The 41,426-nt window shown below is 74.2% G+C and carries 41 protein-coding genes (1 of these 41 running past the window's edge); 21 read left to right on the top strand and 20 right to left on the bottom strand.

From position 1 onward, the window contains the following. Positions 1–2,736 precede the first annotated feature (2,736 nt). The 3 genes from KJS59_RS03445 to KJS59_RS03435 all read left to right on the top strand — a co-directional run bounded on the left by KJS59_RS03445 (position 2,737) and on the right by KJS59_RS03435 (position 5,078). The gene (locus KJS59_RS03445) at positions 2,737–3,537 is read left to right on the top strand and encodes an ABC transporter permease (protein WP_249713832.1); all 801 of its coding nucleotides are present in this window, start codon (positions 2,737–2,739) and stop codon (positions 3,535–3,537) included. Positions 3,538–3,624: 87 nt separating this feature from the next. Next, a complete protein-coding gene (locus KJS59_RS03440; protein ID WP_306345134.1) occupies positions 3,625–4,116 on the top strand; it encodes an ABC-2 family transporter protein in 492 nt (163 codons plus the stop codon). Then, positions 4,113–5,078 carry an ABC transporter ATP-binding protein gene (locus tag KJS59_RS03435; protein WP_213450742.1) on the top strand — a complete coding sequence of 322 codons (966 nt, stop codon included), beginning with the start codon at positions 4,113–4,115 and terminating at the stop codon, positions 5,076–5,078. Before KJS59_RS03440 ends, KJS59_RS03435 begins: the two co-directional genes overlap by 4 nt. 119 nt (positions 5,079–5,197) lie before the next feature. Here the strand turns inward: KJS59_RS03435 and KJS59_RS03430 are convergent, their stop codons facing one another. The 3 genes from KJS59_RS03430 to nadA form a co-directional block, all read right to left on the bottom strand. Next, on the bottom strand, positions 5,198–5,842 hold the full coding sequence (locus KJS59_RS03430; RefSeq protein WP_213450741.1) for a DUF3043 domain-containing protein: 645 nt from the start codon (positions 5,840–5,842) through the stop codon (positions 5,198–5,200). Positions 5,843–5,905: 63 nt separating this feature from the next. Beyond that, positions 5,906–7,258 (bottom strand): UDP-N-acetylglucosamine 1-carboxyvinyltransferase, encoded by a 1,353-nt coding sequence (murA, locus tag KJS59_RS03425; RefSeq protein ID WP_249713837.1) that lies wholly within the window; start codon positions 7,256–7,258, stop codon positions 5,906–5,908. 158 nt (positions 7,259–7,416) lie between these two features. Next, the gene (gene nadA, locus KJS59_RS03420) at positions 7,417–8,583 is read right to left on the bottom strand and encodes a quinolinate synthase NadA (RefSeq protein ID WP_213450739.1); all 1,167 of its coding nucleotides are present in this window, start codon (positions 8,581–8,583) and stop codon (positions 7,417–7,419) included. A 46-nt stretch (positions 8,584–8,629) separates the two neighbouring features. Here nadA and KJS59_RS03415 point away from each other — a divergent pair, with 46 nt between their 5' ends. The 3 genes from KJS59_RS03415 (at position 8,630) to KJS59_RS03405 (ending at position 11,330) form a co-directional block, all read left to right on the top strand. Then, positions 8,630–9,769, top strand: coding sequence for a glycerate kinase family protein (locus KJS59_RS03415; protein WP_213450780.1), 1,140 nt, complete (start codon positions 8,630–8,632; stop codon positions 9,767–9,769). A gap of 101 nt (positions 9,770–9,870) precedes the next feature. Next, positions 9,871–10,245: an iron-sulfur cluster insertion protein ErpA gene (erpA, locus tag KJS59_RS03410; protein WP_213450738.1), complete on the top strand. Its 375-nt coding sequence runs from the start codon at positions 9,871–9,873 to the stop codon at positions 10,243–10,245. Between the two features lie 107 nt (positions 10,246–10,352). Further along, positions 10,353–11,330, top strand: coding sequence for a carbohydrate kinase family protein (locus KJS59_RS03405; RefSeq protein ID WP_213450737.1), 978 nt, complete (start codon positions 10,353–10,355; stop codon positions 11,328–11,330). Here KJS59_RS03405 and KJS59_RS03400 read toward each other — a convergent pair. Continuing rightward, a complete protein-coding gene (locus KJS59_RS03400; RefSeq protein WP_213450736.1) occupies positions 11,327–11,548 on the bottom strand; it encodes a sulfurtransferase TusA family protein in 222 nt (73 codons plus the stop codon). The two genes, KJS59_RS03405 and KJS59_RS03400, sit on opposite strands and share 4 nt — an antisense overlap. Beyond that, complete coding sequence (locus KJS59_RS03395) at positions 11,545–12,663, bottom strand: cysteine desulfurase family protein (protein ID WP_213450735.1); 1,119 nt, start codon at positions 12,661–12,663, stop codon at positions 11,545–11,547. The genes KJS59_RS03400 and KJS59_RS03395 overlap by 4 nt, the downstream gene beginning before the upstream one ends. A 147-nt stretch (positions 12,664–12,810) precedes the next feature. Here KJS59_RS03395 and ctaC point away from each other — a divergent pair, with 147 nt between their 5' ends. Together ctaC and KJS59_RS03385 are read left to right on the top strand one after the other, a co-directional pair. Further along, positions 12,811–13,710 (top strand): aa3-type cytochrome oxidase subunit II, encoded by a 900-nt coding sequence (ctaC, locus tag KJS59_RS03390; RefSeq protein ID WP_249713831.1) that lies wholly within the window; start codon positions 12,811–12,813, stop codon positions 13,708–13,710. After that, on the top strand, positions 13,707–14,132 hold the full coding sequence (locus KJS59_RS03385; RefSeq protein ID WP_213450733.1) for a cytochrome c oxidase subunit 4: 426 nt from the start codon (positions 13,707–13,709) through the stop codon (positions 14,130–14,132). Before ctaC ends, KJS59_RS03385 begins: the two co-directional genes overlap by 4 nt. Positions 14,133–14,361: 229 nt before the next feature. On the opposite strand, the gene KJS59_RS03380 is transcribed toward KJS59_RS03385, so the two are convergent. The 5 genes from KJS59_RS03380 to ctaE form a co-directional block, all read right to left on the bottom strand. After that, positions 14,362–14,808, bottom strand: a complete 447-nt coding sequence (locus KJS59_RS03380) for a GNAT family N-acetyltransferase (protein WP_213450732.1) — start codon at positions 14,806–14,808, stop codon at positions 14,362–14,364. Between the two features lie 136 nt (positions 14,809–14,944). Next, complete coding sequence (gene qcrB, locus KJS59_RS03375; protein ID WP_213450731.1) at positions 14,945–16,570, bottom strand: cytochrome bc1 complex cytochrome b subunit; 1,626 nt, start codon at positions 16,568–16,570, stop codon at positions 14,945–14,947. Next, positions 16,567–17,670 carry a cytochrome bc1 complex Rieske iron-sulfur subunit gene (gene qcrA / locus KJS59_RS03370; protein WP_213450730.1) on the bottom strand — a complete coding sequence of 368 codons (1,104 nt, stop codon included), beginning with the start codon at positions 17,668–17,670 and terminating at the stop codon, positions 16,567–16,569. The genes qcrB and qcrA overlap by 4 nt, the downstream gene beginning before the upstream one ends. Next, positions 17,667–18,527, bottom strand: coding sequence for a cytochrome bc1 complex diheme cytochrome c subunit (qcrC, locus tag KJS59_RS03365; protein ID WP_213450729.1), 861 nt, complete (start codon positions 18,525–18,527; stop codon positions 17,667–17,669). The genes qcrA and qcrC overlap by 4 nt, the downstream gene beginning before the upstream one ends. A gap of 44 nt (positions 18,528–18,571) precedes the next feature. After that, on the bottom strand, positions 18,572–19,171 hold the full coding sequence (ctaE, locus tag KJS59_RS03360; protein WP_213450728.1) for an aa3-type cytochrome oxidase subunit III: 600 nt from the start codon (positions 19,169–19,171) through the stop codon (positions 18,572–18,574). Between the two features lie 85 nt (positions 19,172–19,256). On the opposite strand from ctaE, the gene KJS59_RS03355 reads away from it, so the two are divergent. Genes KJS59_RS03355 through trpD form a run of 3 tightly spaced genes read left to right on the top strand, consistent with a single transcriptional unit; the run spans position 19,257 to position 21,712 of the window. Further along, positions 19,257–20,174: a cytochrome c oxidase assembly protein gene (locus tag KJS59_RS03355; RefSeq protein WP_213450727.1), complete on the top strand. Its 918-nt coding sequence runs from the start codon at positions 19,257–19,259 to the stop codon at positions 20,172–20,174. A 43-nt stretch (positions 20,175–20,217) separates the two neighbouring features. Then, positions 20,218–20,616: a helix-turn-helix domain-containing protein gene (locus KJS59_RS03350; protein WP_213450726.1), complete on the top strand. Its 399-nt coding sequence runs from the start codon at positions 20,218–20,220 to the stop codon at positions 20,614–20,616. A 49-nt stretch (positions 20,617–20,665) separates the two neighbouring features. Next, the gene (gene trpD, locus KJS59_RS03345) at positions 20,666–21,712 is read left to right on the top strand and encodes an anthranilate phosphoribosyltransferase (protein WP_213450725.1); all 1,047 of its coding nucleotides are present in this window, start codon (positions 20,666–20,668) and stop codon (positions 21,710–21,712) included. A 41-nt stretch (positions 21,713–21,753) separates the two neighbouring features. On the opposite strand, the gene KJS59_RS03340 is transcribed toward trpD, so the two are convergent. From KJS59_RS03340 to KJS59_RS03310, 7 genes are all read right to left on the bottom strand, one after another. Next, positions 21,754–22,602, bottom strand: a complete 849-nt coding sequence (locus KJS59_RS03340) for an alpha/beta hydrolase family protein (protein WP_213450724.1) — start codon at positions 22,600–22,602, stop codon at positions 21,754–21,756. Positions 22,603–22,608: 6 nt separating this feature from the next. Continuing rightward, the gene (locus tag KJS59_RS03335; protein WP_213450723.1) at positions 22,609–22,896 is read right to left on the bottom strand and encodes an Lrp/AsnC family transcriptional regulator; all 288 of its coding nucleotides are present in this window, start codon (positions 22,894–22,896) and stop codon (positions 22,609–22,611) included. A 37-nt stretch (positions 22,897–22,933) separates the two neighbouring features. Beyond that, on the bottom strand, positions 22,934–23,770 hold the full coding sequence (locus KJS59_RS03330; RefSeq protein ID WP_213450779.1) for a sugar phosphate nucleotidyltransferase: 837 nt from the start codon (positions 23,768–23,770) through the stop codon (positions 22,934–22,936). Next, a complete protein-coding gene (locus tag KJS59_RS03325; protein ID WP_213450722.1) occupies positions 23,770–24,291 on the bottom strand; it encodes an NUDIX hydrolase in 522 nt (173 codons plus the stop codon). Before KJS59_RS03325 ends, KJS59_RS03330 begins: the two co-directional genes overlap by 1 nt. 37 nt (positions 24,292–24,328) lie before the next feature. After that, positions 24,329–26,125 (bottom strand): RelA/SpoT family protein, encoded by a 1,797-nt coding sequence (locus KJS59_RS03320; RefSeq protein WP_213450721.1) that lies wholly within the window; start codon positions 26,123–26,125, stop codon positions 24,329–24,331. 97 nt (positions 26,126–26,222) lie between these two features. Beyond that, positions 26,223–27,956 carry a DEDD exonuclease domain-containing protein gene (locus tag KJS59_RS03315; RefSeq protein WP_213450720.1) on the bottom strand — a complete coding sequence of 578 codons (1,734 nt, stop codon included), beginning with the start codon at positions 27,954–27,956 and terminating at the stop codon, positions 26,223–26,225. 37 nt (positions 27,957–27,993) lie between these two features. Then, complete coding sequence (locus KJS59_RS03310) at positions 27,994–28,425, bottom strand: GNAT family N-acetyltransferase (RefSeq protein WP_213450719.1); 432 nt, start codon at positions 28,423–28,425, stop codon at positions 27,994–27,996. A gap of 167 nt (positions 28,426–28,592) precedes the next feature. Between KJS59_RS03310 and KJS59_RS03305 the strand changes: the two genes are divergently transcribed. From KJS59_RS03305 to KJS59_RS03280, 6 genes are all read left to right on the top strand, one after another. Beyond that, positions 28,593–29,978, top strand: coding sequence for an NYN domain-containing protein (locus tag KJS59_RS03305; protein WP_213450718.1), 1,386 nt, complete (start codon positions 28,593–28,595; stop codon positions 29,976–29,978). 75 nt (positions 29,979–30,053) lie between these two features. Continuing rightward, positions 30,054–30,275, top strand: a complete 222-nt coding sequence (locus KJS59_RS03300) for a hypothetical protein (protein ID WP_213450717.1) — start codon at positions 30,054–30,056, stop codon at positions 30,273–30,275. A gap of 107 nt (positions 30,276–30,382) precedes the next feature. Further along, positions 30,383–31,711 (top strand): M48 family metallopeptidase, encoded by a 1,329-nt coding sequence (locus KJS59_RS03295; RefSeq protein ID WP_213450716.1) that lies wholly within the window; start codon positions 30,383–30,385, stop codon positions 31,709–31,711. A 2-nt stretch (positions 31,712–31,713) separates the two neighbouring features. After that, positions 31,714–32,859 (top strand): glycosyltransferase family 4 protein, encoded by a 1,146-nt coding sequence (locus KJS59_RS03290; protein ID WP_213450715.1) that lies wholly within the window; start codon positions 31,714–31,716, stop codon positions 32,857–32,859. 218 nt (positions 32,860–33,077) lie between these two features. Further along, positions 33,078–33,575: a TlpA family protein disulfide reductase gene (locus KJS59_RS03285; protein WP_213450714.1), complete on the top strand. Its 498-nt coding sequence runs from the start codon at positions 33,078–33,080 to the stop codon at positions 33,573–33,575. Next, positions 33,572–34,018: a DUF4395 domain-containing protein gene (locus KJS59_RS03280; protein ID WP_249713829.1), complete on the top strand. Its 447-nt coding sequence runs from the start codon at positions 33,572–33,574 to the stop codon at positions 34,016–34,018. Before KJS59_RS03285 ends, KJS59_RS03280 begins: the two co-directional genes overlap by 4 nt. Before the next feature lie 176 nt (positions 34,019–34,194). Here the strand turns inward: KJS59_RS03280 and KJS59_RS03275 are convergent, their stop codons facing one another. Genes KJS59_RS03275 through KJS59_RS03265 form a run of 3 tightly spaced genes read right to left on the bottom strand, consistent with a single transcriptional unit; the run spans position 34,195 to position 38,427 of the window. Further along, complete coding sequence (locus KJS59_RS03275) at positions 34,195–34,869, bottom strand: response regulator transcription factor (protein WP_213450713.1); 675 nt, start codon at positions 34,867–34,869, stop codon at positions 34,195–34,197. 29 nt (positions 34,870–34,898) lie between these two features. Continuing rightward, positions 34,899–36,635 (bottom strand): GAF domain-containing sensor histidine kinase, encoded by a 1,737-nt coding sequence (locus KJS59_RS03270; RefSeq protein WP_213450712.1) that lies wholly within the window; start codon positions 36,633–36,635, stop codon positions 34,899–34,901. Next, the gene (locus KJS59_RS03265) at positions 36,616–38,427 is read right to left on the bottom strand and encodes an AMP-dependent synthetase/ligase (protein ID WP_213450777.1); all 1,812 of its coding nucleotides are present in this window, start codon (positions 38,425–38,427) and stop codon (positions 36,616–36,618) included. Before KJS59_RS03265 ends, KJS59_RS03270 begins: the two co-directional genes overlap by 20 nt. 123 nt (positions 38,428–38,550) lie before the next feature. Between KJS59_RS03265 and KJS59_RS03260 the strand changes: the two genes are divergently transcribed. The 4 genes in view from KJS59_RS03260 to KJS59_RS03245 are tightly spaced (at most 48 nt apart) and all read left to right on the top strand, a layout consistent with a single transcriptional unit that may run on beyond the window. Then, entirely contained in the window at positions 38,551–39,006 is a 456-nt protein-coding gene (locus KJS59_RS03260; protein WP_213450711.1) for an SRPBCC family protein, read from the top strand. Then, positions 39,006–39,821 carry a hypothetical protein gene (locus KJS59_RS03255; RefSeq protein ID WP_213450710.1) on the top strand — a complete coding sequence of 272 codons (816 nt, stop codon included), beginning with the start codon at positions 39,006–39,008 and terminating at the stop codon, positions 39,819–39,821. The genes KJS59_RS03260 and KJS59_RS03255 overlap by 1 nt, the downstream gene beginning before the upstream one ends. 48 nt (positions 39,822–39,869) lie before the next feature. Next, positions 39,870–40,817 carry an ROK family glucokinase gene (locus KJS59_RS03250; protein WP_213450709.1) on the top strand — a complete coding sequence of 316 codons (948 nt, stop codon included), beginning with the start codon at positions 39,870–39,872 and terminating at the stop codon, positions 40,815–40,817. Between the two features lie 11 nt (positions 40,818–40,828). Then, positions 40,829–41,426, top strand: partial view of an endonuclease/exonuclease/phosphatase family protein gene (locus KJS59_RS03245; protein WP_213450708.1) — the 5' portion only. Its footprint extends 107 nt past the window's final position; 598 of the gene's 705 nt are visible here — the first part of the coding sequence; the start codon lies at positions 40,829–40,831; its stop codon lies off the right edge, out of view.

Raw genomic sequence — 41,426 nt, 5'->3', positions numbered from 1 at the left:
GTGCGGCGGGCGGTCCGGGTGGCGCGGGCCAACCGCTGGCGGCCGGCGGGGCGCTGGCCGGCGGCCCGGCGGGCGGTCCGGGCGGCGGGCCCTCGAAGGGGTCCCGGGCGGCGGGGCGGGCGGGCGGCACTGCCTCGTGGACGGGCCGACCGTCGCGGTACGGGCCCTCCCGGTGGGCGGCCTCCCGGTACGGGCCCTGCAGGCCCGGCTGACCCTCGCGGTAGCGGCGCGTGCCGTCCTCGTCGTACGGCCCCTGCGGGCGTGGGGTGCCTTCGCCATACGGCCCCTGCGGACGCGGGATGCCTTCGCCGTACGGCCCGTGGGGGCGCTGGGCGCCTTCGCCGTATGGCCTCTGGGGGCGTGGGGTGCCATCGCTGTACGGCCCCTGCGGGCGTGGCTCTCGCCTCTCGGGTCGCGGGCCACGGCCCTCGCCCGACGCACCGGGCCTGCCCGAGCCGCCCGACGTACCGGGCCTGCCCGAGCCGGCCGGCCCACCCGGCCCGGCGGAGTACAGACCCTGCGGCGCGAACCCTTCCCGGTACGGCTCGTCACGCCAGCCGGCCTCACGCGGCGTGTCGGGTCGGCCCGCTTCGCGCGGTGCGCCTGGCCAGCCGGCGTCGTGGGGCGCGTCGGGTCGGCCCGATTCGCGTGGTGAGCCTGGCCAGCCGGCGTCGTGGGGAGCGCCCGGCCGACCCGCCTCGTGCGGCGCGTCGGGCCAGCCGCCTCGGCGGGCGGCGTGGGGGTGCGGCGCCTCGGGACGGGCGGGGCCGCCCGGAGGGTACGGACCCGCGGGCGGGTACGGGCCGGCGGGACCACCGCCGTAGTGCGGCCCCTCCGCCGGGTATGACCCGCCCGGCTGGGGGCCTGCCCCGGAGCGCGGCCCGCCCGGCCCCTGCGGACCAGCCCCGGAACGCGGCCCGCCCGGCGACTGTGGGCCCGAGCGCGGCCCGCCTGGCGACTGTGGAGCGGCGCCCGACTGCGGCCGGGCGGCCGAATGCGACCCTGCCGGCGGGTAGGGACCCGCGGGCGGGTACGGCCCGGCCGGTGGGGCGGACTGTGGACGGGAGCGCCCAGCCTGGGCACCGCCGCGCGAAGCCGCGGACCCGCCATGCGCCCCCGGCCCGCCATGCGCCCCGGGCCCGCCATGCGCTCCCGGCCCATCGTGCGGAGCCGCCGGCCCGCCGTGCGGAGCAGCCGCCCCACCATGTGCCGCCGGCCGCGCGGGCGGTGCCGAGCGCGGCGCGGCGGGTGGGGGCACAGGAGACGACGGGACGGCGGGTGGCGGGGGAGCGGCAGCCGGGACCGCCGGCGGTGCCGACGGTCCCGGTGGGCCGGAAACCGGCCGCCCACGGGACGCCGGGGAGCCTGCGGCACCCGGCCACCCCGCCGCAGCCGGCGGCCCGGGCCGCTCCGGAGCGGGCGAGCCGGGCGCTGACGGCGGGGCGGGGGAGCGTGGTGGCACGGGGGTTGCGCGGCCGGTGGCCCGGCCGCTGCCCTTGCGGCGCCGCTTGATCTTGGGTCGTTCGCCGGTGGGCTCGTCGAACCGGTCCTCGCCGGCCGGGCGCTCCATGCCGGGCAGCGGTCCCGGGCCGACCACCCGGGCCCGGCCGGGCCCGCCCGGGCCGCCCCGCAGGTCGTCGAAGCCGCCCCCGCCGCCTCGCTGATCGTCGAGGCGGCGCCCGTCGTCGTAGCCGCGGCTACGGCCCCGCCCGTCGTCGTAGCCGCCCCCGCCGCCCCGCCCGTCGTCGTAGCCGCGCCCGCCGCCCCGCCCGTCGTCGAAGCGGCGCCCGCGGCCCCGCGGGTCGTCGAAGCCGCGCCCGCCGTCGGTGCCCCGCCCGTTGGGCCGGGGGTCGTCGTAGCCGCGCCGGGGGGCGCGTGGATCGTCGAAACCCCGGTCGCCGCCGCGCCGTTCGTGGCGTTCCTCGTACCCCTCGGCCGAGCGGCGGTCGTGCCCCGGCGCGCGCTCGTCCTCGCCGGGCCAGGCGCGGCGCTTGCGGTTCCAGCCTTCACCCGGGCCGGGGGGCGGGGCGTTCGGGTCGCGGACCGGGGCGGGTGTGCTGAAGCTGTCGCCGGCCCACGGTTCGTCCGACGGGAAGGGCTCCTCGATATCGAACGAGGGGCGGGACGGGCGCCCGTCGCGGGTGGACCGCCCGCGGGCGGGCCGGCGCGCCGGTGGCCCGCCCCGTTCCTCGTCCATCGGGCCGTATCCGGGTGCGTAGTCGTCGAAGCCTTTGACCGGCGGCGGCCCGTACCCCGGGGCGTAGTCGTCGAAACCCATCTCCGGTGGGGGTGCCTGGCCCGGCCGGGAGCGGCTCACCCGGCCGGCGCCGGGCTGGGACGGCACCGGTCCGCGCCGGTTGTAGCCCTCTTCCTCGTGCGGGTCGTAGGCGGGCGGGTACGGCCCCGCCGGCGGCCGACCGCGCCCCGCCTCGGGGCGCCCCCCGCGCTCGTCCTCTTCGTCGTCGGGGTCCTCGGCGGGGCGTCCCCGGCGGCGCTGCGTAGCGCCCCATGCCGACGTCTGGGCGGCGACCCACGCCGGATCGGCCTGGTGCGGCCGGCCTCCGGTGCGGTCGTCGGTCACGGGTCACCTCGTCACGAAAATTACCGCGAACTCGCCAGGGTGCCCCGGTAGATTCGCCCGGCCCGGAAAATACGCGGTTGGGCAAGGAGGGTAGTCGCGTGGGCTTCGTCATCGCCACTGAGACGGCCGCCCGGCAAGCGACAATCTGGTCACACGTGCGGATTTGCGCTTCCCTCGCAGCCGCCGGATTCCGCCGATACTCCACATATCGGCAGGCGACGATCGCTGGTGCCGCCACGAACATCACGTTCGGGCTGCTCCGCACGTACGTCCTGCTCGCCGTCGCCGGTGGGACCGCCGCGGGCCTGGCGGCCGGGTACGACCGGGCGCAGCTGACCACGTACGTCTGGGTCCAGCAGGGACTGATGGTGGTGACCCTGATCTGGGGCTGGTTCGATCTGGGCGACCGGATCCGCAGCGGCGACGTGGTGATCGACCTGCTCCGCCCGGTGCCCCCGGTGCTCGCCTACTTCGCCGCCGACGTGGGCCGGGCCGGGTATGCGGTGCTCGGCCGGTTCGTCCCGCCGGTGCTGGTCGGCGCGCTGGTCTTCGGCCTGTACCGGCCCGCGCGCTGGTACACGGTGCCGCTGTTCGTGCTCTCCGCCGCGCTGGCCCTGGTGATCTGCTTCGCCGGTCGGTACATGGTGAACGCCACCGCGTTCTGGCTGCTGGACACCAGGGGCATTGACTTCGCCTGGGTGCTCGCCTCGGGCATGCTCTCCGGGTTGTACTTCCCGCTGCGTTTCCTGCCCGAGTGGTTCACGCTCACGGTCTGGATCGGTACCCCGTTCCCCAGCATCCTCCAGGCCCCGGCGGACGTGCTGGTCGAGCGGGTGGCCCCCGGCCCGACCCTGCTGATCGTGGCCGGGCAGGCGGCGTGGGCGGCCGTGATGATGGTCGCCTGCGTGGTGGTGCAGCACCGCGCCGAGCGCCGCCTGGTGGTCCAGGGTGGGTGACATCCTGCGCACCTACGGTCACCTGCTGCGCGGTCAGATCCGCGGCCAGGCGTCCTACCGGTTCTCGTTCTGGTCCGCCCGCTCGGCGTGCTGCCGCAGTTGGTGCTCAGCGACCTGCAGCTGCGTAAGGTGTCCCGGATCGTGCTCGGCGCCGCCGTGTACGTGGGCGCGCTGGTCGCCGCCGACCTGCCGTGGACGCCCGCCCGGGTCGCGCTGGCCGTCGTGGCGCCGGTCGCCGGCACGGTGTTCTTCACCGCGCTGTTCCTGGTCGGCGCCTCGCTGACGTTCTGGTGGATCGAGGCGGCCGAGTTGCCCAACTCGTTCACCTACGGCGGGCGGGACTTCACCACGTACCCGGTCACGGTCTACGGTGGCTGGTTCCGCGGCCTGTTCGCGTACGGCCTGGGCTTCGCCTTCGTGGCCTACTACCCGGCGCTGGCGCTGCTGGGCCGGGCGGACCCGCTGGGGCTGCCGGCCTGGGTCGGGTGGTTGTCGCCGCTGGTGGCGCCGGTGGCGGCCGGCGCCGCCGCGGTGGTCTGGCGGTTCGGTATCCGGCACTACCGGAGTACGGGGTCATGATCATTTCGGTGCGCGGGCTGCGTAAGGACTTCACGGTACGGGCGAAGGCGGGCCGGTTCCGGCGGGAGCGGCGGGTGGTGTCCGCCGTGGACGGCGTCGATCTCGAGGTGGAGCGCGGCGAGCTGCTGGGCTACATCGGACCGAACGGCGCCGGCAAGTCCACGACGCTGAAGATGCTGACCGGGGTGCTGGTGCCCTCGGCGGGCCGGGTGCGGGTCTGCGGCCTGGAGCCGGTGGCGCGCCGCACCCGGCTGGCCCGGCGGATCGGCGTGGTGTTCGGCCAGCGCTCGCAGCTCTGGTGGGACCTGCCGCTGGCGGATTCGTTCGAGCTGCTGCGCCACGTGTACCGGGTGCCGGCCGCCGCGCACGCCGGCCGGCTCGCCCGCTGCCGCGACCTGCTCGGCCTGGACGAGTTCGCCGGGCGCCCGGTCCGGCAGTTGTCGCTGGGCCAGCGGATGCGGGGCGAGCTGACCGCCGCCCTGCTGCACGGCCCGGAGGTGCTCTTTTTGGACGAGCCGACGATCGGCCTGGACCTGGTCAGCAAGCAGGCGGCGCGGTCGTTCCTCGCCGAGTTGCACCGGGCCGGCGACACCACCATCGTGCTGACCACGCACGACCTGGCCGACATCGAGCGGCTCTGCGAGCGGCTCGTCGTGATCGACCACGGCCGGGTGGTGCACGACGGCAGCATCGAGGCGCTGCACGCCCGGTACGGCTCGCGCCGCCGGGTGGTCGTGGACCTGGAGGCGCCGCTGGCCGGCCCGCCCGAGCTGCCCGGCGCGCGCCTGGAGTCGGTCGCCGCGGACGGGCTGCGGCTCACCTACGCGCTCACCGGCGCCACCGCCGGCGAGGTGGTCGCCCGGCTGGCCGGGGCCGGCGAGCTGCGCGACCTGTCCGTGGTGGAGCCCGACATCGAGGACGTGGTGGGCCGGCTCTACGCCGCGCCCACGGGTGTTCCATGATCAGGATGGCCCAGGTGCCGGGTTCGAACTCCTCGTACAGGTGCGGCACGCCGCCGGGAATGTCACGTAGTCGCCCGCCACCTGATCGGCGTGGCGTAGCCGGTCAGGGGAGTGGCCCGTCAGGGCTTGGCGCCGATAGCGATGCGGGGGCGCGGGATCCGCATGCGGCGGAAGGTGATCGAGCGCATCACCGCGTACATGTACAGCGAACCCATGCGCTGGGTCGTCTTCGGGAAGCGCTCCCTGACCAGCCGCTTCACCTTGCGGGAGATGAACACGCCGTCCACGATCATGGCCAGCGCGAGGAACGCCCACAGCAGGTTGGAGACCTGGCGGACGATCAGCGGCATGGCGCCGTTGGAGCCGACCAGCACGACCAGCGCGCCGCCGAAGAACCAGGTGCCGATGCTGTACCGGCTATCCACGATGTCCCGGACCAGGGCGCGCTCCGGGCCCTTGTCCCGGGCGAGCAGGTAACGCTCGTCGCCGGCGCGCATGCCGGCGGAGGCCTCGGCCCGCTCGGCGCGCTGGCGCTCGCGGGCGCGCTTCACCGCCTCGCGCCGGTTGCTGGGCGCCTCCACCACCGTGCGGCGCTGGCTGCTCCCCCGCTTCGGGGTGACCACACCCAGATCCTTCTTGCTGGGGGTGTAGCTGCGCGGGCGGGCGGGGGTCGCGGCGGTTTCCGGCTCGGGGGTCGCCTCGGCCACCGACCCGGTGGCTTCGTCAACGAGGTCGGTGGAACGGCGGCGGAACAGGGACGGCACGCACAAAGGGTAGCCTCCCCGGCGGCCGATGCGGGAACCGGACCGGCCGCCGGGGAGCCGTGGCTAGCGTTCGACGTGGGCGCCGAGGGCGCTCAGCTTGGACTCGAAGTCCTCGTACCCCCGGTTGATCAGGTTCACCCCGTACACCCGGGAGGTGCCCTCGGCGGCGAGCGCGGCGATCAGGTGGCTGAAGCCGGCGCGCAGGTCGGGGATGACCAGGTCCGCGGCGTGCAGCTTGCTGGGGCCGGCGATCACCGCGGAGTGCCGGAAGTTGCGGCGGCCGAACCGGCACGGGGTTCCGCCGAGGCACTCGCGGTAGACCTGGATGGTGGCGCCCATCTTGTTCAGCGCCTCGGTGTACCCCAGGCGCTGCTCGTAGACGGTCTCGTGGACGATCGACAGCCCCCTGGCCTGGGTGAGCGCGACGACCAGCGGCTGCTGCCAGTCGGTCATGAAGCCCGGGTGCACGTCGGTCTCCAGCGCGGTGGCGCGCAGTTCGCCGCCCGGGTGCCAGAAGCGGATGCCGCCCTCGGACGAGTCGTCGATGGCGAACGCGCCGCCGACCGAGCGATACACGTTCAGGAACGTCATCATGTCGGCCTGGCGGGCGCCGCGCACGGACACGTCGCCGCCGGTGGCCAGGGCCGCGGCGGCCCAACTGGCGGCCTCGATGCGGTCCGGGATGGGGCGGTGGGTGTACCCGCCGAGCCGGGGCACGCCCTCGACCTCGATGACCCGGTCGGTGTGCACCTTGATGATCGCGCCCATCTTCTGCAGCACGCAGATCAGGTCGATGATCTCCGGCTCCACGGCGGCGTTGCGCAGTTCCGTGACGCCCTCGGCGCGCACGGCGGTCAGCAGCACCTGCTCGGTGGCGCCGACGCTCGGGTAGGGCAGCTTGAACTTCGTGCCGTGCAGCCCGTTCGGCGCGGTCAGGTGCAGGCCGCCCGGGGTCTTGTCGACGATCGCGCCGAACTCGCGCAGCGCCTGCATGTGGAAGTCGATCGGGCGCGGGCCGATGTGGCAGCCGCCCAGGTCGGGGATGAACGCGTGGCCGAGGCGGTGCAGCAGCGGGCCGCAGAACAGGATCGGGATGCGGCTGGAGCCGGCGTGCACGTTGATCTGGTCGACGTTCGCGCTCTCCGCGTTGCCCGGGTCGAGCACCAGTTCGCCGTCGGCGGCGCCGTCGGTGACCCGCACGCCGTGCAGTTCCAGCAGGCCGCGGACGACCTCCACGTCCCGGATGTTCGGCACGTCGTAGAGCGTGCTGGGCCCGTCGCCGAGCAGCGCCGCCACCATCGCCTTCGACACCAGATTCTTCGCCCCGCGGACGCGGATACTGCCATGTAGGGGCGTACCACCATGGACGGTCAGCACGTCGGCGAGAGGGGCGGTACCGGTCAACGCAACCTCCAGCGGGGGGAGAACGTGGTGCGGCCGTCGGGGAGCATAGCCCTCCGTGACCGTCGGCGCGCGGGGGAGGCGGTAATCCGGCATGAATCGGGGAAGCCGGGCAGCACTGTGTCACGGCCCATGACGGAGCGTTACCGAGCCGGGAGGTGCCGAGGCGGCGGTTACGGAAGCGCGAGCATCCGGTCCAGGGCGGCGCGGGCGTGCCCGGCGGTCACCGGGTCCACCCTGATCTCGTTCACGACCCGGCCGGCGACCAGCTCCTCCAGCGCCCACACCAGGTGGGGCAGGTCGATGCGGTTCATCGTGGAGCAGTAGCAGACCGTCCGGTCCAGGAACATGATCTCCTTGTCCGGGTGCGCCTTGGCCAGCCGGCGGACCAGGTTCAGTTCGGTGCCCACCGCCCACGCCGAGCCGGCCGGCGCGGCCCCGATGGTCTTGATGATGTACTCGGTCGAGCCGACGTGGTCGGCCGCCTGCACCACCTCGTGCCGGCACTCCGGGTGGACCAGCACGTTGACCCCCGGCACCCGCTCGCGGGCCTCCTCCACACAGCCCAGCGAGAACCGGCCGTGCACCGAGCAGTGGCCCTTCCAGAGCACCATCTTCGCGTCCCGCAGCTGCTCGTCCGTCAGCCCGCCGCCGGGCTTGTGCGGGTTGTAGAGCACGCAGTCGGCCAGGTCGAAGCCGAGCGACCGGACGGCGGTGTTGCGGCCCAAATGCTGGTCCGGCAGGAACAGCACCCGCTGCCCGCGCTCGAACGCCCACCGCAGCGCGCGCTCGGCGTTCGACGACGTGCACACCACGCCGCCGTGCCGGCCGACGAAGCCCTTGATGTCGGCCGACGAGTTCATGTACGTGACCGGCACCGTCCCCGCCGCGCCCGCCTCCGCCAGCCGCTCCCACGCCGCCTCGACCTGCGCCAGCGCCGCCATGTCGGCCATCGAGCAGCCGGCGGCCAGGTCCGGCAGGACGACCCGCTGCGCGTCCGAGGTGAGGATGTCGGCGCTCTCGGCCATGAAGTGCACACCGCAGAAGACGATGTACTCGGCGCCCGGCCGGGCCGCCGCCTCCCGGGCCAGCTTGAACGAGTCGCCCGTGACGTCGGCGAACTGGATGACCTCGTCGCGCTGGTAGTGGTGGCCGAGCACGAACACCCGGTCGCCGAGCGCCTCCTTGGCGGCCCCCGCCCGGGCCACCAGGGTCGGGTCGCTCGGCTCCGGCAGGTCGCCGGGGCAGTCCACGCCGCGCTCGCTGGACGGGTCGGCGCCGCGGCCCAGGAGCAGAAGCGCCGTGGCGGTGTCGGAGGGCTCTACCCAGGTGGAAGTCACGGGGCCATTGTCTCCCCACCGGACCGCGCGGCCGCCACGCTACCCCCTGTGGGATGCCACACTCGCACGCGTGCGCGTATTGATCTGTCCGGACAAGTTTGCCGGGACGCTGACCGCGGTCGAGGCCGCCACCGCGATCGCCGAGGGCTGGCGCGCCGCGATGCCGGGCGCCGATACCGTGCTCCGCCCGCTCGCCGACGGCGGCCCCGGGTTCCTGGAGGTGCTGGCCGCCGCCCTCGACGGCAGCACGGTGCCGGTGCGCACCGTCGACCCGCTGGGCCGCCCGGCCGCCGGCCAGGTCTTCACCGCCGGCGGCACCGCGTACCTGGAAAGCGCCCAGGCGTGCGGCCTGCACCTGCTGACCGGCGCCGAGCGCGACCCGAAGATCACCACCTCGTACGGGCTGGGCCTGCTGCTGGCCGCGGCGGTGGAGACGGGCGCCCGCCGGGTCGTGGTCGGCCTGGGCGGCTCGGCGACCACCGACGGCGGCGCCGGGATGCTGGCCGCGCTCGGCGCGGCGCCCCTGCACGCGGACGGGTACGCCCTGCCGTACGGGGGAGCGGCGCTGGCCGGGGTCGACTCCCTGGGCGGCGTCCCGCGCCTGCGTGGGGTGGAGCTGGTCGGCGCCACGGACGTGGACAACCCGCTGCTCGGCCTGCACGGCGCCGCGAACGTGTTCGGGCCGCAGAAGGGCGCCACCCGGGCGGACATCCTGCTGCTGGACGCCGCCCTCGAACGGTGGGCGGGCGTCCTCCAGACCCTGCGGACGTGCCCGCCCGGCCTGGCAGGCCTGCCCGGCGCCGGGGCCGCCGGCGGGCTGGGCGCCGCCCTGCTCGCCCTCGGCGGGCGCACCGAGTCCGGCATCGGGCTGGTCCGCCGGCTCACCGGCCTGGACGAGGCGCTGGACGCCGCCGACCTGGTGATCACCGGCGAGGGCTCGTTCGACCACCAGTCGCTGCGCGGCAAGGTGGTGGCCGGCGTGGCCACCGCCGCGGCGGAGCGGGGCCTGCCCTGCCTGGTCCTGGCCGGGCGGGTGGGCGCCGGGCGGCGGGAGGCGGCGGCGATCGGGGTCACCGAGGCGCGCTCGCTGGTCGAGCACTTCGGCGACGAGCGGGCGGCGATGTCCCGGGCGGCCGAGGGGCTGCGCGCGGTCGCCGCCCGGCTGGCCAGGCAGTGGACCCAGTAGTGTCCTGAGACATAACCCACCCGGAAGTTGGGGAATCTGCCGCTGAGCCGTTAGCGTTGGGCTAGCGGACAGTCACCGAAAATCGGCGTCAGGAGCACGACGTGACCACTACACCGCAGACCTCGACCGAGGCCGTCCCCGCCGAGGCACCGACCAGCGTGGTCCTCACCGACCTCGCGGCGCAGAAGGTTCAGGCCCTGCTCGAGCAGGAGGGCCGCGACGACCTGCGGCTGCGGGTGGCCGTGCAGCCGGGCGGCTGCTCCGGGCTGCGCTACCAGCTGTTCTTCGACGAGCGCTCGCTGGACGGCGACGTCGTCACCGACTACGACGGCGTGGGCGTCGTCGTGGACCGGATGAGCGCCCCCTACCTGGCCGGCGCCACGATCGACTTCGCGGACCGGATCGACGCGCAGGGCTTCACGATCGACAACCCGAACGCGCAGAACTCCTGCGCCTGCGGCGACTCGTTCCACTAACGGAGCCTTTCGCACAGCCCCCTGCCGGGTGTCCGGCGGGGGGCTTTTGCGTCCGCTAGGCTGACGCGCGCGTCACGGTCCCCGCCCGCCGAACCCCGAAGGTAGCCATGAAGATCGCCGTCGCCGGCTCGATCGCCACCGACCACCTGATGCACTTTCCGGGGCGCTTCGCCGAGCAGCTCCTCGCCGACCAGCTGCACAAGGTCTCCCTCTCCTTCCTGGTGGACGACCTGGTGCTGCGCCGGGGCGGGGTGGCCGCCAACATCGCGTTCGGGATGGCCCAGCTCGGGCTGCGGCCGGTGCTGCTCGGCGCGGTCGGTTCCGACTTCGTCGACTACCGGTCCTGGCTGGAGCGGCACGGGGTGGACTGCGAATCGATCTGGGTGAGCGAGGTGCTGCACACCGCCCGGTTCGTCTGCACCACCGACGACGACATGTGCCAGATCGCCTCGTTCTACGCCGGCGCGATGAGCGAGGCCCGCAACATCGAAATCGCCCCGGTGCTGGCGCGACTCGGCGGGCTGGACCTGGTGCTGGTCAGCGCCGACGACCCGGCCGCCATGACCCGGCACAGCGAGGAGTGCCGGGAGCGCGGCCTGCCGTTCGCCGCCGACCCGTCCCAGCAGCTCGCCCGGATGCCCGGCGAGGAGGTGCTCAACCTCATCCGGGGCGCCCGCTACCTGCTCACCAACGAGTACGAGAAGTCGCTGCTCGAGTCCAAGACCGGGCTGAGCGACGCGGCCGTGCTCGACCTGGTCGACGTGCGGGTCACCACGCTGGGCAAGCACGGCGTGGAGATCACCGGGCGGGGGCTGGAGCGGATCCACGTACCGGTGGCCCGGGAGATCCGCGCCTACGACCCGACCGGCGTCGGCGACGGGTTCCGCGCCGGCTTCTTCACCGGCCTGTCCTGGGGCCTCGGCCTGGAGCGGTCGGCCCAGGTCGGCTCGCTGCTGGCCACGCTGGTCCTGGAGACGATCGGCACCCAGGAGTACGAGGTGCGGCCCGGGGAGTTCGTGAAGCGGCTCGCCGACTCCTACGGCGACGAGGCCGCCGACGAGGTCCGCCCGCACCTGAACGCCTAACCGACCCGCCGCACGTCGAAGGCGGTACCGTCGGCGCTGACGAACTCCTGGCCGCGCATCCGGCACCACGCCGGGATGTCGTTCGCGGCCGCCGGGTCGTCGGCCAGCACCCGCACCACCGCGCCGACCGGCAGGTGGGGCAGGCGCCGGGCCAGCGCGATCACCGGCAGCGGGCAGCGCTGGCCCAGGCAGTCCAGCGTCTCGTCGGGGGCGGTCACAGCCCGGTCACCCCCGCCTCGGCGCGCAGGTCCGCGACGATCCCCGGCAGATCCGCCAGGAACCGGTCCACCTGCGCCCCGGTGGTCTCCCGGTGCAGCGACACGCGCACGTTGCCGTGCGACAGCACCCCCATCGCCTCCAGCACGTGCGAGGGGCGCAGCGTGGAGGACGTGCACGACGAACCCGACGAGACGGCGAAGCCGCGCCGGTCCAGCGCGTGCAGCAGCGCCTCGCCGTCCACGTACAGGCAGGAGAACGTGACCAGGTGGGGCAGCCGCTCCACCGGGTCGCCCACGACCTCCACGTCCGGGACGGTGGCCGCCACGGTGGCGCGGACCCGGTCCACCAGCGGGCGCAGGCGCGCCGCCTCGGCCGCCTCCTCCGCGCGGACCGCCCGCAGCGCGGCCGCCGCCGCCACGATCGCCGGCAGGTCCCGCGCCGGCTCCCGCTCGTCCTCCGGGTAGGGCGACTCCCAGCGGGTGCCCTTGCGCACCACCAGCACGCCCACGCCCGCCGGGCCGCCCCACTTGCGCGCGCTCGCGGTCAGCAGGGACCAACCCTCCGGTACCGGCATGCGCCCCACCGACTGGGCGGCGTCGACGTAGAGGGGCACCCCCGCCGCGGCGCACGCGCGCGCCGCGGTCGCCACGGGCTGCACCGTGCCCACCTCGTGGCTCGCGCTGATCAGGGCCGCCAGGGCCACACCGGGAGCCCGCACGGCCGCCTCCCACGCCGCCAGGTCCAGCCGGCCGAGCCGGTCCACCGGTACCTCGTGCGCGCCGGTGCCGGCGGCGGCGTGCAGCACCGCGGAGTGCTCGATCGCGGAGTGCACCACCAGGTCGCCGGCGCGCCGGCGCGCCTTCAGCACACCCAGCACCGCCGCGTGCGCCGCCGCCGTGCCGCTCGCCGCGAACGTCACCTCGTCCGCCCGCACGCCCAGCGACTCGGCCACCGACCCGCGCGCCGCGTCCAGCAACTGCCGCGCCCGCCGGGCCGGCGCGTACAGCCGCCCCGGATCCACCCAGCCGTCCGCCAACGCCGCCGTGAGTGCCTGCCGCGCCACGGGATGTGGCGGCGCCGCCGTGGCGGCGTCGAAATACCTCTCCCAACCCACCCGACGACGGTAACGTCCCGCTGGTCGAGTAGTGTGCGGACCGTTGGTGGACCGTTTGGGCCGCGGTGTCTGGTAACAGGTCACCGCGGGCGCCGCAAGGGAGGCAGGAGCAGGGTGATCGCTAGGTCTTCGGGGGCGGCTTCCAGGGTGCGCCGCCGTCGCGCGATCGGTCGTTTCGCCGGCCTGACGGCGAGCGCCGTCGCGCTGGTCGGCCTGCTCGCCGGCTGCGACGTCGGCAAGGCGTTCGGCCATTTCGGCTGGCCCAGTGAGGGCATCACGCCGCAGGCGCACCGGATGTACAACATCTGGATCGGCTCGACCGTCGCCGCCCTGCTGGTCGGCGTCTTCGTGTGGGGCCTGATCTTCTGGTGCATCATCGTGTACCGCAAGCGCGGCGACCGGTTGCCCGCGCAGACCCGGTACAACCTGCCGCTCGAGGTGCTGTACACGGCCACCCCGGTGCTGATCGTGGCGGTGCTCTTCTACTACACCGCGATCGTGCAGACGGATGTCGACAAGGTCTCCAAGAACCCCGACATGACCGTCGAGGTGGTCGCGTTCAAGTGGAACTGGCAGTTCAACTACCGCGACGGCCAGGGCGTGGAAGCGCACACCACCGCGTCCACGGTCGGCTCGACCGACTACATCCCGGTGCTGGTCCTGCCCACCGACCGGAAGATCCGGTTCGAGGAGACCAGCCAGGACGTCATCCACTCGTTCTGGGTGCCGGACCTGCTGTTCAAGCGGGACGTGTTCCCCGGCAACGTGCGCAACGTGTTCGAGGTCACCATCGACCAGACCGGCGCCTACGTCGGCCGCTGCGCCGAGCTGTGCGGCACCTACCACTCGATGATGAACTTCGAGTTGCGCTCGGTCACGCCCGACAAGTTCGACCAGTTCCTCGCCGCCAAGCAGGCCGGTAAGTCGACGCCCGAGGCGTTGACCGCGATCGGGGAGGCCCCGTACGCGGTCACCACCCACCCGTTCGAGACCAAGCGGCAGGAGAACAACTTCAACCCCGGACCCGCCGAGGGGGCCACCCGATGAAGGCCGAGTACCGCATCTTCTTCGGCGTCTCCGGCTTCCTGTTGGCCGTCGCCGTCATGTACGCCTTCTGGACCGCGGCCGAGACCCCCCGCGTGGAGGTCATCGGCGTGACGGCGCTGCTGCTGTCCGCGGGCCTGACCGCGATGTGCGGCGGCTTCTTCTGGTTCGTGGCCCGCCGCATCGACCCCCGCCCGGAGGACCGCCCCGACGCGGAGATCGCGGACGGCGCGGGCGAGGTCGGCTTCTTCAGCCCCGGCAGCTACTGGCCCTTCGGCCTCGCCGCGGCCGCCTCCCTGACCGGCCTGGGCCTCGCCTTCTGGATGTGGTGGCTGATCGCCCTCGGCCTGATCGCCGTCGTCATGGCCACCTGCGGCCTGCTGTTCGAGTACTACACCGGCACCCGCCGCACCGCGGAGCACTAGCCTCCGACCGCTTCACGACGCCCGCCCCACCCAACGCCGGGTGACGCGGGCGTCGCGGATGTGAGATCTTGGTACGACACGTCGCATTTCTGACCAGATCGGTACCAAGCTCCCGCCCGGTGGCCGCGACGGGCAAGCATGATCTCGATCAACTACTCAAACGCCTCGCCGCAACGCAGAGCCCCCACGAACGCGGCGTGACCCCCGACGAACTTACGCCCGGGACCACTTAGGTGGGTGCAGGATGGTCATCGATGACGAACACGACTCGGTGATCCAGTAGACCGGTGACGTCGTCGATGTATGGTCGCTCGTCTGATCGGGCGCCGCATGCCACGTAGAAGTCCACTGCGGATTGGCGTGCGTCGGCCCACATGAGGCGTTCCCCGGCGAGGCGTGCGCACTCGGCGACGGCGGCCAGCAGTCGTCGGCCGTACCCGCGACGTTGGCGTGCCGGGTCCACCGCCATGGCCCAGAAGTAGCGGGCCGGCGTGCCGGTCTCGGGCGGGTAGGGCCAGGATACGTGCGACACGACCGCGACGACGGCACCGTCCTCGATGATCGCCAGATGTGCCGCGTCGTCGTCATCGAGGCGCGAGCGTGGTTCGGCCCAGCCCAGCACGCTGCTGCGCAGCGGGTACGTCGCGGCCGCGGCGATGGCGACGATGTTGGTCACGCCACGTACGGTAGGCGCCCATCGTGGTGCGGGCTATCTACCCGAACCGGCCGTCGGCATTGCGGCCGGGAGCGGAAACGGCGACGCCCGCCGGACCACGGTCCGGCGGGCGTCGTGGCAAACGTGGAGCGGGCGGTCAGCGCCGGCCGCTCTCCACCTCCCGGCGCTGCGTGCCTTCGGTTCCGGTGACCTGGGGCGCGGGGGAGACCGGGGCCTCCGACGGGCGTTCGATGGGGAAGAAGAAGCCGCGGATCGCCGGCCCGAGGGCCCCGAGGCGGTTCATCTTCTTCGGGACCACCCAACCGCTGTACTCCAGGTCCGCGTGGCCGTCGTGGCCCGGGGCGGCCAGCGGCTGGTGCACCTCGACGAAGCGGCCGTCCGGCAGGCGCCGGATGATGCCCGTCTCCACGCCGTGCGCCAGGACCTCGCGGTCGTGCTGTTGCAGGCCCAGGCAGATGCGGTACGTGATGTAGTACGCCAGCGGTGGGAGCAGCAGCAGGCCGATCCGGCCGGCCCAGGTCATCGCGTTGAGGCTGATCCGGAACTTGTCGGCGATCACGTCGTTGCCGCCGGAGAGGGTCAGCACCAGCCAGAACGAGATGGCCATCGCGCCGAGCGCCGTGCGGGCGGGCACGTCGCGGGGGCGTTGGAGCAGGTTGTGGATGCGCCGGTCCTTGGTGAGCCGTTGCTCGATGAACGGGTACAGCGCCGGCAGGACCGTCAGGATGCCGGGGAGCACCACGGTCGGCCAGAATATCGGCGGCACCACGTAGTGCCCCCAGGGTGTGGGTATCGGCAGTTCCCAGCCGGGCATCAGCCGGGTCGAGCCGTCCAGGAACATGACGTACCAGTCCGGTTGGCTGGCGGACGAGACCGCCGCCGGCTCGTACGGGCCGAACAGCCAGAGCGGGTTGATCTGGAACAGGCCGCCCATGAACGCGATCACCGCGAACACGGCCATGAAGTAGCCGCCCTGCTTGATCGCGTACCGGGGGAACATCCGCTCGCCGACCACGTTGTCGTTGGTCCGGCCGGGGCCGGGCCACTGGGTGTGCTTCTGGATGAAGACCAGGCCGACGTGGATGCTGATCAGCGCGATCAGGATGCCCGGGATGAGCAGCACGTGCGCGATGTAGAACCGGCCCATGATGATCTCGCCGGGGAACTCGCCGCCGAAGACCGACGAGGTGACCCAGGAGCCGATGAGCGGGATCGACAGCATGATCGCCGAGGCGATCCGCAGGCCGGTGCCTGACAGGCCGTCGTCCGGCAGCGAGTAGCCGGTGAAGCCGGCCAGGAAGCCCAGCCAGAACAGCAGCGACCCGATGATCCAGTTCGCCTCGCGCGGCTTGCGGAACGCGCCGGTGAAGAAGACCCGGAACATGTGCACCACGATCGCGGCGACGAAGGTCAGCGCGGCCCAGTGGTGCATCTGACGCATCAGCAGGCCGCCGCGCACTTCGAAGGACAGTTGCAGGGCCGACTCGTACGCCCGGGACATGGTCATGCCGCGCAGCGGCGCGTAGGCGCCGTTGTAGGTGACCTCCCGCATCGACGGGTCGAAGAAGAAGGTCAGGAAGACGCCGGTGAGGACGACGATGATGAACGAGAACAGCGCGATCTCACCGAGCAGGAACGACCAGTGGTCCGGGAAGACCTTGTTGAGCACGCCACGCAGCGGCGTGGCCACCTTGAACCGGTCATCGACCTCCCCGGCGAGCTTGCCGGGTACCGCGGCGCGGTCGAATTTGCGCTTTCTCATGGCCGCTCCCAGAAGTCCGGGCCGATGACGTCCGTGTAGTCCCGCTTCGCCACGAAGAAGCCCTCGTCGTCCACCGTAATCTCCAGCTGCGGCAGCGGCCGGCTCGCGGGACCGAAGATCGGGGCCGCGTTGTCGGTGATCAGGAACTGCGACTGGTGGCACGGGCAGAGCAGGCGGTTGGTCTGCTGCTCGTAGAGGCTGGCCGGGCAACCGGCGTGCGTGCAGATCTTGGAGTACGCGATGTAGTCGCCGTACATCCAGTCCTCCCGGCCGGCGCGGTGGTTGGCCGCCCGGGCCTGGTCCGCGTCGCTCGTGCGCAGGTGGATCAGCAGCGTGGGGGAGTCCGCGTGCTCGTTGGAGCTGCCGTGTGGGATGCCCGGGAAGACGGTCATCTGGCCGCCGACGCTGACGTCCTCCGGCCGGATCGGGGTGCCGTCCTGGCGGGTCAGCCGCACCGGCTTGCCGCCGTTGTACGCGGGGTTCCAGCCCGTGGTGTACAGCTCGGGCGTCTCGGTGCCCGGGATCTGGTTCTTGTGCGGGTCCTCGATCAGGCCGCCGATCAGCGGGGCCGCGGCGACCAGGCCCACCGGGGCCAGGCCCAGCGGCAGCGCGAACTTCAGCAGCGGGCGCCGGCCGATGCCCATCTCCTCGCCCAGGTAGGCGATGGTCTGGCCGGTGATCCGGCGCTCCTGCTCGGACGAGCCGCCGGTGTGCCGCTGCTGGATCGACACCTCCCGGGGCAGCAGCTTCTTGCCCCAGGTGAGGATCCCGAAGGCGAGGCCGGCCAGGGCGAGGCCGAGGCTGGCGCCGAGGATGGGTGTGAACCACTGGGCGCCGTCCTGCCGCCCGAACTCCCACGGCCACCAGATGTACGCGACCAGGAAGACGGTCGCGGCCAGGCCGGTGAGCAGGAAGAAGCCGGCGATGGTGCGGACCACCCGGCGCTCGGTCTTGCCGCCGGGCACCGCGAACTGCGGCTCATAGTGGACGATCTCGATGTCGTCCAGCGCGGCGCCCTCGCGGAGCACGTCGAAGCGGCTCGAGGTGGGGCCGTGGATGCCCGTCTCGGTGACGTTTTCGCGTTCGGTCTGGGTGCTCATGACTTCCCCGCAATCCACAGCGCCGTGAAGATCAGCGCCACCATGCCGACCAGGAAGATCGCCAGGCCCTCGGTGACCGGGCCGAAGCGGCCCAGGTTGAAGCCGCCCGGGTCCTTCTGCTGCTGCAGGGTGACCACGTAGGAGATGACGTCGGCCTTCTCCTGCGGGCTGAGCTGGTTGTCGCCGAAGACCGGCATGTTCTGCGGGCCGGTCAGCATGGCGCCGTAGATCTGGGCCGGCGAGGCGGGCATCAGCGACGGCGCGAACTTGCCGGACGACAGCGCGCCGCCCCCACCGCCGAAGCCGTGGCAGGAGGCGCAGTTGATCCGGTACAGCTCACCGCCCTTGCTGGTGTTCGCGCCGGCCAGCATGGCCGGCACGTCGCCGGGCAGCTGGGGACCGCCACCCAGCTCCTGGATGTACGCGGCGAGCTGGCGGGTCTGGTCGTCGTTGAACACCGGCGGCTTGCGCTCCGCCTGGGCCTCCTGCCGGGCCATCGGCATCCGGCCCGTGGCGACCTGGAACTCGACGGCCGCCGAGCCGACGCCGAGCAGGCTGGGGCCGCGGTCGGTCACGCCCTGCGCGTTCGGGCCGTGGCAGGAGATGCAGCTCTTGTCGAACAGAGCCTTGCCCTCCTTCGCCGCCGTGGACAGCTGCGGGGTGTCCTCCGCGCTGGAGATGCCCGGGGCGAACGCGGCGTAGGCGCCGCCGGCGAGGACCAGCGCGGCGACCAGTCGGATGCCGGCGTTCAGGCGACGCCGGGCGCGACTGCGGCGCCGGGGCGCGCCGGTCGGGCGACGCAGCCGCGCGAGCAGGCCGCGGTGGCGGCCCGCCCCGGCGGGTGGGGAAGAAGTCATGGCCTCATACCTTTGCGGGTCAGCAGCGGTCAGGGGGCGGTGGACTACCGCAACCAATAGATCATGAGGAAGAGCGCGATCCACACGATGTCGACGAAGTGCCAGTAGTACGAGACGACGATCGCCGAGGTGGCCTGGGCCGGCGTGAACCGGCCCATGGTGGTGCGGGCCATGTAGATCAGGAAGGCGATCAGACCGCCGGTCACGTGCAGGCCGTGGAAGCCGGTGGTCAGGTAGAACATCGACCCGTAGCCGTCGGTGTTGATCTTGACGCCCTCGTCCACCAGGGTGCGGTACTCGTTCACCTGGCCGAGCAGGAAGATCAGACCCATCACGAAGGTGATGGCGAACCAGCGCCGCAGCGCGTGCACGTCACCCCGCTCGGCCGCGAACACACCGATCTGGCAGGTCACCGAGGACAGCACCAGGATCAGCGTGAACGGCGTCGCGTACCACAGGTTCAGGACGGGCGTGTGCTTCTCCCAGAGGCTGTAGTCCGCCGCACGGATGGAGAAGTACATCGCGAACAGTCCCGCGAAGAACATCAGTTCACTGGAGAGCCACACGATGGTCCCCACGCTGACCATGTTGGGCCTGGTCAACGAGTGGATCTGGCTCTTGGAGATGGCTGGGGCCGCAGTCACGGGCTCATTATTGCCCCTGACCTGCCCGACGATGCGCGCGGGGGAGGTACGACCGCGTGTCGTAGCGGTGGCATAGGCTGCTCGGGTGCAACCGTTCGACGTGACCCGCATCGTCACGGGTACCCGTGTCGACTCGTGGCTGGCCGTCGGGCTCGTCCTGGCAGCCGGCCTCTACCTGTATGGAGTGCACCGGCTGCGCTCCCGCGGCCACCCCTGGTCGCCGTACCGCACGCTGCTGTTCGTGGTGCCCGGCCTGGGCTCGATCGCCATGGTGACGGTCTCCGGGCTGGAGGCGTACGACACGACGCTGCTGTCCGCGCACATGGTCCAGCACATGGTGCTGTCGATGGTGTCGCCGATCTTCCTGGCCCTCGGCGCGCCGGTCACGCTCGCCCTGCGCACCCTGCCGCGCCGCCCGCGCGCCCTGCTGCTGGCGCTGGTGCACAGCCGGTACGTCCGGGTGGTGTCGTTCCCGCTCGTCGCGTACGGGATCTTCGTGGCCAACCCGTTCATCCTGTACTTCACCGGGCTGTACCGGCTGACGCTGGAGAACGTGTTCGTCCACGAGCTGACGCACGTGCACTTCATCGTGACCGGCTGCCTGTTCTTCTGGCCGCTGGTCGGCCTGGACCCGCTGCCCGGCCGCTGGCCGTACCCGGCGCGCACCCTGCTGATGCTGCTGTCCGTGCCGTTCCACACCGTGCTCGGGCTGACCATCATGCAGAGCAACACCCTGATCGGCGGCGACTGGTACCCGTCGCTGCACCTGTCGTGGGCCGACCCGTGGGCCGACCAGCGGGTCGCGGGCGGCATTCTGTGGGCCGGCGGCGAGGTGGTCAGCGTCGTGATGATCGCCGTGCTGGCCGTGCAGTGGATGCGCCAGTCCGAGCGGGAGGCCCGCCGCATCGACCGGCAACTGGACCGGGAGGAGGCGGCGGCCGAGGCCGCCGCGGCGCGGGCGGCGGCCGAATCGTCCGGTGGGCAGTCGCCCCCCGGCGGGTGACGGGTAGGATCCACCCCGCAGCTACCGGCATGAAGGCGAGTCAATGAGCGACCGTGTGAGCACCGTCCTGCTGTACAGCGACGACCCGGAGGTCCGGGAGCGGATGCGGCTGGCCGTCGGGCCCCGCCCCGCCGCCGACCTGGCGGTCGAGTTCGTCGAGGCGGCCACGTACGACGAGTGCGTGCGGCTGCTCGACGAGTACGAGATCGACCTGCTGCTGCTGGACGGCGAGGCGCACCCGGCGGGCGGGCTGAGCATCGCCCGGCAGATCCGCGACGAGCGGGAGGTCCCGCCGCTGGTCTGCGTGGTCATCGCCCGCTCCGCCGACCGATGGCTCGCCGCCTTCGCCCAGGTCGACGCGACCCTGATGCACCCGCTCGACCCGGTGGCCACCGGGCAGACCGTCGCCGGCCTGCTGCGCGGCGCCATCCAGCCGGCCTGAGCCGGCACCCCACCCCTTCTCTTCCCCGACCGGTCGCCGGGAGGCAGCCATGGGCGAACGCACCTGGCCGAACCTGCTCGCCGCGCTGCTGCGCGTCGAGGAGCTGTCCACCGCCGACACGGCGTGGGCGATGGGTGAAATCATGGCCGGCGCGGCCACGCCGGCCCAGATCGCGGCGTTCGTGACGGCGCTGCGCGCCAAGGGCGAGACGCCGAGCGAGATCGCCGGGCTGGTCCAGGCGATGCTGGACGCGGCCGCCCTGGTCGACCTGCCGGCCGAGGTCCGGGCCGACGCGGTCGACGTGGTCGGCACCGGCGGGGACCGCGCGCACACGGTCAACATCTCCACGATGGCCGCGATCGTCGTGGCCGGGGCGGGCGTGCGCGTGGTCAAGCACGGCAACCGGGCCGCCTCGTCCTCCTGCGGCGCCGCCGACCTGCTGGAGTACCTCGGGGTACCGCTGGACCTGGGGCCGGAGGGGGTGGCCCGGACGGTCCGCGAGGTGGGGCTCGGCTTCTGCTTCGCCGCCCGCTTCCACCCCGGCATGCGGCACACCTCGGTGACCCGGCGGGAGATCGGCGTACCCACGGCCTTCAACTTCCTCGGGCCGCTGACCAACCCGGCGCAGCCCCGCGCCGGCCTGGTCGGCTGCTTCGACCCCCGCATGGCGCCCGTGATGGCGGAGGTGTTCGCCCGGCGCGGCAACTCCGTGCTGGTGGTGCGCGGCGAGGACGGACTCGACGAGATCACCACCACCGGTCCGACCCGGGTGTGGGCGGTCGCCGACGGCCGGGTCACCGAGTCGCTGCTGGACGTGGCGGAGCTGGGCGTGGCCCGCTCCCAGCCGGGCGACCTGCGCGGCGGGGACGCCGCCTTCAACGGCGCGGTGGCCCGCGCGGTGCTGGCGGGGGAGCAGGGCCCGGTCCGGGACGCGGTGCTGGTCAACGCGGCGGCGGCGATCGCGGCGCACGCGGGCTTCGCCGGTGGCGTCCAGGCTTGCCTGGCCGCGGGGCTGGAGCGGGCCGCCGCCTCGATCGACTCCGGCGCGGCGGCCGCCGCCCTCGACCGCTGGGTCGCCTCCGCCACGGCGGCCTGACGGCCCCGCCGGGCAGGGCGCGCCCACGCGGGTAGGTCGGGTTACAGGGCCGTGGCGAAGGCGGCGATGCGCGTGGCGAGCGGGCCGGCGGCCCTGGCCCAGCGGAAATGGTCCAGCGGTGCACCGGCCTCGGCCCGCGTGTAGGTCTCGCGTTTGACCCGCGCGTTGGGCAGCTTGGCGCACAGGTGGTCCAGCACCGCGGCCGGGGTGAGGCCGTCGCCCTCGATGTCGACCGCGAGCACCGGCACGGTCACGCCGGCGAGACCCGCCTCCGGGTCGGTCTCCCCGAGCCGGGGGAAGCGGCCCGTGCGGGCGGTGTACGACCAGTCGCGGATGACGCCGCGGGCCTGGCGTCCACCGAAGCCCCAGCCGGGCCACACGCCCAACACCGCGGACGCCGCCCGGATGGCGCCGATCGACAGCCGGACGCCGTACCGGTTCACCCCCCGGTACAGGCGCCAGTGGGGCAGGCCGACGCCCACCAGCACCAGCCCGTCCACGGTCGGGTCGCCGGGGCCGCCGTCGCCGGAGGTGGCGAGGTGCATGAGGCACGCCTGCCCGCCGAGCGAGTGGCCGACCAGCAGGACCCGGCGGCCGGCCAGCCGCCCGGCCAGCGCCGCCTGCACGGCGGCCACGTCCGCCACCAGTTCCGGGTACCCGTACCGCGAGCGGCGCCCGGGCGGCGGCGTGCTGGCGCCGGTACCGCGCAGGTCGGCGACGACGACGGCGAGGCCGGCGGCGCGCAACTGTTCCGCGAAGGGCCGGTAGTAGCGGGCCGGGACCCCCATGGCGGGCCACAGGACGGCGACCGGTGCCCCCGCCACGCCCTCCGGTTCCGGGTAGTGGTGCAGCGCGACGCGGTCGGCGCCGCGCTCGACGAACTCCGGCACGGTGGGTCAGTCCGCCTCGGCCAGTCCGATGGCGAACGCCTCATCCAGGTCGTGCTTCGAGTAGGTCTGGAAGGCCACGTGCGAGTCGGTGCCGAGCACCCCCGGGACCTTGGAGATGCCGCCCGCGATCACCTCGGCGATCTGCTCGAACTGCCGGACCCGGACCATCGCGATCAGGTCCACGGTGCCGGTGACCGAGTACACCTCGCTCACCCCGGGCAGGGCGACCAGCGCCTCGGCGACCTCGGGGATCCGGTCGGCGGCGCAGTCGATGAGGACGATCGCGGTGATCACCGGTGGGCTCCTCGGCGTCGATGGCGGGAAACGCGTCTCATGCTAGGCCCTCCGCCGCGGCGACCGTGAGGTCGGTCCCGGCACGGACGGCGCCGGTCAGCCGCTCGCCGGGCGCCACCACCGCGCCGGGCCAGACCACGCTGGCCGTGACGCTGCCGCGCACGACCGCGCCCGCGCCGATCACGCAGCGCTCGACCGGGCCGGTGACGTCGGCGCCGTCGGCGATCAGGCTGCCGCCCCCGGCGGCGTGCAGGTTGGCGCGGAGGTAGTCGCGCGGGGTGCCGGTGTCGATGAACGTGCCGGCGTACTCGACCACGCTCAGCCCGCCCGCCCGCTCGGCCGGGCGCCACACGGTGCTGACCAGTTCCGCGTGCTCGTCGGTCAGGCGGCGCACATACCGCCAGGGCAGCAGCGAGACGCCGGCGAACTGGTACGGCCCGAACTCCTGCCGCCCGCCCCGCACCCCCAGCAGGCGGACGCCCTCGCCGTCCCAGCCGCGCAGCAGATCGGTCACGCTGCCCCCGGCCAGGTAGGCGTCCGCGTTGGCCACCAGGACCGGCCGGCCGCCGACCCACTCCCGCAGCCGGCCGACGCCGCCCGAGGTGCCCAGCGGCCCATCCGCCTCGTACGAGACGTGCACCCGGCCCGCCGTCCGCTCGTCGACGTGCGCCGCGACCAGGTCGCCCAGGTACGCGGCGTTGACGGCCACCTCGGAGGCGCCGAGCGCGGCGACCCGGGCGAGGGCCAGATCCAGCAGCGGGACGTTGCCGACCGGGCACAGCGCCTTGGGCAGCCGCGCCGTCAGCGGACGCAGGCGGGTGCCCTCCCCGGCCGCGAGCACGATCGCGCACAGGTCCGGCACGGGGTGGTCCATCACGGGGCGGCGGGTTCCGGAGCCTGCGGCCCGATGCCGTACCGGCCGAGCAGGTACGCGGTCGGGCGGGAGAGCCGGGGCAGGTCGTCCAGCGGGTGCCAGGCGGCCTCCAGCACCTCGGCACCGTCCACCCGCAGATCCGTCGTGGACGCCGGCACGCGCGCCTCGAACACCACGTCCACCCAGCCCTGCGTGTGGACGATCGCGCTCGGGGTGGCCGGGCGCAGCTCCTCCGGCCGCAGCCGGATGCCGGTCTCCTCGGCCAGTTCGCGGGCGCCGCCGACGACCGGCTCCTCCCGCCGGCGCAGCAGCCCGGCCGGCAGCGACCAGCCCCGGTTCGGCGGCTGGCGCAGCAGCAACAGCCGGCCCGACCCCTCGGCCTCCGAATCCCGGACCAGCACCACCGCACCCACGATGAACTTCTGGGTCAGCTGGCGCACGAGGAACCTGCGGGTGCGCGGTGGCAGCCGGTAGAAGATGCTGTAGACGGCGAGTCGGAGGGCGGAGCGGCTCGGGGTCATCCCGTCAGGCTAACGGTGCGCCGGCTGGCGTGGTTGGTCACTCCGGTCGCTGGTCCACCAGCGTGATGAGCTGTTCGACCACCGTGTCCGGGGCGAGCTTGCGATCGAAGACCGCCACCAGCATCGTCTCCAGGTCCGGGTAGCCCAGTTCCTCGGCGAGCCGGCGCAGCGGCAGATCGCTGGCTAGGCCCCGGCTGTGCCGGCGCAGCGCCAGCCCGATCGCCGCCCGGCCCAGGCGCACCTTGTCCGCGATCGTCATGCCCGGCGCCTGCCGCTCGGCGAAGAACCGGTTGATCTGCATCTGCGCGTGCGGGGACTTGACGAAGCCCAACCACTCCCGGCGCGGGCCGGGCGGCTCCGCGTCCAGGTCGAACTCGCTGGGCCGGTCGTCGGTGGCGAAGATGTCCACCACGTCGCCCTCGGCCAGGGTGGACGACAGCGGCGCCAGCCGCCCGTTGATCCGCGCCGCGACGCAGTGGTCGCCGACCTCCCGGCCCAGTTCGTAGGCCAGGTCCACCGGGGTCGATCCGGACGGCAGCACCACCGCGTTGCCGTCGCAGAACACCTGGATCTGCGTCTCCGCCAGGTCGCAGCGCAGCGACTCGAGGAACTGCGCCGGGTCCGGGGTCTCCTGCTCCCAGTCGAGTACCCGCCGCAGCCAGGCCAACTGGTCGGCGGCGGCGCGGTCGTCCCGCTCCGCCAGCTTCGGGAACCGGAAGTTCACCGCGATCCCGTACTCGGCGGCGCGGTGCATGCCCTCGGTGCGGATCAGCACCTCGACCGAGCGGTCGTCCGGGCCGATCACCGTGGTGTGCAGCGAGCGGTAGAGGTTGTTCTTGGGGGAGGCGATGAAGTCCTTGAACCGGCCCGCCACCGGGCGCCACAGCCCGTGCACCGCGCCGAGGGCGGCGTAGCAGTCGGTGTCCGGACCGTCCACCACGATCACCACCCGGGGCGGGTCGTACGGCTCGGGGTAGCCGCCGGCGACGGTGTCCTTCCAGATCGAGTAGTAGTGCCGGGGGCGGGGGACCACGTCGCCGGCCACCTTGTTGCGGCGCAGCGCCGCCCTGGCCTGCCCGACCACCGTGGACAGGTAGGTCACCCAGCCGCCGTGGACGCGTACGTGGCCGTCGATGTGCTGGTACGCCTCCGGCTCCAGGTGGAACAGGACCGCGTCCTCCAGTTCCCGCTTGAGCGCCTGCACACCCAGCCGGTCGCAGAGCGGCACCAGCACGTCCAGCGTCGCGCCCGCGATCCGGGCCCGGGACTTCGCCGACCGGGCGTCCAGCGTGCGCATGTTGTGCAGCCGGTCGGCCAACTTGATGATCAGCACCCGGACGTCCTTGCCGGCCGCGAGGATCATCTTGCGGATCGTCTCCGCCTCGGCGTCGGCGCCGTAGAAGACCTTGTCGAACTTGGTGACGCCGTCGACCAGCAGCGCCACCTCCGGGCCGAAGTCGTCCTCGAGCGCCTGGAGCGTGTAGTCGGTGTCCTCGACCGTGTCGTGCAGCAGCGCCGCGACCAGCGTGATGGTGTCCATGCCGAGTTCGGCGAGGATCTGGGCGACCGCCAGCGGGTGGGTGATGTACGGGTCGCCGCTCTTGCGCATCTGGCCCCGGTGCGCGCTCTCCGCGATCGCGTACCCGCGGCGCAGCGTCGCCGCGTCGGCGGAGGAGTGCACCGCGCGGTGGGTGCGGACCAGCGTCGTGACCGGATCGTCCTCGGGGCCGCTCCAGGCGGAGAGCCAGGAACGCAGCCGGCGGGTGAGGTTCACCTCGGCCCGGCGGGACAGCGGCCGTCCGATGGCCGCGTCTCGACCGGCGTCGAGGTCCACTGGTCACCCCCTCACCGGCCGAGTCCTGGCTATCCGTCTAGCCTAAATGAGGAGACCCTGGTCCGATCGGTCAGTTGCGTATGGGCGTTCGGGCGAGTCATGGGACACCTGTGGCGGATGGGGCGCTTTCGGCGCGCGTGAGCAGTTCGCGGAACCGCCCGGCGCCCCGCACCGGCGACGCCCAACCGCCCGATGTGGTCACCAGCCGCGTCTCGGGGCGCTCCAACCAGGCGAGGATCCGCTCGGTCTCGGCCGGCGAGGCGCTCGGCACCGGACCCGGTCCGGGCAGCACCGTCTCGGCCGTGGCCCGCACGGCGTCCAGCACCGGGCGGGGCGGGATCCCGGGCGCCGCCGTCGCGGCGCCGGCCAGCCGACCGTGCCGGACCACCGCGATCTCCCAGCCGCCATCCGCCGTGCGCCGCGCCGCCTCCACCACCGCCAGGGCGGTGAGCGCCGCCAGCCGCTGCATCCGGATCGCCGCCCTGAGCAGGGCCGCGAGCCGGCCCCGCAGCACCGCCGCCTCCTCGTACCGCCGGGCGGCGGACAGCGTCTCCAGGCGCGCCATGAGCGCCTCGACCAGCGGGCCCGGGTCGCCCACGGTCGCGTCCCGGAACGGGACCGCCGCCCGCGCGTGGTACTCCTCCACCGAGATCCGGTGCTCGCACGGCGCGGGGCAGCGCCCCAACTCGGCCAGCGCGCAGGCCGGCGTCGTCACCCGGGTGGAGAGCTTGTGCGTGCACTGCCGCAGCGGCAGCGCGTCGTGCGCCGCGGCGGCCGCCTGCTCCGCCGCCCGCCGCGACCCGAACGGCCCGAGGTAGGCCGCGCCGTCCTCGGCCAGCGTGCGGACCGTGGACAGCCGGGGGTACGCCTCGGCCGTCAGCTTCAGCCAGACCACCCGTTCGGGGTACTTCGACCGCCGGTTGTACGGCGGTGCGTGCGCCGCGATCAGCCGCAGCTCCCGCACCTCCGCCTCCAGCGCGTGCGCGCACTCCACCGCCTCGACCCGCTCGGCGGCGGCGATCATCTCGCTCATCCGCGCCCGCTTCTCCGCCGCGGTGAAGTAGCTGCGCACCCGGGTGGCGATGTCCCCCGACGTGCCCACGTACAGCGGGCGCCCGTCGGCGGCCCGGAACACGTACACCCCCGGCACGTGCGGCAACCCCTCGGCCAGGTGCCGCTTGCGCCGCTGCTCCGGGCACACCGCCCGGGCGAACTCCACCGCATCCCCCAGCGTGTGCACCCGGTACGACCCGAGCCGCGCGATCAGCGCGTGCAACACGTCCACGGTGGCCTCCGCGTCGGCCCGGGCCCGGTGCGACGGCTGGCGGGAGGTGCGGAAGTAGGCGGCGAGGGTGCCGAGCTTGCGGTTGGGGACCTCCTCCCGGGTCAGCGCCCGGCGGGCCAGCGCCACCGTGTCGAGCACCGTCGGGTTCGGCCAGGGGTAGCCGAACTTCGCGCACGCCGCCTTCAGGAACCCCACGTCGTACGGCGCGTTGTGGGCGACCAGGACCGCGTTGCGGATGAACTCCAGGAAGCTGGGGAGCACCTCCTCGATCGGCGGGGCGGGCGCCACCATCGCCTGCGTGATGCCGGTCAGCACGGTGACGAACGGCGGGATCGGGGCGCCCGGGTTGACCAGCGTGGCGAGGACCCCCAGCTCCTCGCCACCGCGCACCTTCACCGCGCCGATCTCGGTGATCCCGCCGCCGTCCGGCGCGCCGCCGGTCGTCTCCAGGTCCACCACCACGAACGTCGTCCGGCGCAGCGACAGCGCCGCCGGGTCGTCCAGCAGCGTGTCGATGGTGCCCTGCACAAACGGCTGTTCGACCACCCGCGGGACGGTAGGGCACGGGTACGACAAAGTTCGTTCAGAGGGGCCGGTGGTACCGCACCGAGTGGCTGGTGTACCCCTCGCGCTCGTAGAACCGGTGGGCGCCGGAGCGCTCGGCACCGGTCGTCAGCTCCAGGACGGCGCAGCCCAGCTCCCGGCCGACCCGCTCGGCGGCGCGCAGCAGAACAGCCCCGACGCCGCTGCCGCGCTCGCCCTCGTCGACGACCAGCGCGGTGATCCGGGCGCGGGCGTGGCCCTCGTGCGGGAACGGGGTGCTGGAGACCACCACGGCGCCGAGCGCGACGCCGGCCCGCTCGGCGACCAGGACACGATCCCGGTCCGGGGTCATCCCGGCCAACTGCGCGCGGACGTCCTCGCCGGTCACGGGGTGCCCCAGCTGCCGGAACAGCGCGGCCAGGGTGCCGGCGTCGGCCGCCGTCCCGGCCCGCACGACCACCGCTCCAGTCACGCCTGCCGATGCTACAGCGGCACCGGGCGGCCGGCGTCGTCATCAACGTCCCTCGATCAACTTGACGGTGCCCCGGTTCGGCAAGAGGAGTCCGACCGGAAAGATCGGCATAAAAGATCGGCATAACAGACAGGGCGTTGCGGGGCCCGCGGTGCGACACTTGGCGCATGTCCGTGCCGGCGTACCCAGACGACCGGCCCCCGGCCGGGGCCGGGGGCGCCGGTGAGCTGCCCGAGGAGCTGCTCGCCGAGTTCGAGCCCGAGCCGATCCTGCCCGAGGCGGTGCGGCAGCGGATCGTTGGGCTCGCCGCCGCGGCGATGAGCGTCCTGCCCCTGGAGGAGGTCCCCGCCGTGCTGCGGCGGGTGGCGAAGTTCGCCCCGAACCGGCGGGCCCGCCTCGGCGCCGGACCGATCGCCACCCAGCTGGCCAGCGACCCGACCTTCCGGCAGCGGGTCGCCAACCGGGCCCTCGCGGAGGCCGGCGAGCTGGGCAGCGCGCTCCTGGCGGGCACGGCGCCGGCGGCGGCCGACCCGGTCGAGGTGGGCGCGCTGGCGTATCTGGCACGCCCGGCGGGGTGGCGGCAGTTGGTCGCGGCGGCCGGGGAGGCGGTGCGTGCGGAGCAGGACAGCGCCGCGGTGGCCGACCAGCTGCGGGACGCGGAGCACCGGGTGGCGCGGGCCGAACACGACCGGGCGGTGGCCCGGGTGGAGGCCGAGAAGCTGCGGGACGAGCTGGCCCGCGGCCGCGAGGAGCTGGGCAGCCTCCGCGAGGAGGTGCGGGTGCTGGCCAAGCGGCTGCGCGAGGCCCAGACGGCGCAGCGGCGGGCCACCGAGCTGCTGGCCACGGAGAAGGGCCGGGCGACCCGCGCGGCGGCGGACCACGACGCCGAGGTGCGCCGGCTGCGGGCGCGGCTGGCCGACGCCGAGGACGCGGCCAGCGGCGCCCGGCAGTCCGCGAAGGAGGCCCGCGCGCAGGACGACGCCCGGCTGTGGCTGCTGCTGGAGACGATCGGGCAGGCGGCGGTCGGGCTGCGCCGCGAGCTGGCCCTGGAGCCGGCGGACAGGCTGCCGGCGGACCACGTCGCGCAGACCGCGGCGGCGCCGGGCCAGGCGGGCGCCCGGGCCCGGGCCCTCGACGCGGACGACCCCGCCCGCCTGGACCAGTTGCTCGCGCTGCCCAAGGCGCACCTGGTCGTGGACGGGTACAACGTCACCAAGCGCGGCTTTCCGGAGATCTCGCTGGAGCGGCAGCGCAGCCGGCTGATCACCGGCCTGGGCGGCATCGCCGCGCAGACCCGCGCCGAGGTCACGGTGGTCTTCGACGGCGCCGAGCGGGTGCCGGGGCTGCCGCCGGCGCCGCGCGGCGTCCGGGTGCTGTTCTCCCACAAGGGCGAGACGGCGGACGAGCTGATCCGGCGCCTGGTCCGGGCCGAGCCGCCGGGGCGCCCGGTGGTGGTCATCTCCTCCGACCGGGAGGTCGCCGACGGGGTGCGCCGGCACGGTGCCTACCCCCTCGGGGCGGATTCGCTGCTGCGCCGCCTCGCCCGCGCCTGATTTCTGTCGTACCCCTCGCTTAGCGTGATGGTCACCGACGGTGGTTGGTTGTCAACCGCACCGCGAGGAGGAGCGATGCTCGTCGACTGCGACACCTGTACCGTGCGCGGCGCCGCCTGCGGAGACTGCCTGGTGAGCGCCCTGCTGGACACGCCGCGGGAGATCTTGGACCTGACCGCACCGGAGCGAGCCGCGATCGAGGTGCTGGCCCGCGCCGGCTTCGACGTCGAGGTGCTGGCGGTGGCGGGGGCGCCGGCCGTCCCCCGGCCGCGCCGGCGCCGGCGCCACGTGGCGTAACCGCCGCCGGTCCGCGACCGGCCGAGTCCCGGCCTTCGCCTCGCGCCGGTACCGCGTCGCGCCAGGCCCTAGGATGGGCGTCCGGCGGATCGGGAGGAGCGGCGCGGATGACGACCCCTCGGCTGTGGGCGGCCGTGACGCTTGCCGCGCTGCTCGTGGCGCTCGCCGTGGGCGCCGCGGTGCTGATCCCGTGGCACCGGCCGCCGGCGCCCCGCGCCGACCAGCTCGCCGCGCTCGCCCAACTGCCCGCCGACCGGGTGGAGCGGGCCCGGGCGTTCCACGCCGAACTGCGCTGGCCCGGGTACGCGTCGATGGCGGTCGGGCTCGTCGTGGCGCTGGTCATCGGCCTCACCCCGCTGGGCGCGTGGCTGGTCACGCAGGCCGGGCGCCCGTTCGGCGGCCACTGGGTCGCCCGTGCCGTGCTCGGCGGGCTGCTGGTGGTCTTCGCCGGCGGGCTGGTCACCCTGCCGTTCGCGGCGTGGCGGCACACGATCCTGGTCCGGTACGGGCTGTCCACGCAGAGCTGGGGCGGCTGGACGGCGGACGTGCTCAAGTCCGCCGCGGTGAGCGCGGTACTCGGTGCCGTCGTGCTGCTCGCGTTCTTCGCGGTCACCCGGTACGTGCCCCGGTGGTGGTGGGCGTGGGGTGCGGCGGGAGCGTTCCTACTGGTGGTGCTGCTGTCCTTCGTGCTGCCGGTGCTGGTCGAACCGGTGTTCAACAAGTTCACGCCGATGGCGTCCGGCGCGCAGCGGGAGCAGCTGATGGCGCTGGCCGCCCGGGACGGCGTCCCGGTGAAGGACGTCCTGGTCGCGGACGCGTCCCGGCGCACCCGCGCGGTGAACGCGTACGTCTCCGGGCTCGGCCCCACCCGACGGATCGTCGTCTACGACACGCTGCTGCGCGAGGCGCCGCCGGAGGAGGTCGCCTCGGTGGTCGCGCACGAACTGGGCCACGCCAAGGACGGGGACGTGCTGACCGGCACGCTGCTCGGCGCGCTGGGCGCCGCGGCCGGCGTGGCCGCGCTCTACCTGCTCGGCGCCTGGGACGGCCTGTTACGCCTGGCCGGCGTTCCGGCGGCCGGCGGTGGCGGTGCCGATACGGTGGCCGGCGGCGGGGTGGCCGGCGGGGCCACCGGGCCGGGCGGCTTCGGCGACCCGCGCGCCATCGGGCTGCTGCTCGCCGTCGGTGCGGTCGCCGGGCTGGTCATGGGCCCGGCGCAGAGCCTCGTGTCGCGCCGCATCGAGGCCCGCGCCGACGCGCACGCACTGGCGCTGACCCGCGACCCGGCCACGTTCACCGCCATGCAGCGGCGGCTGTCCCTGGTCAACCTCGGCGACCCCGACCCGCCCGCCTGGGAGCAGGCACTGTTCGGCTCCCACCCCACCGCGGTCGAGCGGATGGCGGCGGCCGCCGCGTACGCGCGCGGGGAGCGCTGAGCGTGCGTACCCTGCTGGTCACCAACGACTTCCCACCCCGGCCCGGCGGCATCCAGTCGTTCGTGCACAACCTCGCGGTCCGGCAGCCCTCCGGCTCGGTGGTGGTGTACGCGTCCACCTGGCGGGGCGCCGGGAAGTTCGACGCCGAGCAGCCGTTCGAGGTGGTCCGGGAGCAGACCGGCGTGCTGCTGCCCACCCCGCGGGTGGCGCGCCGGGCCGCCGAACTGGCCCGCGCCTACGACTGCGACACCGTGTGGTTCGGTGCGGCGGCGCCGCTCGGGCTGCTCGCGGGCGGGCTGCGGCGGCGGTCCGGGATCGCCCGGGCGGTCGCGCAGACCCACGGGCACGAGGCCGGCTGGGCCAGCCTGCCCGGCGCCCGGTCGCTGCTGCGCCGCATCGCCCGCGACACGGACGTGGTCACCTACCTCGGCGAGTACTTCCGGGTCCGGCTCGGCCGGGTCATGCACGGGCTGACCACACTGGAGCGCCTGGTCCCCGGTGTGGACACCGACGCCTACCACCCGGGCGTCGACGGTTCCGCCGTCCGCGCCCGGTACGGGCTGTCCGACCGGCCGGTGGTGGTGTGCGTCTCCCGGCTGGTCCCCCGCAAGGGGCAGGACGCGCTGATCCGTGCGCTGCCGGAGATCCGCCGCCGGGTGCCCGGCGCGGCGCTGCTGCTGGTCAGCGGCGGCCCGTACCGGGACAAGCTCCGCGCCCTCGCCCGCCAGACCGGCATGGAACGGGACGTGGTGTTCACCGGCACCGTCCCGTGGGAGGAACTGCCCGCCCACTTCGCGGCCGGCGATGTGTACGCGATGCCGTGCCGCACCCGCAACCGTGGCCTGGACGTGGAGGGCCTCGGCATCGTGTACCTGGAGGCGTCCGCGACCGGGCTGCCCGTGGTGGTGGGCGACTCCGGCGGCGCACCGGACGCCGTCCGCGACGGCGAGACCGGCTACGTGGTCAACGGCCGGGACGTCGCCCGGATCGCCAACCGGGTGGCGACCCTGCTCGCGGACCGGGACCTGGCCCGGCGCATGGGCGCGGCCGGCCGGGCGTGGGTCGAGCGCGAATGGCGCTGGGACACCCAGGCGGCCCGCATGCGCACCCTGCTCACCACCCCCACGGAGGGCCCACCGCGCGGGTAGGGCTCGGACGGCCTGTGGAGATCTTGGTAAAGACACGCCGATTAGGGGGCAGATCGGTACCAAGATCTGCCCCACGCGTGTCGCGACGGGCACGGCGGGCCGCAAAACCAACCGCCCACGCACCGCACCCTGGCTCGGCATCGGGAGCGGCCCCCTGTGACGCGCCGCACCCGTCGCCTCGGCTGGCGCTTCATCGTCGTGTATGCCAGGTTTGAGGCATGGACCCCAGTCCCCTGGCCGGCGGCGCCGTGGGCGCGGTGGTCCTCGTCGGCAGCACCGTGTACGGCCTGTGGCGCCGCCGCCGCGACGGCGCCTTCCGTTCGGCCGGCGGCGCGGAGCTTCCCGCCCGGTCCGCGAACGATGACGCGAGCGACGATGGTTCGGCGCTGTTGCGCGCGCTGGGCGTCGAGGCCGGCATCCCCGCGACGCTGCTCCAGTTCTCGTCCGCGTTCTGCGCGCCCTGTCGGGCCACCCGGCGGTTGTGCGGCGAGGTGAGCGCGCTGCTCGACGGCGTGCGGCACGTCGAGGTGGACGCGGAGTCCCACCTGGAGGCGGTGCGGGCGCTGGAGATCTGGTGTACGCCCACGGTGCTCGTCGTCGACGCGGCCGGCCGGATCGCCGGCCGGGCCACCGGCCAGCCCACGAAGGCGCAGCTGATCGCGGCGGTGGCCCCCCTGCTGGCCGCGCCCACGGAGGAACCGGAGGTGGCGCGGTGACCCCGTCCCGCTCGCTGCTCGACCCGCGCGGCCCACGCTTCGCCGCCGCGGTCACGGCCGCCGTGCTCGTGGCCGTCCTGCTGACCGGCTCGGGCTGGCTGGCCCTGGCCCAGGCGGCGGTGTTCGCGGTCGCGTCCGTCCACCCGCGACTGAACCCGTACGCCCTGCTCTACCGGGCCGTCATCGCGCCGCGGCTGGCCCCGCCGGCCGAGCTGGAACCGGTCGAGCCGGTGCGCTTCGCCCAGCTCGCCGGCCTGGCGTTCACCCTGGTCGCCGCGGCCGGCTACCTGACCGGCGCGGCGCTGCTCGGCCTGGTCGCCGCCGCGCTGGCGCTCGCGGCGGCGTTCCTCAACGCGGCGTTCGGGCTGTGCCTCGGCTGCGAGGCGTACCTGGTGTTCCGCCGCGTCACCGGCCGCCCGATGGCCGCCCGGGTCGCCCGCTAACCCGTCGGGCACGAACGAGCCGTCCGGTCACCCGGTAGCGCGGTCCAGGCGGCCGCCGGCGCCGCGCCGGGCGGCGACTCGTGAATCGTGGTACCGACGCGCCGTGCCGCGCGCCTCGCCGCCACTGGCGCCGCGCGGCGGCCCCGCCGGAGAAGGGGCCGGTCGGGGCGCGGGCGTCAGAACTTCGGCGCGTCGGGCGCCTCGAGCAGGCCCAGCCGCAGCGCGGTCATCAGCGCCTGCGCCCGGTTGGCGGCGCCCAGCTTCTCGTACAGCTTGGAGATGTGCGTCTTGGCGGTGGACTCGCTGACGAACAGCTGCTTGGCGATGCCGGCGACGCTCATCCCGTCCGCGAGCAGGCGCAGGACCTGGCCCTCGCGGGGAGACAGTTGCGGGCCCTGCGGGGCGAGCCGGCGCTTCATCGCCTCGGCCAGGTCGGCCGCGGTGAACGCGCTGGGCGCCGAGGCGGCGTGCCGGGCGGCGGCCACGACCTCGTCGGCGGGGGCGGTCTTCGGCACGAACGCGCTGGCGCCGGCCTCGAGGGCGCCGAACAACTGGTCGTCGCCGGCGTACATGGTGAGCACGACGATGCCCATCGTGGCGCTGTTCTTGCGTAGCGCCCGGGTCGCCTCCAGGCCGCTGCCGTCGGGCAGCCGCAGGTCCATGATGACCACATCGGGCTGGAGGGCGCCGGCCTGGCGGACCGCCTCGGCCGCGGTCGCGGCCTCGCCCACCACCTCGAACTGGCGATCCCGCTCGAACGCGTGGCGAAGGCCCTTGCGGATCAGGTCGTGGTCGTCGACGAGCAGAACCTTGGTCCGGCCGCCGGCCGGGACGGGGCTGGGGGTTGTCATGCGCGAATGTCTCCCATTCCTGGTGCTCGCTACAAGCTATCGCGTCGAGGCGAGGTTCCGAGCACTACCGCGACTGTTGTTCCGCTGGGGTGTCGCGGTCTGATCTCCAGACGGCCTCGGATACGTTCCGCCCTCTCCGCCATGATCGCAAGGCCGTACCGGCCGTCCGGCCGCTGGTCGGGGATGCCCTGTCCGTCGTCCGACACTTCTATCTGAGCAAATGGGGGATCAACGGCACAAGTCACCCAAAGGTTCGCGGCCCCGGCGTGCTTACGGGCATTGGTGATCGCCTCTTGGGCGATTCTGAGCAGCTCAGCCTCGGTGGCGGCGGGCAGCCGGGCGGTCGACTCGTCCAGCGACAGGTGCACCCGCAGCCCGGCGGAGGCGCCAACCGTGCGGGCGTACTCGGCGATCGCGGCGGCCAGCCCGCCGTGCCGGTCCACCTCGGAGCGCAGCTCGAACAGGCTCAGCCGCAGCTCGGTGATCACCCGGGTCACCTCGCCGCGCAGGCTGCGCAGCTCGTCCGCGGACTCGGTCGCGGTCCCGGGGAGCGTGGCCAGGGCGTTGTCGATGCCGTAGCCGACCATCACCAGTTCCTGCGCCACCCCGTCGTGGATCTCCCGGGCCAGCCGCTGCCGCTCCTCGTTGGTGGCCAGCGAGCGCACCTCGTCGAACAGCAGCGCGGCCTCCAGGCGCAGCGCGGCCGGCGCGGCCAGCTCGGCGACCCGGTTCATCACCGGCGACGGGTACGCGTTGGCGACGTCCGCCTCCAGCGCCACCAGGCCGACCGTACGCACCCCGGCGACCAGCGGCACGACCAGTGCCGACACGTCCCCGCGCTGGTCGGAGCGGGCCTGCGAGCGGTTGGCGACCTGCGGCTCCTGGGTGGCCCACGCGTCGGCGATCGCCGAGTCGGCGTCCAACGTGGTCTCCCAGTCGACCCGGTCGGCCCCGGCCTGGGCGAGCACGACGAGCCGGCCGCCGCCGCTCGCGGACAGCACCGCCGCCCGGTCGGCCCGGGCGAAGCCGCGCAGTTCCTCCAGCAGGTGCTCGGAGATGCCGCCCGGGTCCAGGGTGGCGCCGGGCAGCTGGCGGGCGACGCTGCGCAGCTGGGTCAGCAGCCGGGTCGCCTCCGCGTACGGCTGGGGGCGCTCGTCGCGGGCGCTCATCGCGCGTTGCAGGGCCCGCGCGGCGAGCGTGCCGAGCGCCGCCAGCACCAGCCACTGTGCGCTGACCGCCAGATACCACGCCTGGCCGATCTGCCGGCCGGCGCCGGTGTCGGTGACCGCGCCGCTGCCCACCAGCGCGGCGGCGGCGACCCCGAGCAGGGCGGCCGCCTCGACCCCGCGCCGGTGCAGCGCGGCGGAGGTGAGCGGCACGCACAGGTACGGCAGGACCACGGCGGCGGCCAGCCCGGACGGCTTGACCATCGCCGCGGCGGCCACGTCGCTGGCGCCGAACGCGACGACCAGCACCTCGGCCAGCCGGGCCAGGGTGCCCACCACCCGGTGCCCGGCGGCCAGCACGGCCGGCACCGCGCACAGCGCGAGCAGCCCGACCCACCGCAGCTCGGCCACGTCCCGGGTGGCCAGCAGGGTCAGCACGGCCACCAGGCCGAGCAGGATGACCCGGGCGGCCAGCGCGAGGGGATGCGGCAGCCCGATCGCGTCCGCGTCCAGCGCCGGGGTGGCGCGCGCGGGGCCGGGGCCGGTCAGGGCCAGGGCCGCGCCCCGCCGGCCGGCCGGCTCAACGGTTGTAGATCGCATCGATCTCAGCGGCAAACTCCTTCTGCACCACGGCGCGCTTGACCTTCAGGGAGGGGGTCAGCTCGCCGGTCGCCTCGCTGAAGTCCCGGGGCAGGATCCGGACCACCTTGATCGCCTCGGCGTGCGAGACCGCGGCATTCGCCTCGTCCACCGCCTGCTGGACCGCGGCCAGCAGCCCCGGGTCCTCGCGCAGGTCGGCGACGCTGGTGCCGGCCGGGCGACCAACCGAGGCCAGCCACCCGGGCCAGGCGTCCTCGTCGATGGTGACCAGTGCCGCCACGAACGGGCGCCGGTCGCCGACCACCAGCGCCTGGCTGATCAGCGGGTGGGCGCGGAGCCGGTCCTCGAGCACGGCGGGCGAGACGTTCTTGCCGGCCGCGGTCACGATGATCTCCTTCTTCCGCCCGGTGATCCGCAGGAAGCCGTCCGCGTCCAGGTCGCCGAGGTCGCCGCTGTGGAACCAGCCGTCCGGATCCAGGACCTCCCGGCTGGCGGCCTCGTTGTTCCAGTAGCCGCGGAACACGATCTGGCCGGAGATGAGGACCTCGCCATCGTCGGCCACCCGGATCGCCACCCCGGGCAGCGGGCGGCCGACCGTGCCGATGCGGGTCGCCCCGGAGATGTTCGCCGCGGCCGCCGGCGAGGTCTCGGTCAGCCCGTACCCCTCGAAGACGGTGAGCCCGACGCCGCGGAAGAAGTGCGCGAGCCGCTCGCCCAGCGGCGCACCGCCGGAGATGGCGTGCGTGCAGCGGCCGCCGAGGGCGGCGCGCAGCTTGGTGTAGACCAGACGGTCGAACAGCGCGTGCTCCAGGCGCAGGCGCAGGCCGGGGCCGCCCGGGGAATCCTTGGCCCGGCTGTAGGCGACCGCCACCCGCTCGGCCCGGTCGAAGATCTTCGCCTTGCCCTCCGCCTCGGCCCGCTGCCGGGCCCCCGAGTGCACCTTCTCGAACACCCGCGGCACCGACAGCACGAACGTCGGCTTGAACTCCTGGAGCGCGTCGACCAGGTTCGTCGTGTCCGCGGTGTGCCCCATGGTGGCCCGGCCCTGCACCACGCCGACCTGGATCAGCCGCGCGAACGCGTGCGCCAGCGGCAGGAACAGCAGCGTCGAGGCGCCCCGGTGAAACAGTTCGGGCAGGGCCGCCACCGCGTTGGCGGTGTCCGCGTAGATGTTCCGGTGGGTGAGCACGCAACCCTTGGGGCGGCCGGTGGTGCCGCTGGTGTAGATGATCGTGGCCAGGTCGTCCGCCCGGACCGCGCGGCGGCGCTCGGCCACCCGCTCCGGCTCCACCCCGGCGCCGGCCGCGACCAGGTCCGCCACCGCGCCGAGGTCGATCTGCCAGACCTTGTTCAGCGCCGGCACCTGCTCCCGGACCCCGGCCAGGAGCTCCGCGTGCGCGGTGCTCTCCAGCACGGCGGCGGTGGCGCCGGAATCGGACAGCACCCACGCCACCTGCTCGGCGCTGGACGTCTCGTAGATCGGCACGGTGACCGCGCCGGCCGCCCAGATCGCGTAGTCCAGCAGCGTCCACTCGTAGCGCGTGCGGCTCATCAGGCCCACCCGGTCGCCCGGCCCGACCCCCTGGGCGATCAGCCCGCGGGCGACCGCGACCACCTCGTCGCGGAACTGCGCGCAGGTCACGTCCTGCCAGCCGGCGCCCTGGCCGGGGTCGCCGGACCGGCGCCGGAACTGCACGTCCGCCGGGTGCGCGTCCGCGTTGTCCCAGACCGGGTCCGTGAGGTTGGCCGCGTCGCCGACCGTCACCACCGGTGGTACGGAGAACTCCCGCACTTCGGCACCCACCGCCCCTCGTCCCGCCCTCGTCGCCCGTGATATGGAACCTACCCGACCGGGGAACGGACGGTGGCGAGCCGCCCACGGGACGCCATCCGGGTACGCGGTAGCCTGCGCACCATGGCCGACACCTCCACCCAGTCGATCGTCGTCGCCGCGCCGCCGGCCGCGGTGGCGGCGGTGGTCAGCGACTTCGCCCGGTACCCCGAGTGGGCCGACGCGGTGCGCGAGGCCGAGGTGGTCGAGGAGTACGAGGACGGGTACGCCAGCCAGGTCCGGTTCGTGCTGGACGCCGGGCCGATGGCCGACGAGTACACGCTGCGGTACGAGTACGCCGAGGATCTGAGCCGCGTCGAGTGGCACCTGGTGGCGCCCTCGAAGATGCAGCGGGCGCAGGACGGCTCGTACGACATCGAGGACAACGGCGACGGGACGAGCACGGTCACGTACACCCTGGCGGTGGAGTTGTCGATCGGCATGCTCGGGATGTTCAAGCGCAAGGCGGAGAAGATGATCATGGATACCGCGCTGCGCTCGCTGAAGCGGCGCGTCGAGTCGCTCGGCGCGGCGGGCTGATGGCCGGGGGCACCGGTGACCCGGTGGGCTCGGCGCGGGAGGAAGCCGAGCGCCTGGTCGCCGCCGCGCTGGCCGCCGCCACCGTGGCCGCCCGCGGCCTGGGTCGCCGGGGCGGTGGCTCCGCCCTGCTGGACGGCCTGTTCGGCGCGCCGCACCGGGAGTACCGGGTGGCCAACGACAGCCCCGACTGCTGCGTGTGCCCCGTCTGCCGGCTGATCGCCGCGATGCGCGACCCCGGCCCGGAGGTAGCCGAGCGGCTCGCCACCGGCGCCGGTGACCTGGCCGCCGGGGTGGCGAGCCTGCTGCGCGCGCTCGCCCCCGAGCCGCCGGCCGAGGATCGGGCGTGGAAGCCGGCCGGGAAGCAGGCTGCGGAGCCGGCCCGGAAGCCGGGCGGTGAGCCGGCCGGGAAAGCAGGCGGTGAGCCGGCCGGGAGGGCGGGTGCGGCCGGGGTGGAGAGCGACACCGTCTGGCGCGCGGCGACCCGCGGGCCCCAGCCGCCCGTGGCCCGCCCCGCTCCGGATCCGGAGACCGACCCCTGGGCGGCCGCGACCGCCGCGGGCGCCGCCGGAGCCGTGGGCGCTGCGGGCCCGGCCGGAACCGCGAGCGAGGTGGGTGCGGCCGACATCGCGGGCGCCGCGACCGAGCTGGGCGCCGGCGCCGCCGCTGCCGAGCCCCCGCGGCCGGCCGCCGCGAAGAAGGTCGCCAAGAAGGCGGTCGCGAAGAAGGCGGTCGCCAAGAAGGTGGCCAAGAAGGCCGTCCGGGCGGTGCCGCCGGAGCCGCCCGTGGACGATGATCTCGGCGGCGGCACAGGCTGAGCCGGCGCGCGGCGGGTAGAACGTAGGCACGAGGGAAGGGCGGCGCGGGTGACGCTGACGATCGGGGTCGACATCGGGGGCACCAAGGTGGCCGCCGGCGTGGTGGATCCGTCCGGCGCGGTGATCGCGCAGGCGCGGCGGGACACGCCGGCCGACGACCCGGCCGTGCTGCGGGACACCATCGTCGAGGTGGTCCGGGAACTGTCGGCCGCCCACGAGGTCGAGGCGGTGGGCATCGGCGCCGCGGGCTGGATCGACCAGACCCGCTCGGTGGTGCTGTTCGCGCCGAACATCGCCTGGCGGGACGAGCCGCTGCGCGAGTACGTGGCGGCCGCCACCGGCCTGCCCGTGGTGGTGGAGAACGACGCGAACGCGGCGGCGTGGGCGGAGTTCCGCTACGGCGCGGCCCGGGACGCCGACGACTCGATGGTGATGCTGACCATCGGGACCGGCGTCGGCGGTGGCATCGTGCTCGGCGGCGGGCTGGTCCGCGGGGCGCACGGGATCGCCGCCGAACTGGGGCACATGTCCATGATCCCGGCCGGCCAGTTGTGCGGCTGCGGCCGGCAGGGCTGCCTGGAGCAGTACGCGAGCGGCAACGCGCTGGTCCGGTTCGCCCAGCAGGGCGCCAAGGACGAGCCGCAGCGGGCCAGCGGCCTGCTGGAACTGGCCGGCGGCGAGGTGTCGGCGATCACCGGGCCGATGGTGACCGTCGCCGCGCACGCCGGCGATGAGGTGGCCCGGGAGGCGTTCGCCACGCTGGGCCGGTGGCTCGGCGTCGGCCTCGCGGACCTGGTGCAGGTCCTGGACCCGCAGGTGCTGGTCGTCGGCGGCGGCGTGGTGGACGCGGGCGACCTGCTGCTGGCGCCGGCCCGGGCGGCGTACCAGGAGGCGCTGGCGCAGCGGGGTCGCTCGCCGATCGCCCCGGTGGTCCCGGCCGAGCTGGGCAACCCCGCCGGCATGATCGGCGCGGCCGACCTGGCCCGGCTGCGCTGACCGGCCCGCCGATGACCGGTCTGCGCGTCGTCTCGTACAACGTCCACTCGTCCCGGGACGACCGGGACGCGCTGGCCGACGTGGTCCGCGAGCTGAGGCCGGACGTGCTGGTGGTGCAGGAGGGGCCGCGTCGGTTCCGCTGGCGGCACCGGACCGCCGCGCTGGCCCGCTCGTTCGACCTCGTGGTGGCCGAGGGCGGCCTGCACTCGCTGGGCAACCTGCTGCTCACCAGCCTGCGGGTGCGGGTGCTGGCGAGCCGGTCGGTGCGCTACCCGCTGACGCCGGGCCGGCACATGCGCGGCGCCGCGATCGCCACCTGTGCGGTCGAGGGGGTGCGGTTCGCGGTGGCGGGCACGCACCTGTCCACGGACCCGCAGGAGCGGCCGGCGCAGGCGCGCCAGTTCCGCGAGGCGGTCGCCGGCCTCGACGCCCCCCTCGTGGCCGGCGTGGACGTGAACGAGGGCCCCGCCGGCGGTACCGCTTGGAACGTCCTGGCCGAGGGCATGGTGGACGTGGCCGAGCGGACCGGCGCCGGCAACCGGCACACGTTCCCGGTCGCGCACCCGTACGAGCGGATCGACGCGCTGTTCGTGGACCCCCGTATCGAGG

The organism is Rhizomonospora bruguierae (genome assembly GCF_018397995.1).
GTDB classification, from domain to species: Bacteria; Actinomycetota; Actinomycetes; order Mycobacteriales; family Micromonosporaceae; genus Rhizomonospora; species Rhizomonospora bruguierae.
This window is presented reverse-complemented; position numbering and strand designations above follow the sequence as displayed.

Bases quoted from the DNA above. Each gene is read 5' to 3' on its own strand.
- KJS59_RS03435 (WP_213450742.1), top strand. From the start codon at position 4,113: ATGATCATTTCGGTGCGCGGGCTGCGTAAGGACTTCACGGTACGGGCG.
- KJS59_RS03405 (WP_213450737.1), top strand. From the start codon at position 10,353: ATGAAGATCGCCGTCGCCGGCTCGATCGCCACCGACCACCTGATGCAC.
- KJS59_RS03385 (WP_213450733.1), top strand. From the start codon at position 13,707: ATGAAGGCCGAGTACCGCATCTTCTTCGGCGTCTCCGGCTTCCTGTTG.
- qcrB (WP_213450731.1), bottom strand. From the start codon at position 16,570: ATGAGAAAGCGCAAATTCGACCGCGCCGCGGTACCCGGCAAGCTCGCC.
- qcrA (WP_213450730.1), bottom strand. From the start codon at position 17,670: ATGAGCACCCAGACCGAACGCGAAAACGTCACCGAGACGGGCATCCAC.
- qcrC (WP_213450729.1), bottom strand. From the start codon at position 18,527: ATGACTTCTTCCCCACCCGCCGGGGCGGGCCGCCACCGCGGCCTGCTC.
- KJS59_RS03350 (WP_213450726.1), top strand. From the start codon at position 20,218: ATGAGCGACCGTGTGAGCACCGTCCTGCTGTACAGCGACGACCCGGAG.
- trpD (WP_213450725.1), top strand. From the start codon at position 20,666: ATGGGCGAACGCACCTGGCCGAACCTGCTCGCCGCGCTGCTGCGCGTC.
- KJS59_RS03330 (WP_213450779.1), bottom strand. From the start codon at position 23,770: ATGGACCACCCCGTGCCGGACCTGTGCGCGATCGTGCTCGCGGCCGGG.
- KJS59_RS03325 (WP_213450722.1), bottom strand. From the start codon at position 24,291: ATGACCCCGAGCCGCTCCGCCCTCCGACTCGCCGTCTACAGCATCTTC.
- KJS59_RS03305 (WP_213450718.1), top strand. From the start codon at position 28,593: ATGTCCGTGCCGGCGTACCCAGACGACCGGCCCCCGGCCGGGGCCGGG.
- KJS59_RS03300 (WP_213450717.1), top strand. From the start codon at position 30,054: ATGCTCGTCGACTGCGACACCTGTACCGTGCGCGGCGCCGCCTGCGGA.
- KJS59_RS03295 (WP_213450716.1), top strand. From the start codon at position 30,383: ATGACGACCCCTCGGCTGTGGGCGGCCGTGACGCTTGCCGCGCTGCTC.
- KJS59_RS03285 (WP_213450714.1), top strand. From the start codon at position 33,078: ATGGACCCCAGTCCCCTGGCCGGCGGCGCCGTGGGCGCGGTGGTCCTC.
- KJS59_RS03275 (WP_213450713.1), bottom strand. From the start codon at position 34,869: ATGACAACCCCCAGCCCCGTCCCGGCCGGCGGCCGGACCAAGGTTCTG.
- KJS59_RS03270 (WP_213450712.1), bottom strand. From the start codon at position 36,635: ATGCGATCTACAACCGTTGAGCCGGCCGGCCGGCGGGGCGCGGCCCTG.
- KJS59_RS03260 (WP_213450711.1), top strand. From the start codon at position 38,551: ATGGCCGACACCTCCACCCAGTCGATCGTCGTCGCCGCGCCGCCGGCC.
- KJS59_RS03255 (WP_213450710.1), top strand. From the start codon at position 39,006: ATGGCCGGGGGCACCGGTGACCCGGTGGGCTCGGCGCGGGAGGAAGCC.